We start from the raw sequence: 57,166 nt of genomic DNA on the forward strand, positions 1-57,166 counted from the left end.
TGCGGGTCAGCTGCTTGGCACCGCCGGAGGGATATTTGGTCGGGATGACCCGGATGTGCAGATCGCGCTCGCTACCCAGCGCCTGCTTCAGTGCGGCAATGGCTTCAGGCTTGTTATCTTCAATGCCAATCAGCACCTGTTCAGCCTGTAACACCCAGGCGAGAATACGGCTGCCTTCCAGGACTTCGGCAGCGTAGTCCTGCATCAGACGATCGTCAGCGGTGATATAAGGCTCACACTCCGCCGCGTTAATAATCAGGGTTTTAACCCCGCGCAGGCCGCCCTTCAGTTTGGTGGCGGTGGGGAAACCCGCGCCGCCGAGACCGGCAATGCCGGCGTCGTGAATACGCTGCACAATGTCGGCGCGCGGATGCTGACGGTAGTCAGGCAGCGGATCCAGCGGCATCCAGCGGTCGTCGCCATCTGGCGTCAGGAAAATGCAAAGCTCAGAGAGACCTGAAGGGTGCGCGGTCATATGCTGACCGATATCTTCAATCACGCCGGAGGTGGGCGCGTGGACTGGCAGCATGCGGCCAGTGCCAAATGTCAGAGGCTGACCGCGCAGCACTTTGTCGCCAGGCGCAACGCAGATCTCACCTTCATGTCCGATATGCTGTTTCAGCGGGATAATAAAACGGTGCGGCAACGGCAGTTCGGAGAGCGGCGTGCCGTTGGACTGGGTTTTCATTTCCGGCGGATGAATACCACCCTGAAAATCCCAGACCTTATCTTTTTTCAGGAAGTTAAACAGATTAAGCATGAGTTTCTACCGGGATCACCCGTACAGGAATGGTATTTAAATCCCACTTCCAGTTAGCTGGCGTGGTGGCAACCGGACGCATTTCAATACAGTCAGTCGGGCAGGGCGCGACACAGAGATCGCAGCCGGTGCAGACATCGCTCAGCACGGTGTGCATGGCGCGGGTTGCCCCGACAATGGCATCTACCGGACAAGCCTGAATACATTTGGTGCAGCCAATGCAGTTGGCTTCATCAATAAACGCCACGGTGCGCACCGGCTCTTTCGCCGTTTCATCGCCATCAATCGGCTGCGGTTCAACGTTAAGCAGGGCTGCCAGCTTGAGCATGGTCTGCTCACCACCTGGCGCGCATTTATTGATCGCTTCACCATTGTTACCGACCGCATCCGCATAGGGGCGACAGCCCGGATAGCCACACTGACCGCACTGGCTCTGCGGCAGAATGGCATCAATCTGCTCAACAATAGGATCTTCTTCGACTTCAAAGCGGCGCGAGGCGTAACCCAGCAGCGCGCCGAACACCAGGCTCAGCGCACTTAATACGGCAACAGCAATCCAGATCGCGGTCATCAGAATTTCACCAGACCGCTGAAGCCCATAAACGCCAGTGCCATCAGGCCCGCGGTAATCAGGGCGATGGAGTTGCCTTTAAACGGGGCAGGAACATTGGCCAGCACCAGCCGCTCGCGCATACCGGCGAACAGCACCATCACCAGCGAGAAGCCGATAGAGGCACTGAAACCATACAGCGCGGCCTGCATAAAGGTGTGGTTAAGGTTGACGCTCAGCAGAGGTACGCCCAGCACCGCACAGTTGGTGGTGATCAGCGGCAGAAAGATACCCAGCAGACGATAGAGCGACGGGCTGGTTTTACGCACCACCATTTCGGTGAACTGCACCACGACGGCGATCACCAGGATATAGGCCATGGTACGCAGATAGACCAGATCCAGCGGCAGCAGGATCAGATGATTGACCAGCCAGGCACAGATCGAGGCCAGGGTAATGACGAATGTCGTGGCGAGGCCCATGCCAATCGCCGTTTCCAGTTTTTTGGAAACGCCCATAAAAGGACACAGGCCGAGAAACTTCACTAATACGAAGTTATTCACCAGCACGGTGCCAACAAAGAGAAGCAGATAATCGGTCATTTTTTCGCCTGGGAGCCAGAAAGCGGCTTATTATCATTGATAGCGCGGCGTATCTCAACACCTGCGCCATCCGCTGAGCGGCAGACCGCACTCAGAATTAAATTCCTGACATAACTCACAGCGTTATGGCGCGATAAAGGTCGTTTTTACCCGTTTTGAGCGTTTGAAGTAGGGCACAAACACCGCAGCGGCCAGCAGTGACAGCAGTAATGTCTGGAGGGCACGGCTATCGGTAACCGGCGTAAAAGCAAAGGTTTTCAGCGCCAGCAGCACGGTAATCAGCAGCCAGAGCAGATAGTGACGCGGCAGGCGGCGGGAGCGCTTAAAGAACAGCCAGCTGATCCAGAGACTATAAGCCCAGACCGCCACGGCGGTGAGCAGGGAAATAGCCCAGTAAGAGAAGAGTGTGCTGCCGTGAGAAAACAGCGCCACACGCCATTCCGGATTAAACAGTGGTGTCAGATACATTGCCAGCACCAGAACGGTGGTTAACAGGGTCATTATCAGCCAGGCCAGCGGCAGCAAAAGCCAGCCACCAATACGCGGCGCAGCAACCTGTTCATTCATCGTGGTTATTCCTGTCTCGGGGAGTCGAAGCGCAGCAGAATAACATGTCCAGAGGGGCACGCCCATCCGGACAAGATCAGCGGGATAAACCGCGATAAATCAGCCGGAAATCAGACCACGTAGCGCCACACCGTTTTAGGGACACAGCCGAGATCATATAACCGTCCGCCAGAGACCAGTTCAGCACGTCGGTGATCGGCAGCCCGGTACATATTGATGATTTCCAGATCATTCGTCAGGGAGTAATTAAGATGATCGAAAAGCTTTTCCAGACTGTCTGAATTATTTACTTTGCGGAATTTAAGCAGGTAATCGTGCGCAGTCATCATTGCCATAACAGATAGAAGTAACAAAGGAGTGCTCAGTATAGGGGGCAAGCTTATGCTGTCCAGATCATGCGGCTTAAAAAAGGCGAAAATCAGATAAAAGCACCTTATTAGTCACTAAAACTCCATATCTGGCTTTTTTACTATTGTCTGAGCCAGCAACTCAGCGTCTCTATCTTAAACACCTCACTAACTTATTACGGACAGAGCCGGCATAAAGCGTTTAAAAGCAGAGGTTAAATATTATTTTTTTTCTTATTCAGCGCTGACAATGCATTAGTGGCTTCTTTCTCACCCTTTTAGCCCAAAAAAATTAACCATTCTGCACTTAGTGCCAGAGAAACGTTTCGCGCCTGACTCAGGCCAGCGATCTACTGTGCGGACTATCACAAATCCCATTTTTTGTTCATCGCAGGCCGGATAACCCGTTTTGTACGCCTGGCTGTAATCGTTTCCAGTGGCAGTAAGCATAAGCGATTCTGTTTATTACAATTATTTAACGAGCAGATTTTTTCTACTCAGCCGTTTTATCCATAACTCCCTCGTCAGTCAAACCGTGTGACTACACGTAACCCCTTTAAATTGCTCTGTTTTGTGAAGTGTGTCGCCATTATGCACGCTTTTTTAGTCCAGTCTAAGCAGGCTCTCTACCCTAAACAGCAAACGCCTTTCAGAGGATTAAAAACTATGTGGAAACGTTTACTTCTGACCACGCTGGTCAGCGCCGCGTTAACCGGCCCGGTACTCGCTGCAGATATGACGGTCGGCTTCTCGCAGGTAGGTTCGGAATCTGGCTGGCGTTCGGCGGAAACCAACGTAGCGAAAAGCGAAGCCAAAAAACGCGGAATCACCCTGAAAATCGCCGACGGACAGCAGAAACAAGAGAATCAGATCAAGGCGGTACGTTCGTTCATCGCTCAGGGCGTTGATGCCATCTTCATCGCACCGGTGGTGCAGACCGGCTGGGAGCCGGTACTGGAAGAAGCCAAAGATGCCAAAATCCCGGTTTACCTGCTGGACCGCGCCATTGTGGTAAAAGACAAATCGCTCTATCAGGCGGTGGTGACGGCTGACAACGTGCTGGAAGGCAAGCTGATTGGCGACTGGCTGGTGAAAACCGTGGGCGACAAGCAGTGTAACGTGGTGGAACTGCAGGGCACGGTGGGTGCCAGCGTGGCAATCGATCGTAAGAAAGGCTTTGCTGAAGCGATCAGCAACCATCCAAACATTAAAGTGATCCGCTCGCAGTCGGGTGACTTTACCCGCAGTAAGGGTAAAGAGGTGATGGAGAGCTTTATCAAGGCGGAGAACAACGGCAAAAACATCTGCATGGTTTACGCGCATAACGATGATATGGCGATCGGTGCCATTCAGGCGATTAAAGAAGCTGGCCTGAAACCGGGCAAAGATATTCTGACCGGCTCGATTGATGGTGTACCGGATATCTATAAAGCGATGCTGGCGGGTGAGGCTAACGCCAACGTGGAGCTGACGCCAAACATGGCTGGCCCGGCGTTTGATGCGCTGGAAAAATTCAAGAAAGATGGCACGCTGCCGCCAAAAGTGATCAAGACCGAATCTAAGCTGTTCCTGCCTGCCGACGCGCAGAAGGAGCTGGATACCAAAAAAGGCATGGGTTACTGATTCACCGATCAGCCGCAGACCAGCCGCAGACCGCCCTACGGGGCGGTTTTTCATGACGTGAGGCGGAGTGAGCAGAATGACCACGCAAAATGAAACACCGCTGTTATCCATCAGCGGCGTCAGCAAAGGTTTTCCCGGCGTCAAAGCGCTGAATAATGTTTCCTTTGATATCCGTAAAGGGGAGATCATGGCGCTGCTGGGGGAGAACGGTGCCGGCAAGTCCACCCTGATTAAAGTGCTGACCGGTGTTTACAGCCGTGATGCAGGGACCATCACCCTGAATGGTGAGCCGATTACGCCGCATAACACGGCGCAGGCGCAGGAGATGGGTATCGGCACCGTTTATCAGGAAGTGAATATGCTGCCGAATATGTCGGTGGCAGATAACCTCTATATTGGCCGCGAACCGCGCCGCTTTGGCATGATCGACCGTCGCCGGATGGTGCGGGAGGCCGATGCGCTGATGCGGAATTATGGTTTTTCCCTCGATGTAACACGTCCGCTGGGCCACTACTCGGTGGCGATGCAGCAGATTATCGCCATCTGCCGCGCGGTCGATCTTTCCGCCCAGGTTTTGATCCTGGATGAGCCGACAGCCAGTCTGGATGCCAGCGAGGTTGAGATGCTGTTTACCCTGATGGCGCAGTTAAAAGCCAAAGGGATGAGCCTGATTTTTGTGACGCACTTTCTCGACCAGGTGTACCGCATTACTGACCGGATTACCGTGCTGCGTAACGGGCAATTTATCGCCACCCGCGATACCGCCACGCTGCCGCAGATTGAGCTGATTAAGCTGATGCTGGGTCGCGAACTGCTGGAGACGGCGCTGCAGCGGCAGGGCAGCACGCTGCGCAGCAATCAGCCGGTGGTGTCGTTTGAGGATTACGGCAGGAAAGGCACCATCGAGCCCTTTAACCTGGAAGTTCGTCCAGGCGAAGTAGTGGGACTGGCGGGGCTGCTGGGTTCGGGCCGCACCGAAACCGCCGAGGTGTTGTTTGGTATTCGTCGTGCCGACCGAGGAACAGCGAAGATCAAAGGCAAGGTGCAGCGCATTACTAATCCGGCGAAAGCCTCGCAGCTGGGCATGGGTTTTTGCCCGGAAGACCGTAAGACAGACGGGATTATCGGCGCGGCCTCGGTTCGTGAAAATATTATTCTGGCGTTGCAGGCGCAGCGCGGCTGGTTACGGCCAATTAAGAAGCGTGAGCAGCAGGCGATTGCCGATCGTTTTATCAAGAGTCTGGGTATTCGTACGCCGCATGCAGAGCAGCCTGTGGAGCTGTTATCGGGCGGCAACCAGCAGAAGGTGCTGCTGTCGCGCTGGCTGGTGACCAAACCGCAGTTTTTAATCCTCGACGAACCGACGCGCGGCATTGATGTGGGCGCGCACGCCGAGATTATCCGTTTAATTGAATCCCTGTGCGCCGATGGTCTGGCGCTGCTGGTGATCTCCTCTGAACTCGAAGAGCTGGTCGGTTATGCCGATCGGGTGTTGATTATGCGCGATCTGAAGCAGGTGGCAGAAATTCCGCTGGAGCAGCTTTCGGTAGCGTCGATCGTCAATGCTATCGCGGACGGAGGGGTAAAACATGCTTGAGTCCCCTATGACATCTGAAAAAACGCCACGTCGTAAGCTGAAACTCCCGCCAGGGATGCCGCAAATCGCCGCGCTGCTGTTGGTGCTGTTGATTGACAGTCTGGTGGCCAATAACTTTTTTGCCGTGCATCTGCAGGATGGGCGTCTGTTCGGCAGTCCGATCGATATTCTTAACCGTGCGGCACCGGTTGCCCTGCTGGCGATCGGGATGACGCTGGTGATCGCCACCGGCGGCATCGATCTTTCCGTGGGTGCGGTGATGGCGATCGCAGGCGCGACGGCTGCGACATTGACCGTAGCCGGACATGGTGTGCCGTTTATTATTCTCTGCACGCTGGGAACCGGTTTAGCCTGTGGCGTATGGAATGGCGTGCTGGTGGCGTTGCTGCGTATTCAGCCATTTGTTGCCACGCTGATTCTGATGGTCGCCGGGCGCGGAATCGCTCAGCTGATTACGCAGGGGCAGATTGTGACGTTCGACAGTGACAGTCTTGGCTGGTTTGGTAACGGCTCGCTGTGGATGTTGCCGGTCCCGGTCTGGATCACGCTGGTGGTAGCGCTGGCGGTCTGGTTGCTGACGCGCAAAACCGCGCTGGGTCTGTTTATCGAAGCTGTGGGGATTAATCTGCGCGCGGCCCGTAACGCGGGGGTGACAGGCTGGCTGGTGGTGATGTCAACCTACGCCATAAGTGGCGTTTGTGCCGCTGTTGCGGGACTGATCGTCGCGGCGGATATTCGCGGTGCAGATGCTAATAACGCCGGATTATGGCTGGAGCTGGATGCGATTCTCGCCGTGGTGATTGGCGGTGCGTCGCTGATGGGTGGCCGTTTTAATCTGGTGTTGTCGCTGATCGGCGCGCTGATTATTCAGTCGATGAATACCGGAATTTTGCTCTCCGGCTTCCCGCCTGAGCTGAATCAGGTGGTGAAAGCGGTGGTGGTGATGTGCGTGCTGTTGCTGCAGTCACCGCGGTTTATTGCGATGTTGAAACGGAGACGCCCGACATGATTAAACGTCATCTTCCGCTGATGATCACCTTGCTGGTGTTTGTGGCGGGTTACCTGTTTTGTCTGAGTCAGTTTCCGGGCTTTGCCTCCACCCGTGTAATCTGCAATATCCTGACCGATAATGCTTTCCTCGGGATTATCGCCGTCGGCATGACCTTCGTGATTTTATCGGGCGGTATCGATCTGTCGGTGGGTGCGGTGATCGCCTTTACCGGCGTGTTTCTTGCCCGGGCGATCGGTGATTTTCATATCGATCCGTTGCTGGCATTTGCGCTGATTCTGTCGCTGGGCGCGCTGTTCGGGGCCATGATGGGCTGGCTGATCGATGCGCTGAAGATTCCGGCATTTATCATTACGCTGGCGGGGATGTTTTTCCTGCGCGGATGCAGTTATCTGGTGTCGGAGAACTCAATTCCTATCGATCATCCGTTCTACAGCATGCTTTCCAGTCTGGCGTGGAAAGTGCCGGGCGGTGGGCGTCTCAGCCTGCTGGCGGTGATTATGCTGGTGGTGGTGTCTGGCGGGATTATTCTGGCGCACCGCACGCGCTTTGGTAACCGGGTTTACGCCATCGGTGGCAATATGACATCCGCCCAGCTGATGGGCGTTTCGACCCGTGCGACCACCATTAAGATTTATATGCTTTCCACCACGCTGGCGACGCTGGCCGGGATCGTGTTCTCGATTTATACCTCGGCAGGTTATGCGCTGGCAGGGCTGGGTGTAGAGCTGGATGCGATCGCGTCAGTGGTGATTGGCGGCACGCTGCTGTCGGGTGGTGTGGGTACAGTTTTGGGCACGCTGTTCGGTGTGTTGATTCAGGGGCTGATTCAGACATGGATTAACTTCGACGGTACGCTGAGTTCCTGGTGGACCAAGATCGCCATCGGAATTCTGCTGTTTGCGTTTATCGCCCTGCAGCGGTTACTGACGGTCATCTGGGATCGTCAGCAGAACGCGCCCGTTAAGCGATTACCTTCCTGAGTTCTTCAGTACTCCGGTCAATGGCGGCTCGCAGGAGCCGCCTTTTACTGCGCCAGACGCAGCACCATTACCGTGACTTCTTCACCCGCTATTTGCCGCTGTTCCACTGCCTGCCATCCTGAACGCTGATAGTACGCCTGTTGATCGGGTGTATAGAGCCACAGTTCACCCATCTGCTGTTGTCTGGATCGCGCAATCGCCTGCTGTATTAACGCTTTTGCCACGCCCTGACCCCGGAATGCCTTGTCCGTCACCACCTCACCAATCCAGAATTCTCGTGCCGGAATGTCATCCAGTTCATAGCGAATGACGCTGCAGGTCGCGACCACCGTTTCGCCATCCGGTGTGGCAATAAGAGTAAATTCTGCCGAAGGTTTCTGATTGCGCTGTTTTAAACGCTCAAGGATGGCAGGCGGGTGAGACCATGCAGGAAGGTGTGACCATTCAGTGTGCAACAGTTGTGCGGTTTGTCCGGCGAAGCCGGGATGTTGGTTTAGCTCGGCAATTTGCATGGCGCTGGCGACCTTTGTTTTTTCAGGCTACAAGCAATACAGGCTGGTGGGGGAAAGTGCAAGTTCAAGAAAGGGTTAAGTTATAGCAAAGACTTAGGTTGTCTTTTGTATGACAGCAAAAACAATCGCTATTGGATTTAGGTGCAAGGTCAGGAAAGGTATGCCTGATCGCAAAGGATTCCCGCATCCATGCGGATCGGCCGCGCCATCCCTGGCGCGGACGCTTTGCTCTTCAGGCATACCATTCCTTCCCGGTTGGGCTAATGCATCGCTTCAAGAAGCAGGACAGTGGATATTTCTATTGATGGTGGATTAATACAAATTGCTGTTGGCTGATGAGAAAGGTCAGGAAAGATATGCCTGATCGCAAAGGATTCCCGCATCCATGCGGATCGGCCGCGCCATCCCTGGCGCGGACGCTTTGCTTTTCAGGCATACCTTTCCTTCCCGGTTGGGCTGATGCATCGCTTTAAGAAGCAGGACAGTGGATATTTCTATTGATGGTGGATTAATACAAATTGCTGTTGGCTGATGAGAAAGGTCAGGAAAGGTATGCCTGATCGCAAAGGATTCCCGCATCCATGCGGATCGGCCGCGCCATCCCTGGCGTGGACGCTTTGCTTTTCAGGCATACCTTTCTTTCCCGGTTGGGCTGATGCATCGCTTTAAGAAGCAGGACAGTGGATATTTCTATTGATGGTGGATTAATTCAAATTGCTATTGGCTGATGAGAAAGGTCAGGAAAGATATGCCTGATCGCAAAGGATTCCCGCATCCATGCGGATCGGCCGCGCCATCCCTGGCGCGGACGCTTTGCTCTTCAGGCATACCATTCCTTCCCGATTAGGCTTGATCATTGCTTTTAAAAACATGCGAGAAAGTATTAATAAGGGGTAGATAACGAGCAGTGAATTAAGGTGTTCGCCGCATGGGATTTTCAATTCCCGACTGAATAGCACAGTATTTATCAAAAACTGATGCCGCATAATCCTGCGTCGGCCGTTTCATTAACTTACTTAAGAGCGCTGTTAATTAAAAAATTGAACAGCGCCCTTTAGTTATTAACGTTTCAAACGGTAATACGCTTCGTTCCAGCGCAGTGCGTCTTTAAACGCAGGTAAACGCGTGTGCTCATCAATCACCAGCACTTCGATATCGTTCATCTCACCGTACAGATACATATCATCCAGCGTCAGCGCCTGGCTGAACACCGTATGGTGCGCGCCGCCGCCCAGAATCCACGCTTCGGATGCCGTTGCCAGTGACGGCTGGGCTTTCCACAGTGCGCGCGCAACCGGCAACTTCGGCAGCGGTTTCGGCTGTTCGATAGCATCCACCACGTTAACCAGCAGACGGAAACGATCACCCATATCAATTACGCTGGCGTTAATCGCGCGACCCGCTGGCGTTGAGAAAATCATGCGCGCCGGGTCGGCTTTATCACCAATGCCCAGGAACTGCACATCGATCAATGGCTTCTCTTCAATGGCAATTGACGGGCAGACCTCCAGCATATGCGAGCCGAGAACCAGATCGTTACCGGGTGAGAAGTGATAGGTGTAATCCTCCATAAAGGAGGTGCCACCTTTGCGATCGCCTGCCAGCACTTTGAAAATGCGCAGCAGCGCAGCGGTCTTCCAGTCACCTTCACCTGCGAAGCCATAACCCTGACCCATCAGACGCTGAACCGCCAGACCTGGCAATTGCGTCATGCCGTGCAGCGTCTGGAAGTTGGTGGTGAAAGCGTGGCAGCCTTCCGCTTCCAGGAAACGCTTCAGACCCAGCTCGATGCGCGCGGCATCCAGCACGTTCTGACGCTTTTCGCCGCCGGAAGCGGCAACATCGGTAAAGCGATACAGGCTTTCATATTCGTCGACCAGCGCATTCACGTCGCCATCGCTGACGCCATTGATCACCTCAACCAGATCGCCGACGCCCCAGCCATTCACCGAATAACCGAACTGAATCTGCGCGGCGACTTTATCGCCTTCGGTCACGGCCACTTCACGCATGTTGTCGCCGAAACGCGCGACTTTCAGCTGCTGACTGGCCTGTTTGGTCAGTGCTGCACGCATCCAGTTGCCGAGGCGCTGCTGGCTGGCGCTATCCTGCCAGTGACCGGTCACCACGCTGTGCTGGAGGCCCATACGTGCGCCGATGAAACCGAACTCGCGGCCGCCGTGTGCGGTCTGGTTCAGGTTCATAAAGTCCATGTCCATGCTGTCCCACGGAATCTCCGCATTGAACTGGGTATGGAATTGCAGCAGCGGCTTATTCAGCACGCTCAGGCCACCGATCCACATTTTGGCCGGGGAGAAGGTGTGCAGCCAGGTAATGATACCGACGCACTCCTTGTCATAATTGGCATCGCGACACAGAGCCAGCGCTTCATCCGGTGATTTAACCAGCGGTTTCAGCTCCAGACGCAGCGGTAAACCGGCCTGATTTAAACCCTCTACCACCTGACGTGCATTCTGTTCAACCTGGCGTAACGTCTCCGCCCCGTAGAGGTGCTGCGTGCCGATGACAAACCACACGCTGTAGCTGTTTGACTGTTCCATAAAACCACTCCTTTACTTTGAGCCTACCTCAATAGGCTATTTTATTTGTCAGTCTGAACCTGGGCAGTGCTCACACAGGCTGCTTTAGCAACCTGAACGCCCGTCAGGGCGGCCCTGAAAGGGCGAGCGTAGCGAGTAATCCTCACGTACTCCGTGTACTACGGATTGTTCCGCGCTGTCCGTGTCCAGACTGCCTGCAACATTACGCCTGCTGAGATAGGCTCTTAGCGGAAGCGGGGCGTGCGGCGTATTGCGGTTCAGCCGCCACGCACCATTGTTGATAGCGTTGATAAAGTTGTTGATAGCGGGCGACGCGCGCCGGATCGGGCTGCAGCGTCACGGCAATCGGGCTGGCCATCACCTGCTGGGCGTCGGGAACGCTGGCGTGCACACCGGCGGCGACGGCGGCGAAAATGGCCGCACCCAGCGCACAGCACTCGTCAGAGGCGACGATATCCAGTGGGCGGTTCATCACATCGCAGCAGGCCTGCATAATCGCCGGGGATTTCCGCGCGATGCCGCCCAGGGTCAGAATGCTCTCGACCGGGATCTGCTGCTGTTCGAAGCACTCCATAATTGCGCGTGCCCCAAATGCGGTGGCGGCGACCAGACCACCAAACAGCGCGGGGGCATCGGTGCCCAGATTGAGGTCGGTAATCACCCCTTTCAGCCGCTGATTGGCATTTGGCGTGCGGCGACCGTTAAACCAGTCCAGCACCACCGGCAGATGGTCGAGCTGCGGGTTTGCGGCCCAGGCCTCGGTCAGATCTTTAATCAGACTCTTTTGCATCTCAGCCAGCTGAGGCTTCAGCTCCGGATGCTGCTGCGCCGCCAGCTGCAGCGGCCAGCCCAGTAAACGGCTGAACCAGGCGTAGATATCACCAAAGGCAGACTGACCCGCCTCCAGCCCGATAGCGCCCGGCATTACGCTGCCATCGACCTGACCACAGATGCCTTTGATGTCGCGATCGCCGACCTTTTCAGTATCCGCAATCAGGATGTCGCAGGTTGAGGTGCCGATCACTTTCACCAGGGTATAGGGTTTGGCACCGCCACCGACCGCGCCCATATGGCAGTCAAATGCGCCACCCGAAAGCGTCACGGTTTGCGTCAGACCAAGACGCTGCGCCCATTCAGGGCTAAGCGTGCCGACAGGCAGATCAGCGGTCCAGGTATCGGTAAACAGGGGAGAGTCGAGCTGTTGCGTTAACAGCGGGTCCAGCGCATTGAGAAAATCCACATCGGGCAGGCCGTTCCAGTCGCCGTGCCACAGCGCCTTGTGCCCGGCCGCACAGCGGCCGCGGCGCAATTTGTCAGGTGCAGTGGTGCCGCTTAACAAGGCTGGCACCCAGTCGCACAGTTCGACCCAGGAGACAGCGGCGTCACGCACGGCCGCATCTTCACGCGACACGTGCAGAATCTTCGCCCAGAACCACTCCGAGGAGTAAATCCCGCCAATATAGCGGCTGTAATCCAGGAAGCGGCCGCTGTGGCACAGCTGATTGATCTCTTCCGCTTCTTCTATAGCAGTGTGATCTTTCCACAACACAAACATCGCGTTGGGGTTGTCGGCGAACTCCGGACGCAGCGCCAGCACGTTGCCGTCGCGGTCAATAGGGGCAGGGGTCGAACCGGTGCTGTCAACACCAATGCCGACCACGGCGTTGCGCTGATCTTCACTCAGTGCATTCAGCACGCCGAGCAGCGCCTGCTCCATGGCGTCGATGTAATCCTGTGGATGGTGACGAAAACGGTTAGTGTGCGGATCGCTGTATAAGCCCTGTTGCCAGCGCGGATAGCTGAACACCGCACTCTGCAGCTCTTTGCCGCTATGACAATCCACGGCCAGCGCACGCACCGAATCACTACCAAAGTCCAGCCCAAGGGTGATGGCTCCAGCACGCATCGGAATCTCCTGTAGTTAGTTAACTCCTGTATCCTGGGTTCGGCGCGCCAAATCAGTTAGTCATCGCTGGCTGACAATATGCACTTTTCTGTCATCGGCAGTGATTTTGTGATCCATTGCAAAAGTTAAGGTCCGGTTAAATTTGCTGAATATATGGATCATTTTGTCGTGATTTTAAGATGTGATACCGCTCTACATTTTTCTTCGCTAATACCGCTAAAACTAGCCCAGCGTCTGGACAGTCTGTCAGCACATGCCAGCCTAACGCACTGATTTATGGCTGTACCCACAAAACAAAACAAACTGGTAGCGTTTACACCGATTCGTTATTAGCAGCGAAAAATAACCTGGTACCGGAGAGCATCATGCATAAATTCACTAAAGCGTTCGCGGCCATCGGCCTGGCAGCGGTTATGTCACAATCCGCTATCGCCGAGACCATGAAGCTGGGATTCTTAGTCAAGCAACCAGAAGAACCCTGGTTCCAGACTGAATGGAAATTCGCCGACAAAGCGGGCAAAGATCTTGGCTTTGATGTCATTAAAATTGCCGTGCCGGATGGTGAAAAAACCCTGAATGCCATCGACAGCCTGGCGGCTAACGGCGCGAAAGGTTTTGTTATCTGTACGCCCGATCCGAAACTCGGCTCTGCCATCATGGCAAAAGCGCGTGGCTACGGTCTGAAAGTCATCGCGGTCGATGACCAGTTCGTCACCGCCAAAGGCAAACCAATGGATACCGTGCCGCTGGTGATGATGGCTGCGACCAAAATTGGTGAGCGTCAGGGTCAGGAACTCTATAAAGAGATGCAGAAACGCGGCTGGGATGTGAAAACCACCGGCGTGATGGCGATTACCGCTAACGAACTCGACACCGCTCGTCGTCGTACCGGCGGCTCCATGGACGCCATCAAAGCCGCTGGCTTCCCGGCAGCGCAGATCTACCAGGTCCCGACCAAATCTAACGACATCCCTGGCGCATTTGACGCCGGTAACTCTCTGCTGGTTCAGCATCCTGAAGTCAAACACTGGCTGATTGTGGGTATGAACGACAACACCGTGCTGGGCGGCGTGCGTGCGACCGAAGGTCAGGGCTTTAAAGCGGCTGACGTCATCGGTATCGGCATCAACGGCGTGGATGCCATCAGTGAACTGTCGAAAGAGAAGGCAACCGGCTTCTACGGATCGCTGCTGCCAAGCCCGGATATCCACGGCTACAAAAGCAGCCAGATGCTCTACAACTGGGTCAGCAAAGGTGAAGAGCCACCGAAATTCACTGAAGTTACCGATGTGGTGCTGATCACCCGTGACAACTTCAAAACTGAACTGGCGAAAAAAGGACTGATGTAACCCTGAGCCTGCCAGGCAGTTTGTCGCCTGGCATCCTTAATAGCCAATTTCGCGCCGCCCGCCATAACCGGCCGGTGGCGCGAAAGAGTGAGGAAAAACATGAACACTGATTCAGCATTTCTGTCGTTTCATGGCATCAGTAAAACCTTCCCTGGCGTCAAAGCGTTGCAGGATATCTCCTTCGACTGCCGTGGCGGTGAAGTCCATGCTCTGATGGGCGAGAACGGCGCAGGCAAATCGACGCTGTTAAAAATACTCAGCGGCAGTTATCAGCCGAGCGGCGGTGAGATTCGTATTAAAGGCCAGCCGATGAGCTTTCAGCGCACCACCGATGCGCTGGACGCGGGCGTCGCCATTATTTACCAGGAACTGCATCTGGTGCCGGAAATGAGCGTGGCAGAGAACATCTATCTCGGTCAGATCCCGCACAAACATGGGCTGGTCAACCGTAAGCTGATGCGTTTTGAGGCGGGCTTGCAATTGAAAAATCTCGGCATGGATATCGATCCCGATATGCCGCTGAAATACCTGTCGCTGGGGCAGTGGCAGATGGTGGAGATTGCCAAAGCGCTGGCGCGTAACGCGCGTATTATCGCCTTTGATGAGCCAACCAGCTCACTTTCAGCGCGTGAAATCGACAACCTGTTCCGCGTCATCCGTCAGCTCCGTGAGGAGGGCCGGGTGGTGCTCTACGTTTCACACCGCATGGAGGAGATCTTCGCCCTCAGCGATGCCATTACCGTCTTCAAAGATGGCCGCTACGTGCGGACGTTTACCGATATGGCCAACACCCATCACGACGATCTGGTGCAGGCGATGGTGGGACGAAACCTCGGGGATATCTATGGCTATTCACCGCGTGCCAAAGGCGCGGTGCGGCTGGAGCTGGACAAGGTCGAAGCGAAGGGCGTGCGGACGCCGATTTCGCTGAAAGTCCATGCCGGTGAAATCGTCGGCCTGTTTGGCCTGGTCGGTGCCGGTCGCAGTGAACTGCTGAAAGGGCTGTTTGGCGGCACGCGTCTGCGCGGCGGTCAGGTGATTCTGGACGGCAAACCGCTGCCGCTGCGGGAGCCGATCGATGCCATCCGTGCGGGCATCATGCTCTGCCCGGAAGATCGCAAAGCCGAGGGCATTATTCCGGTGCATTCGGTGCGCGACAACATCAACATCAGCGCCCGTCGTCATAACCTTACTGCGGGCTGCCTGATTAAAAACGGCTGGGAAAATAAAAATGCCGACAGCCATATCCGCTCGCTAAACATCAAAACGCCCAGCGCCGATCAGCTGATCATGAACCTTTCCGGCGGCAACCAGCAGAAGGCGATTCTGGGACGCTGGCTGTCAGAGGATATGAAGGTGATCCTGCTGGATGAGCCAACGCGCGGTATCGATGTCGGTGCCAAACATGAAATCTATAACCTGATTTATCAGCTGGCGAACCGGGGCATTGCGGTGCTGTTCGCCTCCAGCGATTTACCGGAAGTGATGGGCCTGGCCGATCGCATCGTGGTGATGCGCGAAGGTGCCATTGCCGGTGAACTGCTACACGACGACGCCACGGAACAGCAGACGCTGAGCCTGGCGATGCCCAAAACCACTCAAGCGGCCGCCGTGGCCTGACAGGAGATCATCATGGCTTCATCCACGACCTCAAATACGCCGCAGCCCGCTTCACGCGGCGGCCTGCAGTTAGGTCGCATCTGGGACAACTTCGGCATGCTGGTGGTATTTGCACTGCTGTTTATTGTCTGTGCGATCTTTGTGCCGAACTTCGGCTCGTTTATCAATATGAAAGGCTTAGGGCTGGCAATGTCGATGTCCGGCATGGTCGCCTGCGGCATGCTGTTCTGTCTGGCTTCCGGTGATTTTGACCTGTCGGTCGCTTCCGTCATCGCCTGTGCGGGTGTGGTTACCGCCGTGGTGATTAACATGACCGAAAGCCTGTGGATTGGCGTGGGTGCCGGCCTGGTACTCGGTATGATCACCGGCTTTATCAATGGCTTTGTGATTGCCCGCCTCAAGATCAATGCGCTGATTACCACGCTGGCGACCATGCAGATTGTGCGCGGCCTGGCCTATATCTTCTCTGACGGTAAAGCGGTCGGTATCGAAGATGAGCGCTTCTTTGAACTGGGCTTTGCTAACTGGCTTGGCGTGCCTGCGCCAATCTGGCTGACTCTGGCTACGATGCTGATCTTCGGCTTCCTGCTCAACAAAACCACCTTTGGCCGTAACACCCTGGCGATTGGCGGCAATGAAGAAGCAGCACGTCTGGCCGGTGTGCCAGTGGTGCGTACCCGCATTATCATTTTCATTCTCTCCGGTCTGGTTTCAGCGGCGGCGGGCATTATCCTGGCGTCACGTATGACCAGCGGCCAGCCAATGACCTCCATTGGCTATGAGCTGGTGGTGATTTCTGCCTGCGTGCTGGGTGGCGTTTCGCTGAAGGGCGGCATCGGTAAAATCTCCTATGTGGTGGCAGGGGTGCTGATCCTCGGCACGGTAGAGAATGCGATGAATTTATTGAATATCTCGCCATTCTCACAGTATGTGGTACGCGGTCTGATACTGTTAGCAGCGGTGATTTTTGACCGTTACAAACAGAAAAAAGCCTGATTGAGCGAGCCGTTGGTCCGCAGAGGCAGAAGCCTCTGCGGGCTATCCGAACAATAACAGACTGAGTGAGGACGCTATGTATCACCGTGAATTACCGGCCGAGCAGCAAAACCCCTTGTTGCCGGGCTATTCATTCAATGCCTGGCTGGTGGCGGGGCTGACGCCCATTACCGCAGATGGCCCGCTCGATTTCTTTATCGATCGCCCGCACGGCATGAAAGGTTACATTCTGAATCTCACTATCAAAGGTAAAGGGCGGGTATTTGACGGCGAGCGGGCATTTGACTGCGAACCTGGCGAAATGCTGCTTTTTCAGCCGAAAACGGCTCACTATTATGGTCGCGCGCCGGACAGCCCGCAGTGGTTTCACCGCTGGGTCTATTTCCGTCCACGCGCCTACTGGCACGACTGGCTGCGCTGGCAGGATGAGCAGGAGGGCGTGGGACGTCTGCTGCTGCCTGAATCGCTGCGCGGCGAATTTGATCGCCTGTTTGCCAGTATCGAACAGACCCACAATTCGGGCCGTCGCTTTGCAGAAGAGCTGGCGATGAACCTGCTGGAACGGCTGCTGCTGCGCGCCGTTGAAGAAGATCCACGCAGCCATCAGTTAATTCGCGATCCACGCGTGATTGAAGCCTGCCAGTACGTCACCAACCATCTCGCCAGTGAGGTTAAGATTGAAGAGGTGGCGCGCCACGTCTGTCTGTCACCGTCGCGGCTGGCGCACCTGTTCCGCGAGCAGATGGGCGTGAACCTGCTGCGCTGGCGTGAAGATCAGCGTGTAATCCGCGCGAAACTGCTGCTGCAGACCACCCAGGAGCCGATCGCCTCGGTAGGACGTGAAGTGGGCTATGACGATCAGCTCTACTTCTCGCGGGTGTTCCGCAAGCGGGTCGGCGTCAGTCCCAGCGACTTCCGCCGCCGTAATCAGGATGCGCACGACAGCCTGGCCGCTCAGACCGCCTGGCCGCTGGCGCGAAGTGCTATCTCTTAGTTTTTTCGGGGAATTCCGGCTTGTCGTCATTTGGTTAATAGTCTTAAATCAATCAGGTTATCAACTAAGAGTCTGGTCAATCAGGCTCTGAGAGGAATCCAAATGAGCGATAAATTACGTGTTGGGCTGATCGGCTACGGTTTTGCCAGTAAAACGTTTCACGCCCCGCTGATTGCGGGGACGCCGGACGTCGAGCTGGCAGCCATTTCCAGTAGCGACGCCAGCAAAGTCCACGCCGACTGGCCTGCCGTTAAGGTGGTGGCTGACCCTCAGGCGCTGCTGGACGACCCGACGCTGCAACTGATTGTTATTCCTACCCCCAACGACACGCACTTTCCGCTGGCAAAAGCAGCGCTGAACGCCGGTAAACATGTGGTAGTCGATAAGCCGTTCACCGTGACGTTGTCACAGGCACGTGAACTGGATGCGCTGGCGAAAGCCAAAGGGCTGCTGCTGTCGGTGTTCCACAACCGCCGCTGGGACAGTGACTTCCTGACGCTGAAATCGCTGATTGAGGCCGGTACGCTGGGTGAAGTGCGCTACTTCGAATCGCACTTTGACCGCTTCCGTCTGGAAGTGCGTAATCGCTGGCGTGAAATGAAAGGCGCAGGCAGCGGAATCTGGTATGACCTGGGGCCGCATCTGCTGGACCAGGCGCTGCAGCTGTTTGGCCCGCCGGTCGCTATCACGGTTGATCTGGCCGAGATGCGTCCGGGCGCGCAGACTACCGACTACTTCCACGCGACGCTGACTTATCCGCAGCGCCGTGTCGTGCTGCACGCCAGCATGCTGGTCGCGGCAGAATCTGCCCGTTATACCGTCCACGGCACGCGCGGCAGTTACGTCAAATATGGTCTTGATCCGCAGGAAGATCGCCTGAAGTCAGGTGATTTCCCGCCGCAGGAAGACTGGGGCTATGACATGCGTGATGGCACTCTGACGCTGGTTGACGGAGATTCCCTGACCGAAACGACCCAGCTGACCCAGCCAGGCAACTATCCCGCTTACTATGCGGGCATCCGCGATGCGATTGCCGGACGTGGTAACAATCCGGTGACAGCGGAAGAGGCGATTCATGTGATGGAACTAATCGAGCTGGGTCTGCAATCCGCCGAGAAACGCCAGACGATGTCGCTAAAGCGCGTCTGATCTGTAGGTGCAATATGGGCTGGGTACCAGCCTGTCAGATTGCTAACAAGCCCAAAGTAGCGTGAATCAGAAAGCAATAAATCTGTTTAGCGCGCAGGGACTACGGTCAGAAGAGGAAAGCGTCCCACGCCATGGACAAAAACGCCGGGAGCGTTTTTGAACAACGCAACGCGTTGGCCCGGTACGGGCGCACCTCAGGGATGAGGTGCGTAATTGCGTGGCCGAGCGTGCCATGGATGGCGGCTTTTGCGTCTTTCCGATCTGACCCTGTTCCCTGTGCAAGCTCGGTCTTAAAGCCACCTGTCCCTTGAGCTCCTCACTATAAAAACGGGCCGGTTATCCGGCCCGTTTTTTGTCGCTACGCTTCAGGATTACTGCACCCGTGCGCGAAGAGCCGCTTTCTCTGCTTCGTTAAGGAACGCAATCGTCAGACCATTTTCCTGCGCCTGACGGATCTGCGCCGCGCTCAGACCGGCAGCCGGAGCGGCGTGATGATACTCATGCGCCAGTTCAATGCCCTGAACCGCCGGATCATCCGTGTTAATCGTCGCCAGAATGCCATGCTCCAGGAAGGTCTTCAGCGGATGCTGCGCCAGTGATGGCACGGTGCTGGTCTGGATATTGGAGGTCAGGCAGGATTCAATACCAATACGGTGCTCCGCCAGGAAATCCATCAGCGCGCGATCTTCAATCGCTTTCACGCCGTGACCGATACGTTCTGCACCCAGCTCCCGAATCGCCTGCCAGATGCTCTCGGGTCCGGCCGCCTCGCCCGCATGGACGGTCACGCGGAAACCGGCATCGCGCGCCTGGGTAAAGTGGCTCAGGAACTCGCTGCCCGGGAAGCCCAGCTCATCACCCGCCAGATCGACCGCGGTGATGTGATCACGATGGGCAAGCAAACCTTCCAGTTCGCTGAGGCAGGCATCTTCGCCAAAGGTACGGCTCATAATACCGATCAGACGCACGTCGATATCGTGCTGCTGACGGCCTGCGCGCACGCCCTCAATTACCGCTTCAACCACACCGGCAATCGGCAGGTTGTGGGTCATCGCCATATAACCAGGGGAAAAACGCAGTTCAGCATAGTGAATGCCCGCGCGGGCGGCATCTTCGACATTCTCCTGCGCGATCCGGCGGCAGGCATCCAGATCACCCAGCACTTTTACACCCCAGTCGAGCTTCTGCAGGAAGCTCACCAGGTCAGGCTCATTCTGGCCGACCTGCACATGCGGACGCAGCGTCTCCAGCGTGGAAGCAGGCAGGGCGAGGTTAAACTGGCGACCTAAATCGAGAATGGTTTGTGCACGGATGTTGCCATCAAGGTGGCGGTGAATATCAGTCAGAGGAATTTTAGAATCGATCATGGCGCACTCGCTCAGTTGTCGGTGAAGTGCAGAGCATTATAAAAATATCTTGCGCAACAGCGCCAGCTATTTGCGCAACAGCTGCGCCGGATGCTGCTTAATTACGCATAACCGGCGAGCAATGGTTGCCTCGTCGGTTAATGTCAGCCCTGCAACTGATGGATCGCCGCAATCAGGCGTGAAACGCCCTCATCAACTTTGCTGCGCGGACAGCCAACGTTAAGACGCAAAAACCCTTTGCCTGCATCACCGTAGGTCGATCCGGGCATAATTGCGACCCGTTGCTGGATCAGCGCCTGTTGCAGGGCCTCTTCTGGAATGCCCAGCGGATTGATATCGAGCCAGGCGAGATAGGTCGCCTCGGGAATGTGCCAGTTCAGTGCGGGAAACTCAGCGTTAAGCCGATTGGCAACCAGTATGAAATTACCATAAAGATAGCTGCGCAGGGCATCCAGCCAGGGTGCGCCTTGTCGGTAGGCGGCAACGTGTGCCGTGACGGCCAGCACGGCCGGAGACGAAAGGCCGTCAGCATTTTTCAGCGCCTGAAACCAGGCGGCTCTGTCTGCCGCATCCGGGATAATTCCCCACGCACCGGTCAGGCCCGGCACGTTGAAGCTTTTCGACGCCGAGGTAAACAGCGCCCAGTCACTGCGCGCCACGCTGGCCCACGGAGTATGGGGCTGATTACCCATAATCATATCCATATGGATTTCATCGCTGATCACCCGCACGCCGTGACGATCGCAGAGCGCCGCCATCTGTTGCAGCTCAGCTGCTGTCCACACTTTGCCGGTGGGATTGTGCGGGCTGCAGAGCAACAGGATTTTGCAGCGCGGGCGCGCCAGCCGCGTCTCCAGCGCGGCCATATCACATCGCCAGCTACCGTTATCCCGCTGCAGCGGCATCTCCAGCACCTGTCGCTGATTGCCGCGTACCGTTTTATAAAAAGCATCGTAGGCGGGAGTGTGGAGCACCACTTCATCATCCGGGTTGCTCCAGCGGCGCAGCATCTGCGCCACCATATAGATCACCGAGGGGCCATAAACCAGGCTGTCAGCATCGGGCTGGTAGCCGAAACGGCTGGACATCCAGTGGCAGCAGGCGGAAAGAAAATCATCATGCTGCCAGCGACTGTAACCCAACACGCCGTGTGCTACGCGCTGCGACAGCGCCTGCTGAACCGCTGGCGCAGTTCTGAAGTCCATATCCGAAATGGTAAACGGAAGCAGATCGGGGACGCCAAAGCGGTCAGCCACGAAATCCCACTGGGTAGACCAGCTGCCGCGGCGATCGATGACTTCGTCAAAGTTAAACATTATCGGCTCCGGCACATCAGGCAGGTACATTCATCAGGTGTGACAGTTCATCTTTCACCGACTGCACCTGTGGACCGATAACCACCTGCAGGCTGGTCTGATTAAGATGGACCACACCTATCGCGCCGTTGGCTTTCAGCGACGCATCATCCACTTTACTCATATCCGCCAGGGTCAGACGCAGACGCGTCAGACAATTATCCAGCGAGGTAATATTCTCCACGCCGCCAAGTGCCGCCAGAATAGCCGGTGAGTTATAGCCAGATTTGCCTTTACCGGCATTGCTGACCTGCTGCGCAACCGCACTGGCACTTTCCACTTCGCGTCCCGGTGTTTTGATATTGAAGTGCAGAATGGCGAATCGGAAAATCAGGTAGTAACCAACAAACCATATCGCTGCGACAACGGGTACCCAGTACCATTTGGTCGACAGCCCGTGCAGCACACCAAACACTACAAAGTCGATGATATTGCCGTCTGTATTGCCGATAGTGACGCCCAGTATCGCCATGATGCTGAAGCCAACGCCGGTCAGCAGGGCGTGGATCAGATAGAGGAACGGGGCGACAAACAGAAACAGGAATTCGATAGGTTCGGTGGTGCCGCCAACCACGCAGGCCACCACGCCGGAGATCAACAGGCCTTTAATCTTATGGCGATTCTCCGGGCGGGCGCAGTGATAGATGGCCAGGGCAGCACCTGGCAGGCCACCCAGGAACGCAGGCATTTTACCCTGTGACAGGAAGCGGGTCGCGCTTTCAGCAAAACCGTGGGTTTCCGGACAGGCGAGCTGCGCCTGGAAAATGGTTAAGGCACCGCTCACGCTCTTGCCACACACATCCAGTGTGCCGCCTGCATCGGTAAAGCGCATGATGGCGACCAGAATATGCTGCAGGCCAAACGGCAGCAGCAGACGTTCGCCGGTTCCAAAGATCATCGGGCCGAAATCACCCGCGCTGTTTATCATCCAGCCTAATCCGGTGATACCCCGCGCGAAAAAAGGCCAGATCAGCGGGACGACCAGTCCCAGTAAACCAATCACCAGCGTGGTGATAATCGGCACAAACCGGGTGCCGCCAAAGAAAGCCAGCGCATCGGGCAGTCGGATGTTATGAAAGCGCTCATGCAGACAGAACACCACAATACCCACAATGACCGCGCCCAGAATGCCGGTATCGATCGACGATATCCCCAGGATCGGCTGAACGTTGTTAGCTTTCAGCACGGCGGCATCGGTGGTTGGCAGAATGCCGTGGATATTGAGCCAGAAGTTGATGCTGAGGTTTAGCACGGCATACCCCACAAAGCCGGCAAACGCTGCCACGCCCTTGTTCTCGCGCGCCATACCCAGCGGAATCGCAATGGCGAACATCACCGGCAGATAGCTAAAGGCGAACGATCCCAGTTTGGCCATCCAGAGAAACAGATATTGCAGCCAGGGGTGATCCAGCACAGGTAACAGGGTCAGGACATCACGACTGCTCAGCGAACTGCCAATCCCGAGCATGATGCCGCAGAATGAAAGCAGGGCAACCGGCAGCATAAAGGTTTTCCCCAGACTCTGGAAAAATTCCCAGACGGACATTTTTTGGTGAGAGGGTGACATGAACGCTCCTGGATAAACGGACCACAGAGTGAAGTGGCGGGATGATAAAACGTTTTACCTGGATCTTATGCGCGCTGAATCACACTCTTCAGGTCATGGACGATATAATTCTGACGTCATAAGGTGTAACGTTTTACCTTGTTTTCTAATGCTGTAGTTCAGTTGAGTAATCTGATGAGTAAAATCACCATCAATGATGTTGCGGCGGCGGCGGGCGTGTCGGTGACCACGGTATCGCTGGTGTTATCCGGCAAAGGACGGATCTCTGCGGCCACCATGGCGCGCGTGAACGAGGCCATTGAGCAACTCGGTTTCGTGCGCAACCGTTCGGCAACCATGCTGCGCGGGGGTGAGAGTGGCGTGATTGGCTTGATCGTCCGCGATCTCAGCCAGCCATTTTATGCCGAAATGACGGCAGGTCTGAGTGAAGCGCTGGAGAAGCAGGGCAAATTGCTGTTCCTGACGCAGAGCGGCGCCCAGGGACAGCATCTGCATCGCTGCTTTGAGTCACTGGTCGCTCAGGGAGTGGATGGCGTGGTGCTGGGAGGCGGTGCCGATAAGGCCAGCCAGATTGTGACACGGGCCAGAGAGGTGAATATGGCCTTAGTCTGTGCCGCGCGCGCCAGTAGCCTGGAGGAGGTGGACGCTATCCGCCCCGATAATGCTCAGGCTGCGCGTATGGCCACAGAATACCTGATTCGTCAGGGGCATCAGCGCATTGCCTGGCTGGGCGGCCATAGCGCATCACTGACCCGGGCAGAACGTCTTGGCGGCTACTGCGCCACCCTGCTGCAATATGGGCTGCCGTTCCGGCCTGAATGGATTATTGAATGCGGTAACACGCAAAAAGAGGCGGCTGACGCGGCGGTACAGCTGTTTCAGCACCATCCGCGGCTGACTGCCGTGCTGGCCTATAACGCCACTACCGCGCTGGGATGCTATTTTGGGCTGTTGCGCACCGGGCGAACATTCGCCCGGGGTGCAGTCGACAGCTATTACGATCAGCAACTGGCTCTGATGGGCTTTGGCGATGAACCGCAGGCGGAACTGACCGATCCGCCGCTGACGTTTGTCACCAGTTCAGCCCGGGAGATTGGCCGTGTGGCAGCTGAGCGTATCCTGCAACGGATAGCGCAACCCGATGCCGCCCGGCAGAACGTGATTATGCCGCCGCAGCTGGTTATTCGCGGCTCGGCATAAAAAAGGCGACCCGGAGGTCGCCTTTAAAAGAAAAGTAGAGAATTACTGCGGCATCCCTTCGCTGGTCGGCATACCCAGCATATAGCGGGAGAGGAACTGCTCCAGCGTCATTTTGTCGCCGTTCATGTTCACCTGACCGTTGGTATACTGCAGGCTGGTGACGATATTGTTATCCTGCTGCTGGGTCAGGCGGAACATCTGACCCATCGCCGCCAGTCCTTTCACCTGTTGATCTGCCAGCTTCTGTGCGTCATCGGCCTGATATCCTTCAGCCAGTCCCACTTTATGCATGGTTTCGGTCGCCATTGGCATATTGATGACCAGCTTGCTGTCCAGACTCTTCAGTACCCGATCAACCATGGCGCTGAGTGTCTGGGCTTCGCCGGTCACCGCAGAGGGATCGTTGAAATTTGCGTTCAGGTTAAAGGTACTTTCACCTTTATCATTTTTCCAGCTCAGCGGGGCGATACTGATCGCAGGTGAGCCCTTCAGCAGCATCGGCAGGTTGCTCATCAGAATCTGATGCACACCCGCCTGGTAGCGGATAGGATCTTCCGCGACGCCAGGCTGGCTCAGCAGTTCCTGCATCTGCGCGTTGTAACGATCGGAGAAGGCTTTTACCGCCTGCGCATCAAACTGTGACAGTTTCATCTTCAGCGCTGCCTGACCAAAATCCTGCTTCTGCAGCTGAATGCCTTCAACCTTATAGTCGATATTGCCGCCAATCTTACCGGCGCTGTTATCGAAAGAGGAGGTGCCTTTCATTTTGTGCAGCGTCAGGGCGTCCTGACCATTGATGCTGGCGTTGACCTTCTCAATATCCACTGACTGGTCGCCAATGCGCACACCTTCCGGGCTGAGATGGGTGTTACCGCTCAGCTTCAGACCATTAATAGTGAACAGCACCGGCTGGCCCATCTCATTTTTACTGGTCAGCGCGAGGCTATCAACATCACTGTCCAGCGACACTTTGTCGCCTTTGTTATCCGCGCTGACGTTGAAGGTGCCCCCATTGGTGGCAAGACGCTCGCCGCTTTGCGCATTCTGATAATCAACCGGCAGAACGCGCAGCGCCGTATCGGTGGCACCGCTGTAGCCGATACGGGTATCGGCATTAATCAGCGACTTGTTGCCGGTCAGCTCAAACAGCTTTTTCACCGCATCGGTGTTAGCCAGTTCGGTATGAACCGACGCCATGCTCGGGATCAGATTGAAATGCTTCAGCTGAGCAAAGGGGAAAGGGCCATGATCGATGGTTTCGTTCAGGATGATGCTCTGGCCTGGTTTCAGCAGGGGATTATCTTCCGTCTGCGAGTTGGCCTGAATCACCAGATTCACTTTGCTGCTGAACACGCCGCGCTGATAGTCCTGATAGCTGATCTTCAGTCGGCTGTTAGGGGCATAAGCATTCAGCTGGGCATTGGCGTTCTGCACCAGCTCATCCCTGTGGCTTTCAATCTGCTTGCCGGTGAACCATGCCGCGCCAGTCCAGACTACGCCCAGTGCGATGATGACACCTACGGCAACATTGGTCTTTTTCATTGCTGATTCGTCCTTATCCTTGAGTCCGCTTATGCCGCAGGTTTACCCCAGCGACTGAAGAAAAACGCCCGCAGGCGTTTAAAAGCTAATAGGTTGAAATAATAGCAGTTAACAGGCACTCCGTCAGCCGCTTCACCCTAAGTCGTTAAATACCCGCGCCAGTCGGCCCGTGCCTGCGACCGTTACGGGGGATTCGCTGGCGGCAATGAAGCAGGATTCACCTGGTTTCAGCGTTACCTGCTGCTCGCCTTTGGCGATCACCGTCTGGCCTTCAATGCAGAACAGCACTGCGGCGCTCTGCTGCGCCAGCGGCTGTGGCTCTGCGTTCAGGGTATGAATGGCAAAGGCAAAATCCTCCACCGGAATCGGGAAGCGCAGCGCGTTGCCCTGTTGCTCCGGCTCAGTCAGCAGGGTGCTGGCAGGCTTCTCTTCAAACTTCAGGTTCGCCATCAGCTCGGCGATATCGATATATTTCGGGGTTAAACCGGCCCGCAACACGTTATCAGAGTTTGCCATCACCTCCAGCGCCACGCCTTTCAGATAAGCGTGCGGGGTCTCCGCGTAGAGGAACATCGCCTCGCCCGGTTGCAGCGTGATTACGTTCAGCAGCAACGGCGAAAACAGGCCGCTGTCGTCAGGATACTCTGCCGCAATCATGCAAATGGTCTGCCACGGCTCACCCTGTTGTGCATCAACCGCGGATTTCAGGATGCCCAGCGCCAGCGATTTCGCCTCACCCTCCAGTGACAGCAGGGTAGAGAAGAGCGCGGCCAGCGTATCCTGATCGGGATGCTGCAGAAAATGGGCTATCTGTGGATGTGCGCCCGCAACCGGCTCCAGCAGTGAGACCATCTCCGTCAGGGTGCGAAAGCCATTCATCGCCTGGAAGGGCGTCAGCGCGTAGACCAGCTCCGGCTTGTGGTTGGCATCTTTATAATTACGCTCAGCAGCTGTCAGCGGAATACCCGCCGCATTCTCACGGGCAAAGCCCACTTCGGCCGCGCGTTTGCTGGGATGGACCTGAATCGACAGCGGCTGATCGGCAGACAACACTTTGAACAGGAAGGGCAGTTCACCAAAACGCTGTGCTACCGCTTCGCCCAGCATGGCGGCAGGCGCGGCATCAATCACGTCACGCAGCGAACGCTCGCTGCCCTGGTCAATCACGGTGGAGGGGCTTTTCGGATGTGCGCCCATCCAGAGTTCCGCCATCGGCAGCCCCTGTGGATTGGCGATTCCGTAAAGCTCAGTCAACGCAGTTTTGCTGCCCCATGCGTAGTTTTGCAGCGTATTGTTCATTTTTTGCATTGTATAACCCTTTATCACGGGAAATTATTGCCAGTATTAAAGCAGAAACTGCCGGTAAAAATACATCTCCAGCGCAAAAGGACGCTAAGCTCTGATAATGTTAAATTATTGTGTATTACTATCCTGACCGCCCGGCAGTCGATCGTAATGACGTACCGGGCGGTCATTCTTTTAAAAACCAGATGAAGGAGACGTATTCATGGCAGCCAATCGCATTGAGAAAGATTCAATGGGCCCCATCGACGTACCGGCAGACAAACTGTGGGGCGCGCAGACACAGCGCTCACTGGAACACTTCCGCATCTCAACCGAAAAAATGCCGACCGCGCTGGTGCATGCACTGGCATTGACCAAGCGCGCCGCGGCCAGCGTTAACCGCGATCTGGGACTGCTGCCCGCTGACCGCGCCGAGGCGATTGTCAGCGCGGCCGATGAGGTACTGGCTGACAAGCATGCGGATGAATTCCCGCTGGCGATCTGGCAGACCGGTTCCGGCACCCAGACCAATATGAACATGAATGAAGTGCTGGCGAACCGCGCCAGTGAAATCCTCGGCGGCGAGCGTGGTATGGCGCGGCTGGTTCATCCCAATGATGATGTGAACAAGAGCCAGAGCTCCAACGATGTCTTCCCGACGGCGATGCACGTTGCCGCCGTTATCGCCTTGCGCGAACAGCTGATCCCTCAGATTCAGGTACTGAAAAAGACGTTGAGCCAGAAGTCCGACGCCTTTAAAGATATCGTCAAGATTGGCCGTACTCACCTGCAGGATGCCACGCCGCTGACCCTGGGCCAGGAGATTTCCGGCTGGGTGGCGATGCTGGAGCATAACCTTAAGCATATTGAGCAGAGTATTCCGCACGTGGCGGAACTGGCGCTGGGCGGCACGGCAGTAGGTACGGGCCTGAACACCCATCCGGAATATGCGGTGCGCGTGGCGAAGGCGCTGGCCGATCTCACGCAGCAGCCATTTGTCACTGCGCCAAACAAGTTTGAGGCGCTGGCAACCTGTGATGCGCTGGTGCATGCGCATGGCGCGCTGAAAGGGCTGGCCGCCTCGCTGATGAAAATCGCGAACGACGTGCGCTGGCTCTCTTCCGGCCCGCGTTGCGGCATCGGCGAAATCGCCATCCCGGAAAATGAGCCAGGCAGCTCCATCATGCCGGGTAAAGTTAACCCGACCCAGTGCGAAGCGATGACCATGCTCTGCTGTCAGGTGATGGGTAACGATGTGGCGATCAATATGGGCGGCGCATCCGGTAACTTTGAGCTTAACGTGTTCCGTCCGATGGTAATCCATAACTTCCTGCAATCAATTCGCCTGCTGGCGGATGGCATGGACAGCTTTAATCATCACTGCGCGGTCGGCATTGAGCCGGTGCGTGAGCGCATCGATCAACTGCTTAACGAATCGCTGATGCTGGTGACGGCGCTGAATACCCATATTGGCTATGACAAAGCGGCAGAAATTGCCAAGAAGGCGCACAAAGAGGGGCTGACGCTGAAAGGCTCGGCGCTGAAGCTGGGTTATCTTACCGAAGAGGAGTTTGATGCCTGGGTTCGTCCGGAAGAGATGGTCGGCAGCATGAAGTCGTAAGGTTTGAGTGAGTTAGAGGCCAGCGAAAGCTGGCCTTTTTTATTTATATTGGACAATCGACCCACAGATGCAGTCTGGGGATCAAAAGATTCAGCGGTTCTGCAGCAGGTTTATAACGATGGTTAATATTATCGGCATCGTAATTAAGCAATTCACCCAGAACCGGAACCTGGCTGCGATCGCGACAGATAACCAGAATCGGTGAAGGACAGGCCAGCTGAGTCTGTTTTTGTTCATCCGCGCGCCAGACGCGTGCAACCGGCTGGACTTTCACCGGGCGCTTGATTTTCAATCGTGCCGAGGCGGGCAGGGCACGCACGCTTGCCAGCTCCTCCTGCACTTTTTCCGCCCACTGTTCACGTGACCACGGCGCTTTTGCACGTCCCGACTTCAGGCTTTTTTCCAGCTGGGCGATCACCTCTTCACGCTTGAGATTCTTGATAATGTGCTTGTTGGCCCAGCCGAAACGCAGACTGTCCGGTGCGCTCAGCAGGGTGATAGTGCGATAGGCATTCAGGGTAATCAGCCCGCGAAAATGCTGGTGGACGAACTCAAAACGCGCCTCACTCGGCAGGCCAGAGTCCACCGTAATCAGCTGCTCAAGCCGTGCTTTCAGCTGATTGATGACGTCGACCAGTGCGCCGATCTCCGCCTCCTGCTGCGCGTCGCATTCGATACAGAGCGCGCCAGGTAAGCGCACGGCAGCCTTGGTGCTCAGCTGTTCTGACTGATGCTGCATAAACAGGCGGCAGTAGTGGTCAAGCGCCATCTTTAACGCGCTCTCCCCGAGATGCTGCTCGACGGCAATCCGGGTGATCGCTTCATGTTCGCGACCTTTAACCACCGGCGGCAGGCTGAAGACGCGGGCGATCAGCAGAGGCTGCGCTTCAATCTGCTGACGCAATTCACCCAGCGCCAGTTCCAGGTCATTTACACATTGATGCATATCAGCCACTAAGTCGTAGCGCGTCATGTTGTGCCTCCATAGTTACAACGTCCACAATGTGGCAGAAGCCTGGCGAGGATGCAAGTGCTATATAGTTACAACATACTATAGGTGGTTTACTCAAAATCGTGCGGCCTGCATAGCTATCCAGTCAAAAGGGCATCACGCATTTTGGCTTATCGCAGAACATGTTATAAAAACGGTTCGCCTGCTAACCAGGAGATTGCCTGTGAATCAGAACAATAAACCCGGCATCGCCGCCATTATTACCCTGGGCTGGGTACAGATCCTGTCATGGGGCGGGTCGTTCTACCTGATGGCGGTGATGGCGAATCCGATTGCGGCTGAGACAGGCTGGTCACAGCAGTGGATTTATGGCGCACTCTCGACCGGGATTCTGGTATCGGGCCTGCTGTCACCGCTGGCAGGCAGGATTATCGCCCGCACCGGTGGCCGCCTGTTGCTGGCACTAAGTGGCATGGTGATGGCGGTGGGGCTGGTGATTATGGCTTATAGCCACTCTCTGCCGCTGTTTCTGTTTGCCTGGGTAATTATTGGCATCGGTATGGCGATGGGCCTTTATGACGCACTGTTTGCCACGCTCGGCACCTGCTATGGCGGTCAGGCGCGTGCAGCGATCACCGGTATCACCCTGATATCTGGCTTCTGCACCACGCTGGTCTGGCCGGGAACGGCGTTGTTAATCCACGGATTCGGCTGGCGAAACGCGTCGCTGATTATTGCGACACTGATGGTGGTCTGCGTACTGCCCGCCTATCTGTTTGCCTTACCCGATAGCCATGCTAAGCGGCCGGTGAAAAAACTGAGTCCGCAGCCTGGCACGGCGGAGATTGCGCCTGCGCTGTTCTGGCTGCTGTGTGTCATTTTTACCCTGGCGTCCGTGATCATGACGGCTATTTCCGTGCAGCTCATTGCCTTGTTGCAGGCGAGTGGCCATACGCTGACCTCGGCGCTGGCGATCAGCGCCGTACTTGGCCCGTGTCAGGTGGGATCCCGACTCGTCGATATCGCCTTTAAACGCAGTCATCCCATCCGTACCACCTTTTTTTCCGTCGGGCTGGTGGCACTGGGCTTGCTGTTGCTGGCATTGTTTCCGCAGATGGCGTTGCTGAGCATGGTGTTGTATGGCGCAGGAAATGGCTTACGTGCCATCGTGCGCGGAACTTTACCGCTGGCGATGGTCAAACCAGAGTCCTATGCGGTTGTGGTGGGTAAAATGGCCCGCCCGGCGTTGATGGGGCAGGCACTGACGCCGCTGATAGGTGGATATGTGTTTGAAAAGATGGGTGCATCTGCGACGCTGTGGTTGCTTTGCGCCCTGGCAATCTTTAACGTGGTACTGGTTATGGCGCTGAAGCAGCGATTACCGGCGACATCGGCCACCACGGCATAACGGAACGGTTCTCCTTGCTCCGCAGGAAGAGGGCAGTTAGCAGGCTAAGCACCTTGTGCTATCGGGCCTCAGCCTTTGGTGAATACGTGCCTTGTCACCGCCGGTTTGCTTCAAAAAAGCAACAGTGTTTGTTATATTTATTGCTCATTGATTGTTCACTTATGCGGCAATAAAACAATAAGATGCACCGCAACTCAGGATAAAGAAATGCTTGATTACCGCTTCCCGACAGCTTTGCAAATGGTTCTGAGCGTAGCGATGGCGGAGCAAATGGGAAAACGCTCTACCAGCGCGATTCTGGCCTACGGGCTGGAAGCGAATCCCAGTTTCATACGAAAATTAATGGTCCCGCTGACCCGTGACGGCATTATTGTCTCCACGCTGGGCCGTACCGGTTCGATTCATCTGGGCCGTCCTGCTGCGGAAATTACCCTGCGGGATATCTATGTCTCCGTGATCGAAGACAAAAAAATCTGGGCCGCGCGTCCTGACGTCGCGCCGCGCTGTCTGGTCAGTGCCAACCTCTGCTGGTACTTCAAGTCGATAGCCGATGAAGCCGAGCAGGCGTCGCTGGATGTGCTGGCAAAACGCACCGTGGCAGACGCACTGAACGAACTGAAGAAACGCGACACCAGCAACTGCACCGCCGTGCCGGAACCTGAACCCGAAGAGATTGATGATCTCTGCAAAAAAAGCCGCTGATTAGCGGCTTTTTTTATTTCACCATGACTCCAGCACCGAAATTCGCTGGACTACGCCGACGCCCGATACAGCAGGTTTATCAATAACTTAGGCGATTTCAACATATGCCGGTGCTTTCCGAAACCTGACCTGACTTCCCCTCTGCTGGCCCCCATAAGGCTCCTGGGAATCGGGTCCTATCGAGGAGTCATCATGGCGAAAATCAAACTCACCAAGTCCGCAGTCGATGCGGCACAAGCCCAGGCGCAGGCCGTGGAACTCAGGGACACGCTGGTACCCGGCTTCCTGTGCAAGGTTACGCCGGCGGGCCGCAAGGTGTTCATGCTTCAGTACCGCACGAACGCTGGCGAGCGCCGCAAGCCCGCCTTGGGTCTGTACGGGGAACTGACTGTCGAGCAAGCTCGCTCGCTGGCCCAGGAGTGGCTGGCCGAGGTACGCCGGGGCGGCGATCCCAGCGCCACCAAGGCTGCGGCCCGTGCCGCTCCCACGGTCAAGGAACTGGGCGAGAAGTTCATGGAAGACTATTCCAAGCAGCGCAACAAGCCCAGCACCCAGCGCGGGTATCAACTATCCAGATTCGGTGATCTACAAGGGCGGAACGCCCCTGACACGGGAACAGGTCCTCTCCGATCTGCAATCGGCTAGAGCGCATGGATTGGTGTCATTCGGAGACCATGACTACCCACCTCAGCCAAATACCTCGGGAAGTGGCAAGACACGTGCAGAAGTTAAGGCAGAACTGGAGCAATACCGACGGGGGAAAAACGGAAATGCAGTCAAACCCAATGAGGTTGATTCTTACTGAGACTTCCCGTCGTGGGCCTCTCGTATCAGGGAGGAGTCTTCGAGGGAAAAGGAGGTTTTCCATGGAATTGCGACACCTGCGGTGCTTCCTTGCCGGGGCCGAAGAACTCCACTTTGCGCGTGCCGCCGAACGGTTGCATGTTGACCAGTCACCTCTGTCGCGCACGATCAAGGAGCTGGAGGAAGACCTGGGCGCGCCTTTGTTCGCGCGCACTACGCGCAGCACCCGATTGACGCGAGCCGGCAAGCTACTGCTCGAACACGTGCCGCGCGTGTTCGCAGCACTGGACCAGGCACGCGTCAGCGTGCGGGCGGCCGCCGCAGGCTATGACGGTCAGTTACGTATTGCGCTGTCCGACGGCATCGCCCCCGCGCGCTTTTCTTCCCTCATGGCGCTGTGCCGGCAGGAAGATCCGGAGATCGCCATCCACTTCGATGAAGTCCCGTTCACCCAGCAGCTCAAGGGGCTGCACGATGATCTGTACGACGTAGGGTTCGCACAGTCCGCCGATGTCGGCGATGGCATTCTTGCCGAACCCGCCTGGCGTGATCCGCTACGGGTCGCCATTCCGGCGCGCCATCCTTTGCTCGCACATGCTCGAATTCCTATGGACGAGGTGTTGCGCTATCCACTGGTGATGGGCGACCCACAGGCCTGCGAAGGCTACAACCACCAGATCGAACGGGTGCTGCGCGCGCTGGACAAGGAACCGCTGGTGGCCGAACGCGTGATGTCCTTCGACTTGATGATGGCGCTGGTAGCCGCCGGGTTCGCCTTGGCGCTGGTAGGCGCTTCGCAGATCGCCGCGAACCGCGAGCCCAACATCGTTGCGCGACCACTGGCCGGCGGCTCGCCAATGCTCACAACCTACCTTCTGCGGCGAGATGCCGATCCGTCAGAAGCACTGAGTCGCTTTGTTGCCCGCGTCGGCGGACTGGAAGCTGACACCGGCAAGGAGCTCGACCCTTCTCATGCCGCTGCCTTGGATGCATTGGAGGATTCCTGATGAACACCGTTTTTCACACCGCTCATGCACTCGCCTTGGCCGGCTTACTGTCGGCGTGCGGGCCGTCGCCCGCCAATGACACGGTGGAGTCCCTGACCGCCCATCCCGAGCGCATCAAAGAAATCCAGCGCCTGTGCCGTGAAGATCGCTCCAAGGTCTCGGACGACCTGTGTCTGCGCGCGGCCGAGGCAGCCAAACGACGCTTCTTCGGCGACCGGCCCGAACAGCGCGCCGAGTAGTTCGCTGTGCGGGGCGGCGGTGGAATTGAAATCGCACCTGCCAATTGGGCGGAAGCCCCGCGTCATCGATGAAGCTTTCCATCGATCAAGGGTACGCAGACCTAGAAGTCCAACAGGTGTGCAATGCCCAATTCTCGCCGCGCGGAGATTGGAAAGCGGTACAGACAAAGTGGGACTCTCGTTCAGAATTGAACAGCCATCGCGTTGAAGGTTAATTAAGAATCAAATTCTTTCGCTGGAGATTCTTCCTCGCAGCATATCAATGAATGCCCTAGTCCTTGCTGGCAAGACTGAATTTTCATGCCATAACGCATGAACTGGAATTGGCGACGGCTCATGCTCAGGCAACAGCACCTCCAGAAGCCCCTGATCAATTTCATTTCTCACCTGCCAAAGAGGTGCCAATCCAATTCCAATGCCATGCAAGACGGCGGCATTTGCGGAAGCTGCATCATTGCAGCGGAATCGCCCCGCCACAGATACCCTGAGCAGAGATCCATTCTCCGTCAGTGGCCATACATCGCCCTCAGGGCCAAATGTCCTAACGACACACGCATGCTTTCCTAAGTCAGAAGGATGCAAAGGACGTCCATGCTGTGCAACGTATTGAGGCGTTGCAACAACCACGCGTCTCAGTTTTGCGAGAAGACGCGATTTCAATGCAGAGGACTCCAAATCGCCGATTCGGATGACGATGTCCAACTTGTTTTCCAACAAATCCACTATGGCGTCCGAAAGTGCAAGATCTACTTCCACGTTGGCATAGCGTTCAACAAATGCAGCAACTGCCGGAACGATGTACCGAGGAGCGAATTGAACAGAGGCTCCGACACGGAACAAGCCAAATATTTCTGTTGTACTCCTCCGAGCCTCGGTTGTTGCTTCGTCAAGGTCATATAGGGCGGTTTTCAGGCGCTCGTAGAAGAGGCCGCCTGCAGCAGTAACTTGCATCCGCCGCGTGGTCCGCTGGACCAGCGCCACCCCCAACTCTGTTTCAAGAGTGCTGAGGGATCTGCTCACAGTTTGAAGTGAGCAGCCCAGCTTTTGAGCAGCTGCAGTCAGGCTTTTAGCCTCGATAGTGGCAATAAAAATGCGGTAATGCTCAAGGCTGGCCATTGTCACGATTTCCGTGATGGTGAATCAATAATGATGGTGATTATACGCTTAAATATTAAGAGTAGCATGTCTATATCTCTTCTAGACGGCCAATGAAAATGGACAAATCCCCATCATCCCAAAATGAGATGAACAGTCACATGCCTGGCATGCCGCTCATTGCACTGTTCGCTACGGCTGTAGGAATAGTTGTTCTGGCACTTTATGCATCTCAGCCACTGGCAGGCATCATCGGCCCGGAACTGGGCCTCTCAACCAGCATGTCGGGATTGGCAACTACATTGACCTTGCTTGGTTATGCGGTGGGATTAATTTTTCTTGTTCCCATGACAGACATCGTTGAGAACAAGAGACTCATTTTGACAACTCTTGTGGGCGACGCCTTTGCTCTATCCATACTGGCAATATCTCCAAATGGACTCGTATTCCTCTCGGTATCATTCGTCGTTGGCCTGCTCACCAGTGCGATACAAATGTTGGTGCCTGTTGCCGCATCGCTGAGTTCTGAGGCACATCGTGGACGCACGATTGGCAACGTCATGAGTGGCTTGATGTTGGGGATACTAGTATCCCGCCCTGCGGCCAGCTTGGTTACTCAGTTCTTCGGATGGCGATATTTGTACGGCTTTCTTGGGGTGAGTGTTGCAATTCTCGCCATCATTCTCCAAAAGCACATTCCTCCCCTCAGGCCTGCACGCCGAGAAACATATTGGCAGTTGGTGAGGTCATTAATATCCATTATTAAGGAGGAGCCAGTTTTACGACATAGGGCTGCAAGCCAAGCTATGTGCATGGGGGCATTTGGTATCTTTTGGACCTCTGTCGCTCTCCAACTTGGTCAAGCGCCCTTTCTGTTAGGACAAGGGGGAATTGCCTTGTTTGCGCTAGCAGGAGCGGCTGGAGCAATCATTGCACCGATTGCCGGGCGTGCCGGTGATCGTGGGTGGACGAAACCCATGACTGTGTTGGCACATTTGGCGATCATGTTCGCCCTGATGCTGGCTTACATTGGCGTTGCAGCGCTGACCAATAACAAAAGTCTTTCTCTTGGCGTGTTGATATTCGCGGCGGTTATTCTCGATCTAGGCGTTATAGCTGACCAGACATTGGGTCGCCGTGCGATCAATCTTTTGCGTCCTGAGGTCCGAGGACGGATGAATGGTCTTTTTACCGGGCTGTTCTTCCTTGGCGGCGCTTTAGGTTCAGCTCTATCTGGAATAGTTTGGAATGCATGGGGTTGGCCCGGCATTTGTATTGTTGGACTTATTTTTGGGGCATTCGCTGCAGCCCTTTCTTTGACAAAGAAGTCAGATTGATTTCGAGTCAGCAGTGCTGTTTCTCTATCTCAAACTCAACTTTGAGGGGTAGCGGAATATGGAAATTCGGCACCTCCGCTGTTTCCTGGCTGTTGCGGAAGAACTCCACTTTGCCCGTGCCGCCGAACGGCTTCATGTTGACCAGTCACCCCTGTCGCGCACGATCAAGGAACTGGAAGAAGACTTGGGCGCGCCCCTGTTCGCGCGCACCACGCGCAGCACCCGACTGACTCGAGCCGGCAAGCTGTTGCTCGAACACGTGCCACGCGTGTTCGCCACGCTGGATCAGGCCCGCGCTAGCGTCCGCGCGGCCGCCGCAGGCTATGACGGCCAGTTGCGTATCGCGCTGTCCGATGGCATCGCCCCGGCACGGTTTTCCTCTCTCATGGCCCTGTGCAGACAGGAAGACCCGGAGATCGCAATCCATTTCGATGAAGTCCCGCTCACCCAGCAGCTCAAGGGGCTGCACGATGATCTGTATGACGTTGGGTTCGCACAGTCCGCCGATGTCGGCGACGGCATTCTTGCCGAACCCGCCTGGCGTGATCCGCTGCGGGTTGCCATTCCGGCACGCCATCCCTTGCTGGCGCATGCGCGCATTCCCCTGGACGAGGTGTTGCGCTATCCGCTGGTGATGGGTGACCCGCAGGTCTGCGAGGGCTACAACCACCAGATCGAACGGGTGCTGCGTGCGTTGGACAAGGAACCGCTGGTGGCCGAACGCGTGATGTCCTTCGACTTGATGATGGCGCTGGTCGCGGCTGGGTTCGCTCTGGCACTGGTCGGTGCCTCGCAGATCGCCGCCAGTCGTGAGCCCAACATCGTCGCGCGGCCGTTGGCTGGTGGCTCGCCGATGCTCACCACCTACCTGCTCAGGCGAGATATCGATCCGTCAGAAGCACTGAGTCGTTTTGTTGCTCGCGTCGGCAAACTGGAAGCCGATACCAGCAAGGAGCATGTGCCTGTCTGCGACGCTCCTTCCGATGAACTGGAGGATTCCTGATGAACACAGCTTTTCGAACCGCTCATGCACTCGCCCTGGCCGGCTTGCTGTCGGCCTGCGGACCATCGCCGACCAATGACACGGTAGAGTTCCTGACCGCACATCCCGAGCGCATCAAAGAAATCCAGCGACTGTGCCGTGAAGATCGCTCAAAGGTCTCGGACGAGCTATGCCTGCGCGCGGCTGAAGCCGCCAAACGACGCTTCTTCGGCGACCGACCCGAACAGCACACCAGATAGTTCGCCGAACGTCTTCTGTCGCCCAGCCGCGACGGACTCATCACCGATTCGCTTATCACGCCGCAGCACGCTCGTGGCTGCGGCGTTTTTATGCGTTTAGCTACCGCAAGAAGTCCGGCTTTTTCTGCCTTAATTCCCGCCACAACGGCCTTTGACCGGCCTTGATCCCGCACCGAACCTGACGACTGCGGCACGTCTTCGTGCTGCTTTTCTTGGGCTTCATTTTTGCGGGAGAAGGGAGCGGTCGGCATGCAAGGTCAAGGGGTACTGTTCGGGCAAATCGGTGTCGTCTTCGGCATCGTGATTGTCGGCGTGTGGAGTGCCACGCAATGGACAGCCGCCGCCCTGGGCTACCAGCTACGCCTTGGCTCGCCCTGGTTCGATATCTTCGGCACGCCGGTCTATCACCCCTGGCGGTTGTTCGAGTGGTGGTTTTTCTTCGACGCCTATGCGCCGCGCATCTTCGACACCGGCGGCCTGATCGCAGGCGGCAGCGGCCTGGCCGCCGTGGTGGTCGCCATCGCCATGGCCGTGTGGCGCTCCCGGCAGTCGAAACTTGTCACCACTTATGGTTCGGCACGTTGGGCTGATGCGGCCGATATTCGCGAAGCGGGGCTCACCCAGCCCGCAGGCGTATTCCTCGGTCAGCATGATGACCAGTACCTGCGGCACGAAGGCCCGGAACACGTCCTGACCTTCGCCCCCACGCGCTCGGGCAAGGGCGTGGGCCTGGTGGTGCCGACGCTGCTGTCCTGGCCGGCGTCCGCCGTCATCCACGACATCAAGGGCGAAAACTGGCAGATCACCGCCGGCTGGCGCTCGCGCTTCTCGCACTGCCTGCTGTTCAACCCCACCGATGCGAAGTCGGCCGCCTACAACCCACTGTTGGAGGTCCGGCGCGGCGCGCATGAAGTGCGCGACGTGCAGAACATTGCCGACATCCTGGTCGATCCCGAGGGCGCTTTGGAGCGTCGCAACCACTGGGAGAAGACCAGCCATGCGCTGCTGGTCGGCGCCATCCTGCACGTGCTCTACGCGGGAGAGGACAAGACGCTACGCGGTGTCGCCAACTTCCTGTCTGATCCGGCCAGCCCGTTCGAGCTGACCTTGCACCGGATGATGACCACGCCGCACTTGGTGAACGGGGATGGTGGTGGTCCGCATCCGGTCGTGGCATCAGCCGCGCGCGAAGTGCTCAACAAGAGCGACAACGAGCGTTCCGGCGTGCTGTCCACGGCCATGTCCTTCCTCGGTCTGTACCGCGACCCCACGGTGGCCGAAGTCACGTCACGCTGCGACTGGCGCATCGCCGACCTGATTGCTTCCAAGCATCCGGTGTCGCTGTACCTGGTGGTGCCGCCCTCGGACATCAGCCGCACCAAGCCCCTCATTCGACTGATCCTCAACCAGATCGGGCGACGCCTCACTGAATCGCTCGACGGCTCGGACGGCATCGCACGGCGGCACAAGCTGCTGCTGATGCTCGACGAGTTCCCCGCACTCGGCAGGCTTGATTTCTTCGAGACGGCCCTGGCGTTCATGGCCGGCTATGGCATCCGCAGCTTCCTTATCGCGCAGTCGCTCAACCAGATCGACAAAGCCTACGGCCAGAACCATTCGATCCTCGACAACTGTCATGTTCGCGTGACGTTCGCCACCAACGACGAGCGCACCGCCAAGCGCATCTCCGAGACGCTGGGCACCGCAACCGAATTGCGCGCGCAGCGCAACTACGCGGGCCATCGGCTTGCGCCATGGTTGGGACACCTGATGGTGTCGCGCCAGGAGACGGCCCGCCCGCTACTGACGCCCGGTGAAGTGATGCAACTGCCACCGGACGAGGCCGTGGTGATGGTGTCTAGCGTGGCGCCGATCAAGGCCAAGAAGCTGCGCTACTACGCCGACGCCAACTTCAAGCGCCGCGTGTTGCCACCGCCCGTGCTGGTGGACGGGCAATACGCCGACGCGCCGCCATCGCGGCCTGATGACTGGAGCGGCCTGGCGATTCCAGCCGTGCCGGCAGCACCCACGCCCCATGCGGACGAAGGCTTCGCCACTTCCGTCGATGACGGCGGGCCGCGCCGGCAGCCCGAACTTTCCGAAGTCGCCGAATTTCATCCGGACATGGAGCCATCGGCCAGCGACTTGTCGCTGCTCGATGACGACGACCTGCCACTTCCCCTTCCTCGCCAATTCGATCCGGCCATGCAGCGCACGGCCCGGCTGGCGTCCCTCGACCCCAACGACGGAATCGACCTATGAGCCAATACCGCCTGAATCTCTTTATCCAGCGCGAGCACGCCAAGCGCCTGGAAGAGCTGGCCGCCAAGAAAGGCGTGTCCAAGTCGTCCATCGTCGCTGCGGCGCTGGCATCCTGGTTGTCGCCCGACGCGGGTGACCAGCGCTAGGCGGCCATTGCCAAGCGGTTGGATCGCCTGTCACGCCAGGCCGAACGGCTGGAGCGCGACCAGAACATCGCCATCGAAACGTTGGCCCTGTTCATCCGCTACTACCTCACGGTCAGCACGCCGGTTCCCGAGGCCCATCAAGACGCCGCCCGTGCTCAGGGCAAGGCACGCTTTGAGCAGTTCACCGAGCAGCTTGGCCGCCACCTGCTGCGTGGGCGCAGCCTGGTGCGCGACGTGGTGGAGGAACTGCATCTCGACCCGATGCGCATGGAGGACGCGGAGGCACCGGACGCGGCGCGGGAGCGTGCGTCATGAGCGCCAACATCTCCACAGGTGGGCAACTCCCTTACGAGCTGCGTTCGTCCGCTGCGGCGTCGATGGATCGCCGCATTCAGATGCTGCGCACGGCGATGGGGCCGCTGATCGCTGCCGCGCTCGAAGACCCGGACGTGGTGGAAGTGATGCTCAACCCGGATCGCACCCTTTGGGTGGACCGGCTTTCGACCGGCCGCGCGCCGATGGGTGTCGAACTGTCCGAGGCAGACGGCGAACGCATCATCCGGCTGGTCGCAGCCCATGTCGGCGCGGAAGTCCATCGCGGCCAGCCGCTGCTGTCGGCCGAGTTGCCCGAAACCGGCGAACGCTTCGAGGGCATCCTGCCGCCCGCCGCGCCGGGGCCGGCCTTCGCCCTGCGCAAGCGCGCCATCGGCGTGATCCCGCTGGATCGTTACGTCATCGACGGGATGATGACGCGCGCCCAGGCGGACTTCTTGGTGCGCGCCGTGCGCGAGCGAAAAAACATCCTGATCGCAGGCGCCACCAGCAGCGGTAAAACCACGCTCGCCAATGCCTTGCTCGCCGAAATCGCCGCCACGGGCGACCGCGTGCTGGTGCTCGAAGACACGGTGGAGCTGCAATGTGCAGCCCGCGACCACGTGCCGTTGCGTACGCGCGCGGGCGTGGTGTCCATGACCGAGCTGGTGCGCTCGTCCATGCGTCTGCGGCCAGATCGCGTCGTTGTTGGCGAGGTGCGTGGCCCCGAGGCGCTGGATCTCATCAAGGTGTGGGGCACCGGCCACCCAGGCGGCATTGCCACGATCCACGCCGGCTCTGCGCTGGGCGCGCTGCTGCGCCTGGAACAACTGATTCTCGAAGTGGCGGTGAACCCACCTCGTGCGCTGATCGCCGAGGCCGTGGACGTGGTGATCCACATTGGCGGGCGCGGGCGCAAGCGCCGCATCGAGAACATTGCCCGCGTCGTCGGCTTCGACGGCGTGGGCTACCAACTGACGGACGCGCTGGAGGCTCCATTCCCGGAGCTATCACCAGTCGCCCCCGGTTCTTCCCTGTCCCTCAACCACCCTGGAGAACTGCCATGACGCAGATGACCATTCCTGCTTTCCGTGTTTCCGTCAACCCGCTGTCGCGCTTGTCCAACCGAGCACGGCTGCGCAGCCTGGCCCGCTCTGCGGGGCAAGGGCTGCTGCTGGCCGCGCTGATGTTGTTCCTGGCTGGCACCGCGCAGGCCGCCGGTTCCTCGATGCCGTGGGAAGGCCCTTTGCAGTCGATCTTGGAGTCGATTCAAGGGCCGGTGGCACGCATCGTGGCGGTGATCATCATCATTTCGACGGGGCTTGCGCTGGCCTTCGGTGACACCAGCGGCGGCTTCCGCAAGCTGATCCAGATCGTCTTCGGCCTGTCCATCGCGTTCGCCGCATCTTCATTCTTCCTGTCGTTCTTCAGCTTCTCCGGTGGGGCGGTCGTATGAGCGCGCCGGACACCTTCGCGGCCGGGTTCGAGGTGCCGCTGCATCGCTCGCTCACCGAGCCGATCTTGCTGGGCGGTGCGCCGCGCACCGTGGCAATCGCCAACGGCACGCTGGCCGCCGCTGTCGGGCTGGGCCTGCAACTGTGGATTCCAGGTGCGGTGCTCTGGACCGTCGGCCATTCGCTGGCGGTCTGGGGGGCACGTATCGATCCGCAGTTCATGCACGTCTTCGCCCGGCACATCAAGCATCGTCCGCTGCTGGACGTGTAGGGAGACGCCGCGATGCTGAACCTTGCCGAATACCGCCAGCGGCCAGCGTTGCTGGCCGACTGGCTGCCCTGGGCCGGGCTGGTGGCACCGGGTGTCGTCTTGAACAAAGACGGTAGTTTCCAGCGCACAGCGCGGTTCCGTGGCCCGGACCTCGACAGTGCGACGCAGGGCGAGCTGACCGCCACGTCGGCGCGCTTGAACAATGCGCTGCGCCGTCTGGGTTCAGGCTGGGCACTGTTCATCGAGGCCGAGCGCCGCGCGGCCGCCGACTATCCGCACTCCGAGTTTCCCGAGCCGCTTTCGTGGATCGTGGACGAGGAACGCCGCGCAGCGTTCGAGGAATCGGGCAACCACTTCGAGAGTGGCTATCACCTGACGCTGGTGTACCTGCCGCCGGAAGAATCCCGCGCCCGCGCCGCAGGGATGCTGTACGAGAACCGGCCTACCGAAGGCGTGGACTGGCGCGAGCGCCTGACGGCCTTCGTGGCAGAGACGGATCGTGTTTTCGATCTGCTCGATGGTGTGATGCCGGAAATCGCCTGGCTGGACGATGCGCAGACACTGACCTACCTGCACGCCACCGTTTCGACGCGGCGCTATCGCGTCGGCGTGCCCGAGGTGCCGTTCCACATCGACGCGCTGCTGACCGATTCCGCGCTGGTCGGCGGCTTGGCACCCATGCTGGGCGACCAGCACTTGCGTGTCGTGTCGGTGCGAGGCTTCCCGACCTCGACCTGGCCGGGGATTCTGGACGACCTCAACCGCCTGGGCTTTGCATATCGCTGGAGCACGCGCTTTCTGTGCCTGGACAAAGCGGAGGCGGAAAAGGAACTCGCCCGCCTGCGCCGTCAGTGGTTTGCGAAAAGGAAGAACGTCATCGCACTGCTGCGCGAAACGATCTTCCAGCAGGAAAGCCCGCTGGTCGATACCGACGCCAACAACAAAGCGGCCGATGCGGACGCGGCCCTGCAGGAGCTGGGCAGCGATCAGGTCGCCTTCGGCTACCTCACCGCCACGGTGACGGTGCTCGATGCCGACCCGGCCGTGGCGGACGAGAAGTTGCGCATGGTGGAACGTGCCATCCAAGGGCGCGGCTTCGTCACGATCCCCGAAACCCTCAACGCCGTGGATGCGTGGCTGTCGTCCATTCCCGGCAATGCCTACGCCAACGTGCGCCAGCCCATCGTCTCGACGCTGAACCTGGCGCACATGATGCCGGTGTCCGCAGTGTGGGCTGGCCCGGAGAAGAACGACCACCTCGACGGCCCACCGATGATCGTCACACGGACCGATGGCGCCACGCCGTTCCGGCTGGTGACGCACATCGGCGACGTGGGCCACACGCTGGTCGCGGGGCCGACTGGCATGGGCAAGTCGGTCTTGCTCGCCACCCTGGCGATGCAGTTCCGCCGCTATCGCGGCTCGCGCATCTTTGCGTTTGACATGGGGCGCTCCATGCGGGCCACGATCCTGGGCCTGGGCGGTGAGCACTACGACCTGGGCACGGATGGAGACATCGCTTTCCAGCCGCTCGCACGCATCGACCGTGAGAGCTACCGCACCTGGGCCGCCGAATGGATCGAAGGCCGCCTACTGCATGAAGGCGTCGCAGTCGGCCCGGACGAGAAAGCATCCATTTGGTCGGCGCTGGGAAGCCTTGCCGGTGCGCCAGTGGAGCAGCGCACGATGACGGGACTGTCCGTGCTGCTGCAGTCGAATGCGCTGCGCCAGGCGCTGTCGCCGTATGTGCTCGGCGGCGCGCACGGCAAGCTGCTGGATGCGGATTCGGATCGCCTGGGTTCGGGGTCGGTGCAGTGCTTCGAAATGGAGGAGTTGATGCACAGCAAGGCCGCTGTCATGGCGGTGCTGCATTACCTCTTTGCGCGTTTCGATGAGCGCTTTGACGGTGCGCCCACGCTGCTGATCCTTGATGAAGCGTGGCTATTCCTCGACGACCCGGTGTTCGCCGCCCGTATCCGTCAGTGGCTCAAGACGCTACGCAAGAAGAACGTCAGCGTCATCTTCGCCACGCAGTCGCTCGCGGACATTAAGGATTCGAGCATTGCGCCCGCGATCATCGAAAGCTGCGCCAGTCGCATCTTCCTGCCCAACCCGCAGGCGACCGAGCCGCAGATTCGCACGATCTACGAGGGTTTTGGCCTGAACTCGCGCCAGATCGAGATCGTCGCCACCGCGCAGCCCAAGCGCGACTACTACTACCAATCCCGTCTCGGCAACCGCCTGTTCGACCTCAACCTGGGGCCGGCGACGCTCGCGTTTGCGGGCGCTTCCACGCCGCAGTACCAGCGTGACATCGACGGCGTCCTGCTGGATGCCGGCGTGCCCGGCTTCGCTGGCGCCTGGCTGCGCCATCGCAGCCTCGATTGGGCAGCCGACCTGCTGCCCTCGTTCCCCGGCCTCGCGCCGGGTTCCTTCTGCATCACTGACCACCCACTGGAGAACCGGCCATGAAGATCCGTGCGCTTTCCATTTCGCTCGCCGCCGCGCTGTCGGTATCGCTGCTGACCGTGCAGCCTGCAGCCGCCATCACGGTGTTCGACCCTGCCAACTTCGTGCAGAACACGCTGACCGCCGTTCGCACACTGGAAGAAATCAACAACCAGATTCGCCAGCTCCAGAACGAAGCTCAGATGCTGATGAACCAGGCTCGCAACCTCGCCAGCCTGCCGTCCAACGTGGTCGGCCAGTTGCGCGCCAATCTGGCGACGACCGAGCGGCTGATCGCCCAGGCTCGCGGCTTGGCCTACGACGTGACGAACCTCGATCAGGAATTCGCGCGCCTGTATCCCGAGCAGTACGCCGCCACCGTGAGCGGCGACCAGATGTACCGCGATACGCAAGCGCGGTGGAAGAACACGCTCAACGGCTTGCAGACCACCATGCGGATGCAGGCGCAGGTGTCGCAGAACTTGAGCGAAGACGAAGGCGTGTTGGCCGACCTCGTCGGCAAGAGCCAGTCGGCCCAAGGCTCACTGCAAGCTATGCAGGCCATGAACCAGTTGCTGGCCTTGCAAGCCAAGCAGTCGATCCAGTCGCAGCGGCTGCAGATCACGCAGGATCGGGCCGCCGCACTGGAGCTGGCGCGGCAGGCGGCGGCCACAGAGCGCGGGCGCGAGGTGACGCGCCGCTTCCTGGGCAGTGGCACGCCGTACACGCCGCAGTCTGTCGATTTCTACAACCACTGACGAGGTGCGGCCATGAAGTATGCACCTGTCCTGTTCGCTTTCGCGTCTTTGCTGTCCGGCTGCGACCGGCCGCTGTCGGTGGAGGCATTGGCTGCCGATCCGTCCCGGCTGCACACGCTGCGCGTGCAATGCCGCGCAGGCGAGCACGACGGCGGGTTCTGTGCGCAGGTGGCGCAGGCCGATCTGCGGCGCTTTCTCTCCGGCCAGGCCGGGCCTGGCGAGTACCAGACGCTTCCCGACCTGCCGCCCATCCCGCCCAGCTTCGATGAACCCACCGATGGCAGTGACACAACGGCCCTGTCTGGGCAGGAGGACTCGCCATGAACGACGTGACGGTGATTGACCGCTTCCTCGATACCTTCTCGCGTTATATCGACTCAGGCTTTGGCCTGCTGCACGGCGAGGTGGCGTTTCTGACTGCCACGCTGATCGTCATCGACATGACGATCGCCGGGCTGTTCTGGGCGATGGGCCATGCCACAGGTCAAGGCGAGGACGTGATCGCCAAGCTGATCCGCAAGGTGCTGTACGTCGGTGCCTTCGCCTACATCATCGGCAATTTCAACTGGCTTGCAGGCATCGTGTTCCGCTCGTTCGCGGGCCTGGGCCTCACGGCCAGCGGCTCGACCCTGAGCATGGAGAACTTCCTGCAGCCGGGTCGGCTGGCCAAGGTCGGGATCGACGCCGGGGCGCCGATCCTGCAGCAGATCAGCAACATGGCGGGCTTTCCCGAGGTGTTCGTGAACATCACGCCCATCGTCGTGATGTTCCTCGCCTGGCTGATCGTCGTCCTGAGTTTCTTCGTGCTGGCGATCCAGCTCTTCATCACGCTGATCGAGTTCAAGCTGACCACGCTGGCCGGGTTCGTGCTCGTGCCGTTCGCACTCTGGAACAAAACCGCGTTCCTGGCCGAGAAGGTGCTGGGCAACGTGGTGTCCTCTGGCATCAAGGTCCTGGTGCTGGCGGTGATCGTGGGCATCGGCTCGGGTTTGTTCGCCAAGTTTCAGGTGCATCCGGCCGAACCGTCCATCGACCATTCGGTCGTCCTCATGCTGGCCTCACTGACGCTGCTCGCACTGGGTATCTTCGGGCCGGGCATTGCGACCGGGCTGGTGTCGGGCGGCCCGCAGCTCGGCGCAGGCGCGATGGCCGGTGCTGCTCTGGGCGCGGCTGGCACTGCCGTCGCCATCGGCGCAGCGGCCACGGGTGTTGGTAGTGCGGTTGCCGCTGGCGCGCGCATGGCCCCGGCTACGGCCAGATTGGCCGGCAGTGGTGCGCGGGCCGCCGCTGGGACCGCGAGCAGCGCGAAATCAGCATTCCAAACTGGCTCCGCTTCTGCCGGCGGCGGCCTCAAAGGCGTTGCCGCCGGCGCGGGCCATGTCGCCAAGACCGGCGCGCAGGCCGCTGGGCAGAAGGTGGCGCAAGGTGCGCGCTCGATCCGAGACCGCGCTGCCGCAGCGTTCAGCGCCGACGCGACTGCATCCGCACCCACCGCAGGCGGCCGTGCCCCCAGCGGCGAAATGCCGCCAGCGTCACCACAGGAACAACCGGCCTGGGCCAAGCGCCTGCACCGACGCCAGCAGCTCACCCACGCCGCCACGACCGCCGCCCACACGCTGCGCGGTGGTGACGGCGGCAGCTCAAGCCAGGGACCGAGCTTGCGTGATTCCGATTCCTGATCTTCAAGGAGAACTCTCATGCGATTCAAACGACCGCAGGTGCGCTATGCCGACACACCGCAACCTACCACCCCGTATCAAGCCGCCGCCCAGGTCTGGGACGACCGCATCGGCTCGGCGCGCGTGCAGGCCAAGAATTGGAGGCTGATGGCCTTCGGCTGCCTGACGCTCGCGCTGCTGATGGCCGGCGGGCTGGTGTGGCGCTCGGCGCAATCCATCGTCACGCCCTATGTGGTGGAGGTGGACAACGCAGGTCAGGTCCGCGCCGTGGGCGAAGCCGCCACACCGTACCGGCCCAGCGACGCGCAGGTGGCCTATCACCTGGGCCGCTTCATCGGCCTGGTGCGCTCACTGTCCATCGACCCGATCGTGGTGCGGCAGAACTGGCTCGACGCCTACGACTACACCACCGACAAGGGCGCTGTGGTGCTCAACGACTATGCCCGCACCCATGACCCGTTCGCGCGCATCGGCAAGGAGTCGGTCACGGTGCAGATCACCAGCGTGACCCGCGCCAGCGACACGTCATTCAACGTGCGCTGGACGGAGCAGCGCTTCGTCAACGGCGCAGCCGCTGGCACCGAGCGCTGGAACGCCGTGATTTCCATCGTGCAGCAGACCCCACGCACCGAACAGCGCCTGCGCAAGAACCCTTTGGGCATCTACGTCAACGGGTTGTCGTGGAGTCGCGAACTGGATTCGTCTGAAGGAGCCAAGCCATGAATGATCTTTTCCGTAAATCCGCTTTGCCGTTGATCCTGCTTACCCTTGCGGGCTGCGCCACGCAGGGCAAGCCGCCGCCGTCCATCTCGCTCGATGAACCCGTGCAGGCCCAGCCGCTCCCGGAGCCGCCCGCACCGGTAGAAATAGTCAAAGTGCCCGAGCTGCTGGCGCTGCCGGCGCAGTTGAAGCCATTGCCCGAGGTGGAAGACGCCAAGGCCGTGCCCGAACCTGCCGACGAGAAGGTGCGCGTCTCGCGGGCCAATACGGAGGCCCGCGTCGCGCCCACGCGCGAGGGCTATGTCAATGCGATTCAGGTTTGGCCGTTCACCGATGGCGCGCTATATCAGGTCTATGCGGCCGTGGGCCGCGTGACCGTGATCGCGCTCCAGCCGGGCGAGGAGCTGGTAACGGTGGCCGCCGGCGACACGGTGCGCTGGATTGTGGGAGACACATCGAGCGGCAGCGGCGACGCGCTACGGGTCAATGTGATGGTGAAACCCATCCGCTCGGGGTTGAAGACGAATCTGGTCATCACGACCAGTCGGCGGACCTACCTGCTGGAGCTGACCTCGACCGAAAAAACATGGATGGCCTCGGTGTCCTGGGAGTACCCCAAGGACAGGATGCTGGCCCTGCAGCGCCAGGCGCAGGCTGCCAGTGCGGCTGCGCCGGTGGACTCCGGCTTGTCGCTCGAGAAGATTCGCTTCCGCTACGCAATCAGCGGCAGCAACCCACCGTGGAAACCGCTGCGCGCCTTCGATGACGGCGAGAAAGTCTATATCCAGTTCCCGCCGGGCATCGCGCAAGGTGAGCTGCCGCCGCTGTTCGTGATCGGTGTGCAGGGCGACGGGCAACTGGTGAACTACCGATTCCGCTCGCCGTACTACATCGTGGATCGCCTGTTCGGCGCGGCCGAACTGCGCCTGGGTGCCGACAAGGGCGACATGGTGCGGATCGAGCGCACGGATGGCGTGGCGCGGAGGAACTGACCATGAGCCAGGACAATATCCCCGACCCCACCGCGCCGCATGTGGGCAAGGTCGCACCCGAGGCGGTGGCGCTGCGCGCGCAGCCGCGCCCGGTCACTCGATTGAACCGGCGCACGCTGGCGATGCTGATGGGTGGCTTGTCGGTCGCCGTGCTGGGCGCGACGATCTGGTCGCTCCAGCCGCATAGGCGCAGCTCGAATGAGCAGACCGAGCTTTACAACGTCGATCGCGTCTCCAAGTCCGAAGGGCTGGACGCGCTGCCTGCCGACTACTCGAAGCCGCCACCGAAGGTGCCCGAGCTGGGGCCACCGCTTCCGGGCGATCTCGGCCCGGCCATCGTGGCCTCGCAGCAGCCGGTGATACCGGCCTATGCGCCGCCAGGCCATGACCCCGAGGATGCTTTGCGTAAGGAGGCGGACGCGGCGGCGGCTTCATCGGTGTTCTTCCGCTCGGGCCAGCCAGGAAAGGCCATAGCCCAAGTGGCTGCGGCTGCGCCCGGCAACGCCTTGGCGGGCTTCGACCCGCTGGCGGCTGGGCCGGCCTCAACGGCGGCCCAGCCCACCGACCCGACCGCCACGCAGAATCGGCAAGACCAGAAAGAAGCGTTCCTGAAAGGCGGTTCTACGGAAACCCGCAATTCCGGCAATCTGCAATTGCCTGCCTCGGCGTATCAGGTGATGGCCGGTACGGTGATCGCCGGTGCACTGGTGACGGGGATCAAGTCGGACTTGCCGGGCGACGTGATCGCCACGGTGACGGAGCCGGTCTATGACACGGCCACAGGCAAGTTCCTTTTGATCCCGCAGGGATCGCGCATCCTGGGCAAATACAACAGCCAGGTCAGCTATGGGCAGAGCCGGGTTCAAGTGGTGTGGAACCGCATCATCCTGCCGGACACATCCTCGCTGACGCTCGACAACCTGGTGGGCACCGATCCGGCCGGCTATTCCGGACTGGAAGACGGTGTGGACTACCACTGGAACCGCATCGTCGCCGGCGCGGTGCTGACGACGCTGCTGGGCGTGGGCGCCGAGCTGGCCGCGCCGGAGAACCGTCAGGACGGCAACCGCATCGTCATCGCCGGGCGCGACAGCGCCCAGGACAGCATTAACCAGGTCGGCCAGGAGATGACTCGGCGCAACATGAATATCCAGCCGACGTTGACCGAGCGACCGGGCCTGCCTGTTCGCATCATCGTCAATCGAGATCTGGTGCTGCGGCCGTACCAGCCACTGTTCTTCAACAAGGGAGCGATGCGATGAGCACGACCAAGAAACTGCGGCTGGGGCCGCTGCCGAAACTGGAGTCCACGAAGCTGACCTTTGCATGCCCGGCCAGCTTGAAAGCCGACCTCGACCGCTACGCCGCGCTGCATGCGCAGGCCTATGGCGAAGCGGTCGATGCGGTGACGCTGATTCCGCACATGCTGGAGGCGTTCATCGCGGGCGATCGGGGATTCAAGAAAGGAAATACGATCAGGGCCGCACCACCGAAGCAATCTTGACGAGCGAACACTTCTTTCGACGCCCACGACGAAAACGCAGCCCACGGGCTGCGTTTTCGCTTTGAGAGGTGGCTTGAGATACGCCGAGGCATATCATTACGATCCGCCTCTGCCCGCTACGCTGCCCCTGAGCTTGCTACCGCGAAGCGCCTATATGGCACCTAGATCGAAATCGGGCCAGCGCACGCAGCAGTCGAAATCTGGCCTAACCTGTTGTCTCATAAGACCTTTCGAGTAGCTGCATGCTCGCATTAGGGGCTTGACAGCGGACATTTTTTATGCCTGCTGGTCACTAACTTCCTGCCTTAAATCTGCCATAAGCCAATAACTCACTTTCCTGGGGTCGGTTATCACGCTGAATCTGATAAACATTTGAAAATTCAGCATCCTTAACAACATTAATGTTTTTTTCGTTTTCTGAAATGACAGGTGAACACATTCATGTAAAATCTATTTTCTGGTTTTTAGTGGATCTAAAATCTGAAAAGAAGAGACTATTTAGCCACGTATCTACTGCTCACATGAGGCTTCATTATGGATGATGATATAAAAATCATGATGTCCCCGGTTCAGCTCACTGCTGCTCTCTCGGATGAAACGGTTACTGAAGGTGAATCACTCAGTAACCGCTTATACAGTGGGTTGAATCTTGCATTAGGGACACTTGAATTAACCGGAGCAACCGCGCTGTGCATAGCGCCAGATCCATCCGGACTGACAAAAGCGGCATGCGTTGTCGTTGGCGTACATAGTCTGGATAGCATTCATGCTGCGGCTAATCAGGTACTGACAGGCAGAAATACGCGTACAGCAACTTTCCAGTTGGCCACAGCGACGGCTAAAAAGCTTGGCGCCGATAATAAGAGCGCAATGAATATAGGTTTAATGGTCGATATTTCTGTTCCGACGGCCTTTGCCTTTGCTGCCGGAGCGGCACGTGTCGCCTCTGTACGCTTCGGTAAGTTAAAGCTGGCTGAGCATGAAGCCGTTAAAGGTATTAAGGCTGGCGGACATACTATTGCTAAGCATGTAAATATTTCCGAAGCGGATTTGCTCGCGCGTCTTGCACGAAGTCCTAAAACGCCGCTTGCAAGTTCATTTGTTAATATTGAGCAGGCAGAGCGATTCATAAGCGCCGGTTTGAAAGCGAACCGCTGGAAGATCATCTATTGGGCTGCCGCCAAAAGCGAAAGCATACTGGAATTAAGCTGGCAGTCCCGAACCGTAGTCGGTTATGGTTTCAGGCAAGGCAGTACAACTCGTCTGGAAGCGTATGCTGTCAGGATTGTTTTGCACCGTAAAGTGTTTAACGGCAAACCCTATTATCTTCTGACTTCATATCCTTCTTTCTGAGGCTATCAATGAATAAAAGTTATAAAAATACTGGAACGCTTATTCGGGTTTTTTTTGGTCAGGATTATGATCTTTTTGGGGAAACGGTAGAAGAAGTACTGGACAGTTATTTAGAAACTGAGAACCCAAAAACAGCAGCAAAGGTCTGTCAGGAAGCAGAGTATTTACTGTCCTTAAATGATCAAGCACTTACAGAGGCGTTTGAATCCATCAGTCAGGGAGAGTTCTATCCTGAACCCTGGGGAGAAACAGTACGGACTTTTTTGGAAAAGATAAAAAGTCATTTAAGTGCCAGACTTTAACTTAAAGGATTAACGGGTCATACGGTTAATGACTGTGAGTGGAGTTTTGGCTTAGTGAATAGCAGATGAGGAGAGGGAGCGTAAGACGTGTCAGGACCAGGTTCGCTTTCACTGAAGAGTACCGATGTATGTGGTATGAATTTTAAATTTTATCTTATTAATCAATTTATTATTTGGAAAATTCATTCCTGATATCCAGATAAGCAGAACGCTGAAGATCAAAGATGAATAATGATTCAGAGAAACGCTGAATGAAAGATTGAAGAGGCGCTAACCTGCAAGGTGGGGTCTGCTGAAATCAGTGAATCAGAGGCAAAGAAAGGGGCGATCATATGGTCGCCCCTTTTAACTTTTACGGTTTACGCCGTCACGGACGATGCACTACCTGACCGGCGCGTCACCAGCTTGCGCAGGGCCACATAGAACACCGGCGTCAGGAACAGGCCGAACAGCGTCACGCCGAGCATGCCGGAGAAGACCGTAATACCCGTAACGCCGCGGACCTCTGCACCCGCGCCTTCACCCAGAATCAACGGTATTGTACCGGCGATAAAGGCGATGGAGGTCATCACAATCGGACGCAGACGCAGGCGACACGCTTCCAGCGCCGCTTCCACAATCCCTTTGCCCTGAATCTCCAGCTCCCGCGCAAACTCGACGATCAGAATCGCGTTCTTACAGGCCAGCCCCATCAGCACCACCAGTCCGACCTGCACGAAGACGTTGTTGTCACCGCCAGTCAGCCAGACGCCAAACAGCGCAGAGAGCATGGTCATCGGCACAATCAGGATCACCGCCAGCGGCAGCGTCCAGCTCTCATACAGCGCGGCCAGCACCAGGAACGCCAGCAACACGGCCATCGGGAAGACAATCAGCGCGGTATTGCCCTGCGTTGACTGCTGATAACTCAGATCGGTCCACTCGATGTTCATGCCGTTTGGCAATAGCTGACCGGACATCGCTTCGAGCTGACTCATCGCCTGCGCCGAGGAGAGTACGCGTGGGTCGGCATCACCAATCAAATCCGCCGCCGGATAGCCGTTATAGCGGATCACCGGGTCGGGACCGTAGGTGGTGGTAATGTTGACCATGCTGCCAATCGGCACCATCTCACCACGATCGTTTCGGGTTCGCAGGTTAGCGATATCTTCGATGCTGTCGCGGAAATCCCCGTCAGCCTGCGCCATCACCCGCCAGGTGCGGCCAAAGCGGTTAAAGTCATTCACATAAGACGAGCCAAGATAGGTCTGGAGCGTGCTGAACAGCGCGGTCAGCGATACTCCCTGCGCTTTGGCTTTATCCCGGTCTACCTTCACATCAAGCTGCGGAACGTTGGCCTGATAAGAGGAGATGGGGAAGTGCATCCCTGGCGTCTGCATGATGCTGCCCGACAGCGTATTAATCGCCGTCTGCAGTGCGCCATAACCCAGACCCGCGCGGTCCTGCACATAGAGCGAATAGCCCGAGCCCTGGCCCAGCCCCAGAATCGGCGGTGGCATAATCGAGAAGCCAAAGCCCTGCTGGATTTGAGCGATCTTCGCATTGATCTCAGTGTTGATCTCCGCCGCCGTATGTTTGCGCTCATTAAACGGCTTCAGACCGAAGAACACCGTGCCGCTGTTCGGCGTATTGGTGAACTGCAATGCATTCAGGCCAGGGAACGCGACCGCATAGGCGACGCCTTCGGTCTGCATACCGATTTCGCTCATCTTACGAATCACAGCATCCGTGCGCGCCAGAGAGGAACCTTCCGGCATCTTCACGCCACCAATCAGGTAGAGCTTATCCTGCGTCGGAATAAATCCACCCGGCACGGTGTGGAACATAAATCCGGCACCCGCCAGCAGCAGAATATAGACGCCAAACACGGCGCCACGGCGACGCAGCGTACGGCCCACCAGCGATTCATAACCATGGGCACTGCGCTGGAAGAAGCGGTTAAACGGCCGGAACAGCCAGCCAAACAGCGCATCAATGATCCGCGTCAGCCGGTCTTTCGGCGCGTGATGATCTTTCAGCAGCATCGCCGCCAGCGCAGGCGAGAGCGTCAGCGAGTTAATGGCAGAGATCACTGTAGAGATGGCGATGGTAGTGGCGAACTGCTTGTAGAACTGCCCGGTGACGCCAGAGAGAAACGCCATCGGCACAAACACCGCGCATAGCACCAGCGCAATGGCGATGATCGGCCCGGAGACCTCACGCATCGCCTGATGTGCAGCGGCGCGCGGCGACAGCCCCATCTCAATGTTACGTTCGACGTTCTCCACCACCACGATGGCGTCATCCACCACGATACCAATCGCCAGCACCAGCCCGAACAGGCTAAGCGTATTCAGCGAGAAGCCAAGCAGATAGAGCACGCTAAAGGTACCGACTATCGAAACCGGCACCGCCAGCAGGGGAATGATCGAGGCACGCCAGGTCTGGAGGAACAGAATCACCACCAGCACGACCAGAATGACCGCTTCCAGCAGGGTCTGCACCACGGCTTTAATCGAGTCGCGGACAAACACCGTCGGATCGTAAGGCGCGGCCCATTTCACGTCGTTGGGAAAGCGGGTCGCCAGCTCATCCATTTTGGCGCGAACCGCATTGGAGAGGTCGATGGCGTTGGCGCCAGGTGCCTGGAAGATGCCGATACCGACCGCATCTTTGTTATTCAGCTGCGAGCGCAGGGCATAGCTGCCCGAGCCCATCTCAATCCGCGCCACATCGCGCAGCCGCACCAGCGAACCATCTTCCGAGGTTTTCAGGATGATATCGCCAAACTGTTGCTCGCTCTCCAGTCGTCCCTGGGTGTTGATTGACAGCAGAAAATCGCTCTGTTTTTTCAGCGGCTCGGCACCCAGCTGACCGGCAGAGACCTGCACGTTCTGCTCCTGCATCGCCGTTACCACGTCAGAGGCGGTCAGACCACGCGCCGCCACTTTATTAGGATCAAGCCAGACGCGCATCGCATACTCGCCTGCGCCGAAAATCTGAATCTGACCGACACCCGGCAGCCGGGCGAGCTCATCTTTCACCTTGAGGGTGGCGTAGTTACGCAGGTAGAGCGAATCGTAGGTATTGTTCGGTGAGAACATGTGGACGACCAGCGTCAGGGTCGGCGACATCTTCTGGGTGGTGATCCCCAGCCGACGCACATCTTCCGGCAGACGGGCTTCCGCCTGCGCTACGCGGTTCTGCACCTGTACCTGCGCCTGATCAGGATCGGTGCCTGGACGGAAGGTGACGGTGGTCACCAGCACGCCGTCAGAACCGGCTACTGACTTCATGTACATCATGTTTTCGACGCCGTTGATTGCCTCTTCCAGCGGCGTCGCCACGGAATCCGCAATCACTTTCGGGTTAGCGCCTGGATACTCGGCGCGCACCTGTACGCTGGGTGGCACCACGTCGGGATATTCACTGACTGGCAGCAGCGGGATGGCAATCACCCCGGTCACAAAAATCAGGATCGACAGCACCGCAGCAAAAATGGGCCGGTCGATAAAAAAACGGGAAAAGTCCATAGCGGCCTCGGGTTATTGAGCGGCTGCCGCACGCATGGCGACCGGCTGAGCAGTGACCGGCATGCCGGGCATAAATACTTTTTGCAGACCGGCGATGATGACCTTGTCGCCGGATTGCAGACCCGATTTAACGATGCGCAAACCATCCACCATCGCGCCAGGCTGGATATCGCGCCGCTGCGCTTTACCTTCGCCATCCACCACGTAGACATATTTGCGATCCTGGTCGGTCAATACCGCTTTATCATCGATCAGCACCGCCTCGAACTGCGCGCTGCCGGGCAGACGCACGCGGGCAAACAGGCCAGGCGTAAACTGACGCTGTTGATTGTCGAGCAGGGCGCGCATACGAATGGTGCCGGTGCTGGCGGTCAGCTGGTTATCCAGAAAGTCAATTTTGCCCTGGTGCGGGAAACCCTGTTCGCCGACCAGCGCAATCTCAACCGGCAGCGCATGGCGCTGCTGGCCCTGACGCGCCATCGCCTGATAGTTAAGGAAGGTGTTCTCATCGACATCGAAATAGACATACATCTGCTGCTGCGACACCAGCGTGGTTAACACACTGGCGCTGTCGCCGGCGGTCACCAGGTTACCGGCGGTGATCATCGCCCGGCTGGCGCGGCCATCAATCGGCGCGGTAACGCGGGTGAAGTCGAGGTTCAGCTGCGCCATATCGACCGCGGCCTCTGCGGCCAGCACATCCGCCTGCGCCTGACTGGCGGCAGAACGACGCTGCTCCCACGCTTCGCGGGAAATCGCCTGCGTGCCGATCAGCTTCTCGCTGCGGCCCGATTCGCTGCGGGCCAGACTCGCCTGACTGCGCGCCCGGGCCAGTTCCGCTTTGGCCTGCTCCAGCGCCGCGCGGTAACTCCGGTCATCAATGGTAAACAGTACCTGACCTTTTCTGACCTCATCACCTTCACGATAGTTAACGGCATCAATGTAGCCAGAAACGCGCGGACGCAACTGCACGCTCTGCACCGCTTCAACCCGGCCATTGAAATTGTCCCATTGACTGACCGGTTTGATCAGCACGGGTGCGGCACTCACTTCAGGCGGCGGGGGAGCGGCGTTTTGCGCCACACCTTTATCGCAGCCGCTCAGTTGCGTGATGAGCAGTACCATCCCTAAGAGGGTTAAACCCTGACGAACCCGGTTCGTAATCATTGTTGTTATTCCGCGATAGATATAAACAGGCGGCCTGCAGGCCAATATTTGCAACTTTTAAGATTGCAATTAATCGCGGTGAGTGTAGGCTTGCGTGGCTGGCAACTGCAAGAATAACAGATACACTTTATGTGCGGTTTAGGGCAGGGCGATGAAAGCCTGAACAACTTAGCTAAAACCCCACAAATAGTGCGGCATTTAATGTACTAATAAAACTTGCATTAAATGGCATAGTCAGCCACCCTTAATTGTAACTGCAACTGATACTAATACTTTTCGCCACGGCGACAGGAGAGACTGGAATGATGAGTGATGCTTTTATTCACGATTTAATCGACTGGATTGATAACAACATCGAAGCACGTCTGGATCTGGATACCGTTTCAGAGCGCGCGGGCTACTCCAAATGGCACCTGCAGCGCATGTTTAAAGAGCACAC

The 57,166-nt window shown here is 58.0% G+C and carries 54 protein-coding genes (2 of these 54 running past the window's edge); 37 read left to right on the forward strand and 17 right to left on the reverse strand.

Features of this window, described 5'->3' with window-relative positions; genetic code table 11:
* The 5 genes from rsxC to ydgT all read right to left on the reverse strand — a co-directional run.
* Positions 1-760, reverse strand: the 5' end (the start) of a protein-coding gene (gene rsxC, locus AC6I8B_RS09295) for an electron transport complex subunit RsxC (protein WP_497817704.1). Its footprint begins 1,943 nt before the window's first position; 760 of the gene's 2,703 nt are visible here — the first part of the coding sequence; the start codon lies at positions 758-760; its stop codon lies beyond the left edge, outside the window.
* Complete coding sequence (gene rsxB / locus AC6I8B_RS09300; RefSeq protein WP_010245386.1) at positions 753-1,331, reverse strand: electron transport complex subunit RsxB; 579 nt, start codon at positions 1,329-1,331, stop codon at positions 753-755. Before rsxB ends, rsxC begins: the two co-directional genes overlap by 8 nt.
* The gene (rsxA, locus tag AC6I8B_RS09305; protein ID WP_003853423.1) at positions 1,331-1,912 is read right to left on the reverse strand and encodes an electron transport complex subunit RsxA; all 582 of its coding nucleotides are present in this window, start codon (positions 1,910-1,912) and stop codon (positions 1,331-1,333) included. The genes rsxB and rsxA overlap by 1 nt, the downstream gene beginning before the upstream one ends.
* 123 nt (positions 1,913-2,035) lie before the next feature.
* Entirely contained in the window at positions 2,036-2,479 is a 444-nt protein-coding gene (locus AC6I8B_RS09310; protein ID WP_045140389.1) for a DUF2569 domain-containing protein, read from the reverse strand.
* A gap of 110 nt (positions 2,480-2,589) precedes the next feature.
* Entirely contained in the window at positions 2,590-2,805 is a 216-nt protein-coding gene (gene ydgT, locus AC6I8B_RS09315) for a transcription modulator YdgT (protein WP_003853427.1), read from the reverse strand.
* A gap of 687 nt (positions 2,806-3,492) precedes the next feature.
* Between ydgT and ytfQ the strand changes: the two genes are divergently transcribed.
* The 4 genes from ytfQ (at position 3,493) to yjfF (ending at position 8,038) form a co-directional block, all read left to right on the forward strand.
* Positions 3,493-4,449: a galactofuranose ABC transporter, galactofuranose-binding protein YtfQ gene (gene ytfQ, locus AC6I8B_RS09320; protein WP_010245380.1), complete on the forward strand. Its 957-nt coding sequence runs from the start codon at positions 3,493-3,495 to the stop codon at positions 4,447-4,449.
* Positions 4,450-4,525: 76 nt separating this feature from the next.
* On the forward strand, positions 4,526-6,046 hold the full coding sequence (locus AC6I8B_RS09325; protein ID WP_010245377.1) for a sugar ABC transporter ATP-binding protein: 1,521 nt from the start codon (positions 4,526-4,528) through the stop codon (positions 6,044-6,046).
* Positions 6,039-7,055 carry a galactofuranose ABC transporter, ATP-binding protein YtfT gene (ytfT, locus tag AC6I8B_RS09330; protein WP_010245375.1) on the forward strand — a complete coding sequence of 339 codons (1,017 nt, stop codon included), beginning with the start codon at positions 6,039-6,041 and terminating at the stop codon, positions 7,053-7,055. The genes AC6I8B_RS09325 and ytfT overlap by 8 nt, the downstream gene beginning before the upstream one ends.
* Positions 7,052-8,038 carry a galactofuranose ABC transporter, permease protein YjfF gene (gene yjfF / locus AC6I8B_RS09335; protein WP_010245373.1) on the forward strand — a complete coding sequence of 329 codons (987 nt, stop codon included), beginning with the start codon at positions 7,052-7,054 and terminating at the stop codon, positions 8,036-8,038. The genes ytfT and yjfF overlap by 4 nt, the downstream gene beginning before the upstream one ends.
* Positions 8,039-8,082: 44 nt before the next feature.
* On the opposite strand, the gene AC6I8B_RS09340 is transcribed toward yjfF, so the two are convergent.
* The 3 genes from AC6I8B_RS09340 to AC6I8B_RS09350 all read right to left on the reverse strand — a co-directional run bounded on the left by AC6I8B_RS09340 (position 8,083) and on the right by AC6I8B_RS09350 (position 13,017).
* Positions 8,083-8,550: a GNAT family N-acetyltransferase gene (locus tag AC6I8B_RS09340; protein ID WP_497816257.1), complete on the reverse strand. Its 468-nt coding sequence runs from the start codon at positions 8,548-8,550 to the stop codon at positions 8,083-8,085.
* Between the two features lie 1,061 nt (positions 8,551-9,611).
* A complete protein-coding gene (gene araA / locus AC6I8B_RS09345) occupies positions 9,612-11,111 on the reverse strand; it encodes an L-arabinose isomerase (protein ID WP_010670082.1) in 1,500 nt (499 codons plus the stop codon).
* A gap of 202 nt (positions 11,112-11,313) precedes the next feature.
* A complete protein-coding gene (locus AC6I8B_RS09350; RefSeq protein WP_187512434.1) occupies positions 11,314-13,017 on the reverse strand; it encodes a ribulokinase in 1,704 nt (567 codons plus the stop codon).
* A 365-nt stretch (positions 13,018-13,382) separates the two neighbouring features.
* Here AC6I8B_RS09350 and AC6I8B_RS09355 point away from each other — a divergent pair, with 365 nt between their 5' ends.
* The 5 genes from AC6I8B_RS09355 (at position 13,383) to AC6I8B_RS09375 (ending at position 19,125) form a co-directional block, all read left to right on the forward strand.
* A complete protein-coding gene (locus AC6I8B_RS09355) occupies positions 13,383-14,366 on the forward strand; it encodes an arabinose ABC transporter substrate-binding protein (protein WP_010245365.1) in 984 nt (327 codons plus the stop codon).
* A gap of 99 nt (positions 14,367-14,465) precedes the next feature.
* Positions 14,466-15,986 (forward strand): L-arabinose ABC transporter ATP-binding protein AraG, encoded by a 1,521-nt coding sequence (gene araG, locus AC6I8B_RS09360; protein ID WP_010245364.1) that lies wholly within the window; start codon positions 14,466-14,468, stop codon positions 15,984-15,986.
* A gap of 12 nt (positions 15,987-15,998) precedes the next feature.
* Complete coding sequence (gene araH / locus AC6I8B_RS09365) at positions 15,999-16,982, forward strand: L-arabinose ABC transporter permease AraH (protein ID WP_010245363.1); 984 nt, start codon at positions 15,999-16,001, stop codon at positions 16,980-16,982.
* 76 nt (positions 16,983-17,058) lie between these two features.
* Positions 17,059-17,976 carry an arabinose operon transcriptional regulator AraC gene (gene araC / locus AC6I8B_RS09370; RefSeq protein WP_003853440.1) on the forward strand — a complete coding sequence of 306 codons (918 nt, stop codon included), beginning with the start codon at positions 17,059-17,061 and terminating at the stop codon, positions 17,974-17,976.
* 102 nt (positions 17,977-18,078) lie between these two features.
* A complete protein-coding gene (locus AC6I8B_RS09375; protein ID WP_010670085.1) occupies positions 18,079-19,125 on the forward strand; it encodes an oxidoreductase in 1,047 nt (348 codons plus the stop codon).
* A gap of 371 nt (positions 19,126-19,496) precedes the next feature.
* On the opposite strand, the gene add is transcribed toward AC6I8B_RS09375, so the two are convergent.
* The 3 genes from add to malX form a co-directional block, all read right to left on the reverse strand.
* Positions 19,497-20,492 carry an adenosine deaminase gene (add, locus tag AC6I8B_RS09380; protein ID WP_089414211.1) on the reverse strand — a complete coding sequence of 332 codons (996 nt, stop codon included), beginning with the start codon at positions 20,490-20,492 and terminating at the stop codon, positions 19,497-19,499.
* 143 nt (positions 20,493-20,635) lie between these two features.
* Positions 20,636-21,808, reverse strand: coding sequence for a MalY/PatB family protein (locus AC6I8B_RS09385; RefSeq protein ID WP_157352051.1), 1,173 nt, complete (start codon positions 21,806-21,808; stop codon positions 20,636-20,638).
* A gap of 16 nt (positions 21,809-21,824) precedes the next feature.
* Entirely contained in the window at positions 21,825-23,414 is a 1,590-nt protein-coding gene (gene malX, locus AC6I8B_RS09390; RefSeq protein ID WP_157352054.1) for a maltose/glucose-specific PTS transporter subunit IIBC, read from the reverse strand.
* Between the two features lie 174 nt (positions 23,415-23,588).
* Between malX and malI the strand changes: the two genes are divergently transcribed.
* On the forward strand, positions 23,589-24,614 hold the full coding sequence (malI, locus tag AC6I8B_RS09395) for a Mal regulon transcriptional regulator MalI (RefSeq protein ID WP_157352056.1): 1,026 nt from the start codon (positions 23,589-23,591) through the stop codon (positions 24,612-24,614).
* A 42-nt stretch (positions 24,615-24,656) separates the two neighbouring features.
* Here malI and AC6I8B_RS09400 read toward each other — a convergent pair whose 3' ends face one another.
* On the reverse strand, positions 24,657-26,156 hold the full coding sequence (locus tag AC6I8B_RS09400; RefSeq protein WP_010245343.1) for a YdgA family protein: 1,500 nt from the start codon (positions 26,154-26,156) through the stop codon (positions 24,657-24,659).
* A 132-nt stretch (positions 26,157-26,288) separates the two neighbouring features.
* On the reverse strand, positions 26,289-27,464 hold the full coding sequence (manA, locus tag AC6I8B_RS09405; protein WP_157352058.1) for a mannose-6-phosphate isomerase: 1,176 nt from the start codon (positions 27,462-27,464) through the stop codon (positions 26,289-26,291).
* A gap of 199 nt (positions 27,465-27,663) precedes the next feature.
* Here manA and fumC point away from each other — a divergent pair, with 199 nt between their 5' ends.
* Positions 27,664-29,061: a class II fumarate hydratase gene (gene fumC / locus AC6I8B_RS09410; protein WP_010245332.1), complete on the forward strand. Its 1,398-nt coding sequence runs from the start codon at positions 27,664-27,666 to the stop codon at positions 29,059-29,061.
* 43 nt (positions 29,062-29,104) lie between these two features.
* Here the strand turns inward: fumC and tus are convergent, their stop codons facing one another.
* Entirely contained in the window at positions 29,105-30,034 is a 930-nt protein-coding gene (tus, locus tag AC6I8B_RS09415; protein ID WP_495932604.1) for a DNA replication terminus site-binding protein, read from the reverse strand.
* 202 nt (positions 30,035-30,236) lie between these two features.
* Here tus and AC6I8B_RS09420 point away from each other — a divergent pair, with 202 nt between their 5' ends.
* From AC6I8B_RS09420 to AC6I8B_RS09445, 6 genes are all read left to right on the forward strand, one after another.
* Entirely contained in the window at positions 30,237-31,421 is a 1,185-nt protein-coding gene (locus AC6I8B_RS09420; protein WP_497817705.1) for an MFS transporter, read from the forward strand.
* Between the two features lie 207 nt (positions 31,422-31,628).
* On the forward strand, positions 31,629-32,123 hold the full coding sequence (locus AC6I8B_RS09425; RefSeq protein WP_010245324.1) for an RrF2 family transcriptional regulator: 495 nt from the start codon (positions 31,629-31,631) through the stop codon (positions 32,121-32,123).
* A gap of 192 nt (positions 32,124-32,315) precedes the next feature.
* Positions 32,316-32,768 carry an Arm DNA-binding domain-containing protein gene (locus AC6I8B_RS09430; RefSeq protein ID WP_497817706.1) on the forward strand — a complete coding sequence of 151 codons (453 nt, stop codon included), beginning with the start codon at positions 32,316-32,318 and terminating at the stop codon, positions 32,766-32,768.
* Positions 32,704-32,928 (forward strand): DUF4148 domain-containing protein, encoded by a 225-nt coding sequence (locus AC6I8B_RS09435; protein ID WP_497817707.1) that lies wholly within the window; start codon positions 32,704-32,706, stop codon positions 32,926-32,928. Before AC6I8B_RS09430 ends, AC6I8B_RS09435 begins: the two co-directional genes overlap by 65 nt.
* A gap of 61 nt (positions 32,929-32,989) precedes the next feature.
* The gene (locus AC6I8B_RS09440; RefSeq protein ID WP_497817708.1) at positions 32,990-33,934 is read left to right on the forward strand and encodes a LysR family transcriptional regulator; all 945 of its coding nucleotides are present in this window, start codon (positions 32,990-32,992) and stop codon (positions 33,932-33,934) included.
* Complete coding sequence (locus AC6I8B_RS09445) at positions 33,934-34,173, forward strand: EexN family lipoprotein (RefSeq protein ID WP_497817709.1); 240 nt, start codon at positions 33,934-33,936, stop codon at positions 34,171-34,173. Before AC6I8B_RS09440 ends, AC6I8B_RS09445 begins: the two co-directional genes overlap by 1 nt.
* Positions 34,174-34,395: 222 nt before the next feature.
* Here the strand turns inward: AC6I8B_RS09445 and AC6I8B_RS09450 are convergent, their stop codons facing one another.
* Positions 34,396-35,289: a LysR family transcriptional regulator gene (locus AC6I8B_RS09450; protein WP_497817710.1), complete on the reverse strand. Its 894-nt coding sequence runs from the start codon at positions 35,287-35,289 to the stop codon at positions 34,396-34,398.
* Between the two features lie 92 nt (positions 35,290-35,381).
* On the opposite strand from AC6I8B_RS09450, the gene AC6I8B_RS09455 reads away from it, so the two are divergent.
* The 19 genes from AC6I8B_RS09455 to AC6I8B_RS09545 all read left to right on the forward strand — a co-directional run bounded on the left by AC6I8B_RS09455 (position 35,382) and on the right by AC6I8B_RS09545 (position 52,048).
* Positions 35,382-36,605 (forward strand): MFS transporter, encoded by a 1,224-nt coding sequence (locus tag AC6I8B_RS09455; protein ID WP_497817711.1) that lies wholly within the window; start codon positions 35,382-35,384, stop codon positions 36,603-36,605.
* Positions 36,606-36,663: 58 nt separating this feature from the next.
* On the forward strand, positions 36,664-37,608 hold the full coding sequence (locus AC6I8B_RS09460; RefSeq protein ID WP_497817712.1) for a LysR family transcriptional regulator: 945 nt from the start codon (positions 36,664-36,666) through the stop codon (positions 37,606-37,608).
* Positions 37,608-37,847 (forward strand): EexN family lipoprotein, encoded by a 240-nt coding sequence (locus AC6I8B_RS09465; protein ID WP_497817713.1) that lies wholly within the window; start codon positions 37,608-37,610, stop codon positions 37,845-37,847. Before AC6I8B_RS09460 ends, AC6I8B_RS09465 begins: the two co-directional genes overlap by 1 nt.
* A gap of 249 nt (positions 37,848-38,096) precedes the next feature.
* Positions 38,097-40,109 carry a conjugal transfer protein TraG gene (locus AC6I8B_RS09470; RefSeq protein WP_497817714.1) on the forward strand — a complete coding sequence of 671 codons (2,013 nt, stop codon included), beginning with the start codon at positions 38,097-38,099 and terminating at the stop codon, positions 40,107-40,109.
* The gene (locus AC6I8B_RS09475) at positions 40,106-40,255 is read left to right on the forward strand and encodes a hypothetical protein (protein WP_497817715.1); all 150 of its coding nucleotides are present in this window, start codon (positions 40,106-40,108) and stop codon (positions 40,253-40,255) included. The genes AC6I8B_RS09470 and AC6I8B_RS09475 overlap by 4 nt, the downstream gene beginning before the upstream one ends.
* An 18-nt stretch (positions 40,256-40,273) precedes the next feature.
* Complete coding sequence (locus AC6I8B_RS09480) at positions 40,274-40,570, forward strand: hypothetical protein (RefSeq protein WP_497817716.1); 297 nt, start codon at positions 40,274-40,276, stop codon at positions 40,568-40,570.
* Complete coding sequence (trbB, locus tag AC6I8B_RS09485) at positions 40,567-41,634, forward strand: P-type conjugative transfer ATPase TrbB (RefSeq protein WP_497817717.1); 1,068 nt, start codon at positions 40,567-40,569, stop codon at positions 41,632-41,634. Before AC6I8B_RS09480 ends, trbB begins: the two co-directional genes overlap by 4 nt.
* A gap of 5 nt (positions 41,635-41,639) precedes the next feature.
* A complete protein-coding gene (locus AC6I8B_RS09490; protein WP_497817741.1) occupies positions 41,640-42,023 on the forward strand; it encodes a TrbC/VirB2 family type IV secretion system protein in 384 nt (127 codons plus the stop codon).
* On the forward strand, positions 42,020-42,292 hold the full coding sequence (locus tag AC6I8B_RS09495) for a VirB3 family type IV secretion system protein (RefSeq protein WP_497817718.1): 273 nt from the start codon (positions 42,020-42,022) through the stop codon (positions 42,290-42,292). Before AC6I8B_RS09490 ends, AC6I8B_RS09495 begins: the two co-directional genes overlap by 4 nt.
* A gap of 12 nt (positions 42,293-42,304) precedes the next feature.
* Positions 42,305-44,764, forward strand: coding sequence for a conjugal transfer protein TrbE (gene trbE / locus AC6I8B_RS09500; RefSeq protein ID WP_497817719.1), 2,460 nt, complete (start codon positions 42,305-42,307; stop codon positions 44,762-44,764).
* On the forward strand, positions 44,761-45,498 hold the full coding sequence (gene trbJ, locus AC6I8B_RS09505; protein ID WP_497817720.1) for a P-type conjugative transfer protein TrbJ: 738 nt from the start codon (positions 44,761-44,763) through the stop codon (positions 45,496-45,498). The genes trbE and trbJ overlap by 4 nt, the downstream gene beginning before the upstream one ends.
* 12 nt (positions 45,499-45,510) lie before the next feature.
* A complete protein-coding gene (locus AC6I8B_RS09510) occupies positions 45,511-45,822 on the forward strand; it encodes a hypothetical protein (RefSeq protein WP_497817721.1) in 312 nt (103 codons plus the stop codon).
* Positions 45,819-47,177, forward strand: a complete 1,359-nt coding sequence (gene trbL / locus AC6I8B_RS09515; protein WP_497817722.1) for a P-type conjugative transfer protein TrbL — start codon at positions 45,819-45,821, stop codon at positions 47,175-47,177. Before AC6I8B_RS09510 ends, trbL begins: the two co-directional genes overlap by 4 nt.
* An 18-nt stretch (positions 47,178-47,195) precedes the next feature.
* Positions 47,196-47,900, forward strand: coding sequence for a conjugal transfer protein TrbF (trbF, locus tag AC6I8B_RS09520; protein WP_497817723.1), 705 nt, complete (start codon positions 47,196-47,198; stop codon positions 47,898-47,900).
* A complete protein-coding gene (trbG, locus tag AC6I8B_RS09525) occupies positions 47,897-48,889 on the forward strand; it encodes a P-type conjugative transfer protein TrbG (protein ID WP_497817724.1) in 993 nt (330 codons plus the stop codon). The genes trbF and trbG overlap by 4 nt, the downstream gene beginning before the upstream one ends.
* Before the next feature lie 2 nt (positions 48,890-48,891).
* Positions 48,892-50,151, forward strand: coding sequence for a TraB/TrbI/VirB10 family type IV secretion system protein (locus AC6I8B_RS09530; protein WP_497817725.1), 1,260 nt, complete (start codon positions 48,892-48,894; stop codon positions 50,149-50,151).
* Complete coding sequence (locus tag AC6I8B_RS09535; RefSeq protein ID WP_497817726.1) at positions 50,148-50,393, forward strand: DUF2274 domain-containing protein; 246 nt, start codon at positions 50,148-50,150, stop codon at positions 50,391-50,393. The genes AC6I8B_RS09530 and AC6I8B_RS09535 overlap by 4 nt, the downstream gene beginning before the upstream one ends.
* A gap of 534 nt (positions 50,394-50,927) precedes the next feature.
* Positions 50,928-51,746, forward strand: a complete 819-nt coding sequence (locus AC6I8B_RS09540; protein WP_497816260.1) for an RNase A-like domain-containing protein — start codon at positions 50,928-50,930, stop codon at positions 51,744-51,746.
* A gap of 8 nt (positions 51,747-51,754) precedes the next feature.
* Entirely contained in the window at positions 51,755-52,048 is a 294-nt protein-coding gene (locus AC6I8B_RS09545) for a contact-dependent growth inhibition system immunity protein (RefSeq protein WP_010670096.1), read from the forward strand.
* 359 nt (positions 52,049-52,407) lie between these two features.
* Here AC6I8B_RS09545 and oqxB read toward each other — a convergent pair whose 3' ends face one another.
* Both oqxB and AC6I8B_RS09555 read right to left on the reverse strand, forming a co-directional pair.
* Positions 52,408-55,560: a multidrug efflux RND transporter permease subunit OqxB gene (gene oqxB, locus AC6I8B_RS09550; protein WP_497817727.1), complete on the reverse strand. Its 3,153-nt coding sequence runs from the start codon at positions 55,558-55,560 to the stop codon at positions 52,408-52,410.
* Positions 55,561-55,572: 12 nt separating this feature from the next.
* Positions 55,573-56,727, reverse strand: coding sequence for an efflux RND transporter periplasmic adaptor subunit (locus AC6I8B_RS09555; protein ID WP_010245312.1), 1,155 nt, complete (start codon positions 56,725-56,727; stop codon positions 55,573-55,575).
* A gap of 302 nt (positions 56,728-57,029) precedes the next feature.
* On the opposite strand from AC6I8B_RS09555, the gene AC6I8B_RS09560 reads away from it, so the two are divergent.
* On the forward strand, positions 57,030-57,166 hold the start of the coding sequence (locus AC6I8B_RS09560) for a helix-turn-helix domain-containing protein (protein ID WP_009090299.1). Its footprint extends 205 nt past the window's final position; only the first 137 of its 342 coding nucleotides appear in the window; the start codon lies at positions 57,030-57,032; its stop codon lies off the right edge, out of view.

The sequence above is a fragment of the Pantoea sp. X-Soil-ISGK-285 genome (assembly GCF_059730815.1).

Excerpts from the sequence above, each read along its gene's own strand:
- trbB (WP_497817717.1), top strand. The coding sequence starts at position 40,567 with ATGAGCGCCAACATCTCCACAGGTGGGCAACTCCCTTACGAGCTGCGT.
- AC6I8B_RS09455 (WP_497817711.1), top strand. The coding sequence starts at position 35,382 with ATGAAAATGGACAAATCCCCATCATCCCAAAATGAGATGAACAGTCAC.
- ydgT (WP_003853427.1), bottom strand. The coding sequence starts at position 2,805 with ATGACTGCGCACGATTACCTGCTTAAATTCCGCAAAGTAAATAATTCA.
- AC6I8B_RS09450 (WP_497817710.1), bottom strand. The coding sequence starts at position 35,289 with ATGGCCAGCCTTGAGCATTACCGCATTTTTATTGCCACTATCGAGGCT.
- AC6I8B_RS09385 (WP_157352051.1), bottom strand. The coding sequence starts at position 21,808 with ATGTTTAACTTTGACGAAGTCATCGATCGCCGCGGCAGCTGGTCTACC.
- AC6I8B_RS09355 (WP_010245365.1), top strand. The coding sequence starts at position 13,383 with ATGCATAAATTCACTAAAGCGTTCGCGGCCATCGGCCTGGCAGCGGTT.
- AC6I8B_RS09495 (WP_497817718.1), top strand. The coding sequence starts at position 42,020 with ATGAGCGCGCCGGACACCTTCGCGGCCGGGTTCGAGGTGCCGCTGCAT.
- yjfF (WP_010245373.1), top strand. The coding sequence starts at position 7,052 with ATGATTAAACGTCATCTTCCGCTGATGATCACCTTGCTGGTGTTTGTG.
- malI (WP_157352056.1), top strand. The coding sequence starts at position 23,589 with ATGAGTAAAATCACCATCAATGATGTTGCGGCGGCGGCGGGCGTGTCG.
- ytfQ (WP_010245380.1), top strand. The coding sequence starts at position 3,493 with ATGTGGAAACGTTTACTTCTGACCACGCTGGTCAGCGCCGCGTTAACC.
- AC6I8B_RS09425 (WP_010245324.1), top strand. The coding sequence starts at position 31,629 with ATGCTTGATTACCGCTTCCCGACAGCTTTGCAAATGGTTCTGAGCGTA.
- trbJ (WP_497817720.1), top strand. The coding sequence starts at position 44,761 with ATGAAGATCCGTGCGCTTTCCATTTCGCTCGCCGCCGCGCTGTCGGTA.
- AC6I8B_RS09325 (WP_010245377.1), top strand. The coding sequence starts at position 4,526 with ATGACCACGCAAAATGAAACACCGCTGTTATCCATCAGCGGCGTCAGC.
- AC6I8B_RS09555 (WP_010245312.1), bottom strand. The coding sequence starts at position 56,727 with ATGATTACGAACCGGGTTCGTCAGGGTTTAACCCTCTTAGGGATGGTA.
- AC6I8B_RS09400 (WP_010245343.1), bottom strand. The coding sequence starts at position 26,156 with ATGAAAAAGACCAATGTTGCCGTAGGTGTCATCATCGCACTGGGCGTA.
- AC6I8B_RS09440 (WP_497817708.1), top strand. The coding sequence starts at position 32,990 with ATGGAATTGCGACACCTGCGGTGCTTCCTTGCCGGGGCCGAAGAACTC.
- trbG (WP_497817724.1), top strand. The coding sequence starts at position 47,897 with ATGAATGATCTTTTCCGTAAATCCGCTTTGCCGTTGATCCTGCTTACC.
- AC6I8B_RS09445 (WP_497817709.1), top strand. The coding sequence starts at position 33,934 with ATGAACACCGTTTTTCACACCGCTCATGCACTCGCCTTGGCCGGCTTA.
- AC6I8B_RS09535 (WP_497817726.1), top strand. The coding sequence starts at position 50,148 with ATGAGCACGACCAAGAAACTGCGGCTGGGGCCGCTGCCGAAACTGGAG.
- AC6I8B_RS09430 (WP_497817706.1), top strand. The coding sequence starts at position 32,316 with ATGGCGAAAATCAAACTCACCAAGTCCGCAGTCGATGCGGCACAAGCC.
- AC6I8B_RS09475 (WP_497817715.1), top strand. The coding sequence starts at position 40,106 with ATGAGCCAATACCGCCTGAATCTCTTTATCCAGCGCGAGCACGCCAAG.
- araG (WP_010245364.1), top strand. The coding sequence starts at position 14,466 with ATGAACACTGATTCAGCATTTCTGTCGTTTCATGGCATCAGTAAAACC.
- rsxA (WP_003853423.1), bottom strand. The coding sequence starts at position 1,912 with ATGACCGATTATCTGCTTCTCTTTGTTGGCACCGTGCTGGTGAATAAC.
- AC6I8B_RS09310 (WP_045140389.1), bottom strand. The coding sequence starts at position 2,479 with ATGAATGAACAGGTTGCTGCGCCGCGTATTGGTGGCTGGCTTTTGCTG.
- malX (WP_157352054.1), bottom strand. The coding sequence starts at position 23,414 with ATGTCACCCTCTCACCAAAAAATGTCCGTCTGGGAATTTTTCCAGAGT.
- AC6I8B_RS09470 (WP_497817714.1), top strand. The coding sequence starts at position 38,097 with ATGCAAGGTCAAGGGGTACTGTTCGGGCAAATCGGTGTCGTCTTCGGC.
- AC6I8B_RS09530 (WP_497817725.1), top strand. The coding sequence starts at position 48,892 with ATGAGCCAGGACAATATCCCCGACCCCACCGCGCCGCATGTGGGCAAG.
- AC6I8B_RS09490 (WP_497817741.1), top strand. The coding sequence starts at position 41,640 with ATGACCATTCCTGCTTTCCGTGTTTCCGTCAACCCGCTGTCGCGCTTG.
- AC6I8B_RS09465 (WP_497817713.1), top strand. The coding sequence starts at position 37,608 with ATGAACACAGCTTTTCGAACCGCTCATGCACTCGCCCTGGCCGGCTTG.
- AC6I8B_RS09540 (WP_497816260.1), top strand. The coding sequence starts at position 50,928 with ATGGATGATGATATAAAAATCATGATGTCCCCGGTTCAGCTCACTGCT.
- AC6I8B_RS09545 (WP_010670096.1), top strand. The coding sequence starts at position 51,755 with ATGAATAAAAGTTATAAAAATACTGGAACGCTTATTCGGGTTTTTTTT.
- AC6I8B_RS09510 (WP_497817721.1), top strand. The coding sequence starts at position 45,511 with ATGAAGTATGCACCTGTCCTGTTCGCTTTCGCGTCTTTGCTGTCCGGC.
- AC6I8B_RS09460 (WP_497817712.1), top strand. The coding sequence starts at position 36,664 with ATGGAAATTCGGCACCTCCGCTGTTTCCTGGCTGTTGCGGAAGAACTC.
- trbF (WP_497817723.1), top strand. The coding sequence starts at position 47,196 with ATGCGATTCAAACGACCGCAGGTGCGCTATGCCGACACACCGCAACCT.
- rsxB (WP_010245386.1), bottom strand. The coding sequence starts at position 1,331 with ATGACCGCGATCTGGATTGCTGTTGCCGTATTAAGTGCGCTGAGCCTG.
- manA (WP_157352058.1), bottom strand. The coding sequence starts at position 27,464 with ATGCAAAAAATGAACAATACGCTGCAAAACTACGCATGGGGCAGCAAA.
- araA (WP_010670082.1), bottom strand. The coding sequence starts at position 11,111 with ATGGAACAGTCAAACAGCTACAGCGTGTGGTTTGTCATCGGCACGCAG.
- oqxB (WP_497817727.1), bottom strand. The coding sequence starts at position 55,560 with ATGGACTTTTCCCGTTTTTTTATCGACCGGCCCATTTTTGCTGCGGTG.
- add (WP_089414211.1), bottom strand. The coding sequence starts at position 20,492 with ATGATCGATTCTAAAATTCCTCTGACTGATATTCACCGCCACCTTGAT.
- AC6I8B_RS09340 (WP_497816257.1), bottom strand. The coding sequence starts at position 8,550 with ATGCAAATTGCCGAGCTAAACCAACATCCCGGCTTCGCCGGACAAACC.
- trbL (WP_497817722.1), top strand. The coding sequence starts at position 45,819 with ATGAACGACGTGACGGTGATTGACCGCTTCCTCGATACCTTCTCGCGT.
- tus (WP_495932604.1), bottom strand. The coding sequence starts at position 30,034 with ATGACGCGCTACGACTTAGTGGCTGATATGCATCAATGTGTAAATGAC.
- AC6I8B_RS09350 (WP_187512434.1), bottom strand. The coding sequence starts at position 13,017 with ATGCGTGCTGGAGCCATCACCCTTGGGCTGGACTTTGGTAGTGATTCG.
- fumC (WP_010245332.1), top strand. The coding sequence starts at position 27,664 with ATGGCAGCCAATCGCATTGAGAAAGATTCAATGGGCCCCATCGACGTA.
- ytfT (WP_010245375.1), top strand. The coding sequence starts at position 6,039 with ATGCTTGAGTCCCCTATGACATCTGAAAAAACGCCACGTCGTAAGCTG.
- araH (WP_010245363.1), top strand. The coding sequence starts at position 15,999 with ATGGCTTCATCCACGACCTCAAATACGCCGCAGCCCGCTTCACGCGGC.
- araC (WP_003853440.1), top strand. The coding sequence starts at position 17,059 with ATGTATCACCGTGAATTACCGGCCGAGCAGCAAAACCCCTTGTTGCCG.
- trbE (WP_497817719.1), top strand. The coding sequence starts at position 42,305 with ATGCTGAACCTTGCCGAATACCGCCAGCGGCCAGCGTTGCTGGCCGAC.
- AC6I8B_RS09375 (WP_010670085.1), top strand. The coding sequence starts at position 18,079 with ATGAGCGATAAATTACGTGTTGGGCTGATCGGCTACGGTTTTGCCAGT.